Source organism: Proteus sp. TJ1640 (assembly GCF_003144445.1).
Taxonomy (GTDB): Bacteria; Pseudomonadota; Gammaproteobacteria; order Enterobacterales; family Enterobacteriaceae; genus Proteus; species Proteus penneri.
This window is the reverse complement of the sequence record NZ_PENY01000022.1, coordinates 288,356-346,026: the sequence shown is the minus strand read 5'-3', so window position 1 is coordinate 346,026 and position 57,671 is coordinate 288,356. Positions and strand designations below refer to the sequence as shown.

The window sequence follows — 57,671 nt, the reverse complement described above, 5'->3', positions numbered from 1 at the left end:
GCAATGACAAACTCGCCTTCTACTTTACCGGGTGCGGCTTGATAGTTATTACGGCGAACTGCCTCCGCCACATCGCTCGCTGTTAAGTTGCGACCAGCCAGTTTGTCTGCATCTAACCATAAGCGCATCGCCAATTGTTGACCACCAAATACTTGTACTTTAGCAACACCATTAATGGATGAGAACATCGGTTCAACAACGCGAGAAAGGTAGTCTGTGAGTTCAGGAATAGAAAGCTGTTCACTGGAGAAACCCACATAAGCTACGGCTGTAGATTCTCCTGATGAAAGCTCGATTACCGGATCATAAGCTTGTTCTGGCAACTTATAACGAACTTGATTTACCTTAGCCATTACTTGCGTCAAGGCTTGAGTAGGGTCGCGGTTTAATTCCATTCTGACGGTAACTAAGCTTTTACCTTGTACTGAAGATGAAGAAATATAATCAACTCCCTCAACAGAGGAAACTGCTTGTGTAATTGGCTGAGTAACAAATCCCTGCATCAGCTCAGACGATGCGCCAGGATAATCTGTTGCGATCGTAATCGTTGAGTTTTGTAACATAGGGTATTGGCGAACGGGTAGCTTACTGAATGCAAATGCGCCCAGTAACAAGATCAATGTGCTAACAACTAATGCCAAAACAGGTCGCCGAACAAAAATATCGGTAAACTTCATTATTAACTCCCGTTATGGTTTGGTTGTCGCAGATTGAGCTAGCGCTAATGTATCTTGCTCAATAGGTTCAATTGAGATGCCATCACTTAATTTAATTTGGCCAGATGAGACAATTTGATCACCAAGGGTTAAGCCTTCTTTTATCTCAATCATGCCGTTGTAGCGCAATCCAACTTTCACAGAGACACGCTTAGCGATAAGGTTTTTTTGATTGTCAGATTGCGCTACAAACACGGTATCTCCATAGGCAGTATAAGTAACTGCCGTTTCTGGTACGGTTAATACCATAGGACTATCTGGAGAAGTAACTTGTACACGAGCAAACATGCCCGCTTTTAATTTGTTATCGGTATTAGGTAAAACAGCTTGTACTTGTACAGTGCGAGATGGACCAATAAGAGGATCGACGGCATTAATTGAGCCTGTAAATACCATCTCTGGATAAGCATCGACCTCGATATTGACGGGCTGTTTTGCGGAAATTTTGGGAGCAGCTTGCTCATCAAGTGAGAAATTGAGTTTTAAATGACTCGCATCGACTAAAGATGCAACACGTTCACCCGCATTGAGGTACTGTCCTTCATGAACAAGTTTTATCCCGACAATGCCATCAAAAGGCGCTTTTATTGCTTTCTGTGCAATTCGCGCTTTTACTTCACGAATGGATGCGGCAATCATATCGCGCTCAGATAATGTACTGTCTAATTGTGCAGCTGCTGCGACATTTTTACTATAAAGCTGTTTTGTACGGGAGTAGAGTTTATCCGCGTTAGTTAATTGTGCTTGTAAACGCAATAATTCCGCTTGTTCAGGCTCATCATTTAATTTAGCTAAAACTTGACCTGCTTTAACAGTTTGCCCTGACTCAAAATTAATCACAGCAATTCGACCATTGGTTTCAGCGGCTAAGTAGACTTGGCGCGCGGCTTCTAGTTCACCAACTCCTTGCATATTGTTTGGTAATTTTGATGATTGTACAGTTGCTAATGCCACTTTAGTGGGTGGATAAGCGAATTGCTGAGATGCATCTTCATCAGATGATGTTGTTGCATAAACCATTGCACCAGCACTGATTAAAAAGAGTGAGGCACATACCGTGAGAGTGAGTTTTTTATTCATACTATTGTTGTTTCCATAGTGATTATTTTTATATTTTTTATCGTTTTTATGCGTCAGTTTTTTTCCATAATGCTCTGAAATGACTTGCCATTGCCGTAGTGATTAATCCTCCAATAACAGAGGTATGCTCGATTGCGAAATACATCGACAACATGGCCTTATCTCCCGTCATATTCCAAAACGTATGTACAATCACAATGGTCAAAAATAGGAAAACAGCGAGCGCTCCAGCACCTAGCCATAAATAACGATCGAAAAGGACTAATAAAGAACCTGAAAATAAAACGATCGCAGTGGCAATATTAAAAAACCAGTCTGGAGTTAATCCTGCTGCACGCATCTCAGCCAAACTATTTTGGTAATCAAACACCTTGGCAAAACCAGAGGAGAGAAATAAAACAAGAATGAGTAATCTGGCGATAAACCATAAAGCGCGGCTTTCAAGAATACGTGCAATTGAATTAGGCATTTTTCTATCCTCAATAATCTTCAATACAAAAGTCGGTATCCCACTGACTTGACTTCATGAGAGGAGAGGACTATAAAACCTCAAGTTAAGTTGAGGTCAAGAGGAAAGAATGAAAAAAGAGAAAATAGATTTCAATAGAGCACTTACCGTCGGTGAGGTAGCAAAACGTAGTGGTGTTGCGATTTCAACGTTACATTTTTATGAAGAAAAAGGATTGATAGAAAGCTATCGAAGTGCAGGTAATCAGCGGCGTTATCCACCAGTTGTATTGCGCTATGTGGCAATTATCAAGGCGGCTCAAAGTACGGGAATTCCGTTAAAAGAAATCCAAGAAATATTGGGAAAGTACCCGCCAAATAGTAAATTAACGGCAGAACAATGGCACGAAATATCAACGGATTGGAAAGTGCGACTCGATGAACGCATTCGCCGTCTTAAACGATTACGTAACGGGCTTGACCACTGTATTGGCTGTGGTTGTTTATCATTGAGTGATTGTCCGTTGCGCAATCCTGATGATATTTTAGGTGAAAAGGGGGCAGGGCCTCAGATCCTATAATCAAAATGAAAACGATGCACTATCTGGTTTGAAAAATCCCTCATAGTCTTCTTGGTTATCAGTCATACCCAGTAAATCAAGTGTGAATTGGTGATAGAAACCTTGGTAAGAAAGAAATGAAATAAGCGCTTGATTAATAGTCTCTTTATTTTCTGTATCATCTAATACACTCTGTTGATGCGCATACATTAATATGCTTCGTTGGCGATTCTCTTTAAGTGTTTGATTACCATCATTCATAACATCATATTGATTTAGGAAATTAAGGATAGCCTTTGTATCATTGATGCCTTGATCTTGTAATTGCTGATAAAAATCTCGATTAAGAAAAGGCGCTAAAATATCACTTTCTGTAGCCCTAGGAAGGGGCACTGGTTGATTCTCTATTGCTTCTGTTTTATCTGTATTTATTCTTGAAGATAAATGAGATAGTGACTGTGTATAGGAAGGATCAATTTTCATTAGGGAGGTCTCTTTGAATTTGATTTTCATCTTGGCTTTCTAACAATTCAAACTGTTGAATATAATCAATTAAACGCGTTTTAAGATCTTGAGAAAATGTGAGTTGATTTTTTTCAGTATAAGGCCGATGAAATTGAGATTTGAGATCTTGCATGAAAAGAGGAGGATCAAAGAAAAGGATTTGTGATCCTGCGCTGACAGAAATTGTCGTATTATCATGGGGAATTAATTCAATATTTTGATCACTCAGTGTCTCTTCTAAATAAGGTTGTAAGGTTTTAGGAATATTAAGTGTGAGTTTATGATCAACAGGGCTTGCGGCAATAAGTTGTTTTGTTAGTTCTATTTGCATATCCGGTGACTGGAAATATTGAGCAACTGTCCTTGTGATCAACTCTCTTTGTTTTATTTCATAGTTGAATAAATGAGTTTGATACTGAGAGAACAAGGTTAATATATCTCCCAATAGTGCTTTCAGTCCTTCGCTATAGCCTTGCCTAACCACAGCATCATGATGTAATTTAAGTTTTTTCTCAGTATTGCGAATAAGTTTTTTCGCATTATTTTTTGTAGCGAGATTTATTTTATGGATATTATCCAATTGTCGGATATAACGGGCACGAATAAGCACCCCTTCACAGGTATAACCTAACAGTTTTTCATGCACTGAACGCAGCATAATTAAGCACCAAAAGAAAAAGTGAGCGTGATAAAGATAAATCCGTTGATAACTTTAATTGGGACTGACTTATAGGAAAACAGAGTTTAAACCGTTGTGCTAATGCGACTGAAATAGAGTGAATAAAAGTAAATAATAATTGATAACCTATTGTGATAGGCGCTATCTCGTTATTATCATTTTTATTTTCCTCATTTATCAAAAGGACAGGTCTTAAAGAGAGAAAAGCTTGTAATGATGATGACAATTGATAGTAATCACCTGAGTGTAAAATATATTTAGGTGAGTAAAAATAACCTAAAAATAGAGCGCATTGAGGTAATAACGACCATTGAGTAAATAGTTTTTGGGCGACAAGGTCGGTTTCTATATCGCAGTCTATTTCAGTGATAAGTTTATGTTCTTTAATTAATTGATGATTAGCAAATTGCTGCCAAATAAGTTTATCATCGAGAGTTGCTACTGTTTTATAGTCTTGATGAATGTATTGTAATGGTTCATACATCACGGTAGAAATTTTCTCAAACTGTTGAAGAGAGAGTGTCATCTTTTTTCTCCTTCATCATCAGCTTTTTTTGGCGATACTTTATAAAAATAAATATTATAATGAACAGTAAGCCAATAAAAAGTGGACATAACAACCACCAATAATTAAAAGCGATAGCACTATTTTCATCAGTAGTGAGAGGTTTTAATACATTTAATTTATTGATATTGCGTGGATAAAGTAGAACAGTAATATTATCTTCATTCATATCGTTAAAGGAATTATGAATAAAAGCGCGAATATCTTCACCAAGTTGTTCTGCATCAAGCACACTGTCTTCATAAAAAATTATGGCAGATGCATGAGGAGGAGGAATAATGCGCTCTGAGGAGGAAATAGGATAGCTAATATGCACTCTTGCATCGATAACACTTTCAATGGTGAGTAATGATTGTTCTAATCGTTGCTCAATAGCCGAAATTAATCGTGCTTTTTCTGCCTGTGGTGAAGATACCAATGCATCAGAAGGGAATATTTGGGTAATTTCAACCCGCGTATTACTAGGCAATTGATACTGTTCCAATATTTGAATCGCGACAGCAACATCCTCTTTTTTAACTGACACATCAAATAATCCTTTGCCTAATGCGGTTTGAGTACTGGTTATTTGATGCTTTTGTAATACAGCTTGCACTTGTGTTGCTTGACGCTGATTCAGACCGGTTAATAATGACTGCTCTTTACACCCAGTTAATAGTGAAACCAGACAAAATAATAACATGCTTAATAAATATCTGGTTTTCATCACTATTGCGCCTTTAGTAGGGTTTCTACGATATTCAATGATTTTCTTGCCAAGGTACTGGCTAAATTCATGGTAATGGTATAATCATTTAGCGTGGTTTGTAGCTTGGTATAGCTATGAACATCAGAAAGCTGACTTAATGTTGCCAGTTTTTCATGTATTTGAGTTTCATACTGAAAACTACTGGCAATATTTTTTGTTATTATTGAAGATAATGAATCTTCATTATCTGTACTTTCAGATAACGCAGATAAATTAACTGTAGAAACAGGTAAAATAGCCATAAATATCCTTTATATAATTTAAAATTAACGCATATTACCAATAATACTCATCGCTAAGTCTTTAACGACTTTAATCGATGTTGATTCAGCATTACGTGTAATATTGTATTCAGCTAACCTTGCTTGATAGTCTGCTAATGCGGCGGCATTCGAGGTATCTGCTTTTAAAGCATCAAGTGCTGATTTTAATGCATCACTTTGATTTTTAACTGGATCTTGAAAGTAATCGTCTATTTTTTTAATTGAGCTTACATCATCGGTCACTGAATTATTTGCCATGATATTAATCCTCTGAATATTTATGATTTTGTGTTAATGAAATCCGAATATTACCCCTTGGGAAAATAACGGTGTTGGCTATCAATAAAAATATATCCGTTCTCTTCTTGTAAAGTTGCTTTATTGATTAAATCAGGATTGCCTATACTCTCACGGTAAAATATAAATTTTCTGCCAAAAATAAAGGTTTGTTTTTTTATAAATTGCTCAAATTTTATTTTACTTTCTTTATTCAAAACATCATCAAATATAAACGTGATCCCATTCTTATCTTCTTTTATTTGATAACTGGATTTTTTTATAAAAGAGAGTGTATTTATCTCTTCAATTAAACTAGGAATAGATATGGCTTTGATAGTTGGTTGGCAAAAGGTAGAAAACTGTTGTTGAATAACTGAACTGATTTTATCTTTTTCATGATTATTATGATAAACAAAAGATATTATTGGATTTGAATTATTCTTAATTATAATGTTGTTTGTTATTTTACTCTCTTTATTAAAGATAAGATTTAATTTTTTAATATCTATATATGAATATCGACTGTTATTATTGTTTTTTTTAACCCATTCAGGCGCGCTATCGTCATAGAGGCAATAATGATTTTTTAAACCTAAAAAATAGTGATAGTTTTCTACTGATAACGTTGGTTCTGGTATGATGTTGTTAACTTCTTTTTTGTTAAAAAATAAAAATGAAATAGATAATAATGAAAAAAATATAGCTGTTATTAATATGATAGCTATCTTTTTTCGGAGGTTAATGTTAGGTGATTTATTCTTAAATACTAATAGTTCTTTTTCCAAGTTATCATTTTTACTAATTAAAAACATAGGGATATTATTAAAATAAATAGGTTTATTAAAATATATATCCATTTCAACACCTATTTCATTCGCTATCACACTCTCTTCTATAACTAATGTACTTTGATCTTCTTCTGTATTTTTTAGTTTGACATTCACTTTTTTAACCAATTCTTCATCACTGCATGGAATGTAAATCTGATTTGCATCATTATTATGTATTTTATTTCTCTTGTTGTATGTTGATATTGAATATTCATTTGGAATTAATGATATTTTTGTATACTTTAATGGTCCATTCAAAATATATAAATAATAAAGCATAAATATATCCTAGAAGTTATCGTGCCTATTTATTGTATGAATTAATATTGGTCTTCAATATCGAAATGTTTTTTTAAAAAAAGAACAGGTTTTTTATTTGCTAATTTAAGGTGTGTTTTATAAAAAATTTTTGTAAAATATAAACTTGCTGCTTTAATTATACATTTTTATCACTAATTATTGATGGTATTATTCGAAGAACATGCAAATCATAACACGTAAATTGTATTCCGTTAGCGATATTGTATCGTTATCTTTTTCATTTTTGAGTTGATTTATATTTTTGAGGTTTAAATTATGTTGATAAACGATATAAAAATAAGTGGAGATAGAAATATCTTAATGGGGAATTCATTATTTTTTTGTATTCCCTTGAATAATGAATCATCAATTAAAATAAGAGATGGACAATTTACAAAAATGATAAAAGGAAGTGCTTTTATTTATAATGCTAAAAATAGTGATGTTATTTTTCAGTCTGATAATCAAAGTTGGAAAATGGAAAAAAGATCTTTTTTTATCTGTGCCAGATTATTAGCCTTTATTGATTATGCTCGTGATTTTTCAAAAATGACAGCAATAGGCACTGAATTTGATATTAATCAGCAGATTTTTTATATAGAAAGTAGAGAGGGATCATTAGAGTACATATTAATTAGCGAAGCTTTAAAAGAGAATAGTCAATTAGAACCTCTTTTTGTCACCATAAGACATAGCGAGAGCTATTGGCTTGTATTACATCTCATCAGTTATTTAGATGAGAAAAAGAGTAATATTGCTCAAATCGGAGAACGTTATGGTGTATCAGGCACGCATTTTAGAAGACTTTGTAAACGTTATTTAGGTAATTGTGGTAAAAGCCAATTACGTTCATGGCGAGCAGCATCATCGATTCTTACTACTTTATCAACAAGTGAATCTTTGACACAAATTGCAGTAGATAATGGATTTAGCTCTGCATCCCATTTTTCTAATGAAATAAAAACACTGTTTGGTATTACACCGACGGAATTTCGTCGAATTGGTCACCTTCTCTATGAAAATAAAAAATAATATTTGCTGTGCTATTGGGCTATCAATTTGTTGTAGTTTAACTTTTCCTGTTCAAGGTGCAGAGGGAAAAGTTATCTACACACATCAGGTAAAAAAACCTGATATGTTTATTGCTGTTGATACTCGTATTGAGCAATTTTTCTTTGTGTTATCAGATAAATTAGATAAACCATTTATTTTAAGCAACGCTGTAAAGAAAAAAAGAGTGACAGGGAATTTTGATATTTCTTCACCTCAGGATGCTTTTGATTTGATGGTGCGTAGAATGTCATTACTCTATTTCAATGATGGTGAATCTATTTATGTTTATGATAATAGTGAGATCCAACAAGAACTGTTCCAAGTAAAAAATATTGGAATAAGTGAACTCAAAGAATATCTCCAAGATGTGGGTCTATTTGATGCTCGTTTCCCATTACGTTCAGGGCAGGATCAGCGTACTTTTTATATTTCAGGACCTCCTGTTTATCTTAAATTAGTTAAAGCGGCTGCTGACTATCTAGATAATTCGGTTCAGGAACAAATCTATCAAAATATAAGTAATCAAGTACCAACAGGTAGTTCTCGTTATGGAGAGGAATTTGTGCAAGTATTTGCACTAAAAAATACCTTTGTGCAAGATAGAACTTATTATTTACGAGATGAAAAAATTGTATTACCAGGTATTACAACGGTACTCCAGCAGTTATTTATGTCTCAAGCAGGAACACCAATAAAACGCACTTACTCTTCAAGAAATAATACTGCAGAAAGGGAAAGTGAGATCTCACAGCCTACAGATAATAATGACAATAACTTATCAGTCACACCCGTTATTACAAAAATGGGGCAATATCATGTTGAATTAGTTCCTTTGCCTGCTGCAAATAGCTTATTAGTTAAAACCAGTCGAGAAGGATTAGAATTAGTCGGTTCCTTGATTGACCAACTGGATAAACCTAAACGACAAGTTGAGCTATCTCTATGGATTATTGATATTTCAAAAAATAAAGCGGATAGCTTAGGTATTGATTGGCAAGCAGGGTATAGCTCAGGCAATCACTCTTTCTTTTTTAATACATCAAGTTTAAGTGCTGCATCAGGTTTGAATTTCTTAGGAAAAATAAGAGCATTAACAGAAGATGGCGATGCCAAAATGGTTTCTCGTCCTATTCTATTAACTCAAGAAAATACTCCAGCAATTTTTGATAATAACACCACCTTTTATACTCAAATTAAAGGTGAGCGTGTTGCGACATTAGAATCGACAACTTTTGGGACGATGATGAGCGTATTGCCAAGAATTGGCAGTTCTAATAAAGAGATTGAAATGATCATCAATTTGGAAGATGGGGCAGAAAAAAAAGATGATAAAGCGAAAGATGAGACAGTTGAAAGTTTACCTGTAATTAACCGTACTAATATTAGTACCGTCGCACGAGTTTCAGAAGGGGGAAGCTTACTAATTGGTGGCTATACTCGTGAAGATAATATTAATGCTGAAACTAAAATTCCCGTATTAAGTTCAATACCTTTGATTGGTGGGTTATTTAGTTATAAATCAGACAATAATAAAAAGATGGTGCGTATTTTTATGTTGCAACCTCGTTTATTAGATAATACAGAAACTAATTTATCCGAATCAATAAGCCAAAATCCATTTCAACCAATGGATAAAAAAACAACACAAGCATTGCACCAACTTCAAGCTTTTATGGAGTAATGTGATGATTGCGCCAATTAACTCTTCCATACCGATTAGACAGGAAGCAAAAGAAAATAACGTTAGCCATAAAAATCAGCAAGAAACGGAATATAAGCAACCTAAAATTTCAGAAAAGCAAAATTACCAAAATCAATTAGCTGATATTGCTGATGATATGTCGATGGTTGCGACTCAATTTTCTCAACGCTATGGAAAGTGGTTAGATAAAAAAGCCAATCGGGGAAAAAGTACACTCTATATAACGGAAGATGGATCAGATAAAAAACTCAATAACGCTTTGTTAATGTTTAAAAAGTCAGGTCAAAGTCTTCAGGAGCTTCTTGCTTATTTACGGCAAATGTTTCCTGATGAAAGTGACCTCGTTATGGTATTACGCGAGTTATTAAGAAAGAAAAAACTCGGTGCTCAGTTAGATGCTGGAATAGAAAATGAAATCGCTCGATTACTTGAGGGAGAAAATGCCAAGAATATTAAAGCAGGGATAAATATTGCTTTAAAAGCCAAAACATTTGCTAAGTTATTATCATTAAACCCCACAGTATTACGAGATTTATATCGAAGTTATATTAATTTAGATATAGAACCGATCTTTTTCTTTCAGATGTGGATGGAAGAATATGATATTAAACAATGCACAATTATTTTGACATTCCTTTCCCAAAGTTTGTTATGTGATATGCAATCTTTAATGCCAAGTTGTGCTCAAAGTTCTGAATTTGGGCAATTATTAGAGCGAGTCAATAAACTAAGGGCATTATACAGTTTTATAGAATTAAGTATGAGTTTTTTTAAGAATATAGAGTTAAAAAATACCATATCAGAAAAACAACTCTATCAATTAATATTATATGGCATGACCTATCCAGGAGATATGAATAAATATTTAATCTCATTATTATCAGGTGAGTGGGATAAGTTATTAATAACTATAAAAATGAAGTTATTACAGGGAATAAGAAACATGTTTAATAAATTTCCGGAGAGCTTGTTTTTATCTGATGAGTTTAGAATTGAGTGCCAAATGATTATTCAGAATATTATAGATGAATATATAAATATAGAAAAATATCACTTAAGAAAATCAATATAAATATAATGTTAAACATATTTTAATGGATATAAATTATGGTTTATAAATTTCTTTCTGCCATTAGAAATCGTCCTGAACTTATTGTATTAGCTGTGATGGTTTTAGTAATCATGATGCTAATTATTCCACTTCCAACTTACATCGTCGATTTTCTTATCGGGTTAAACATTACTATTTCTCTTTTGATTTTTATGAGTTCTTTTTATATTACCCGAATCTTAAATTTCATGACATTCCCTGCATTATTGCTGATAACCACTCTTTTTCGCTTAGCACTTTCTATTAGTACTAGCCGCTTAATTTTACTTGATGCTGATGCAGGTGAAATTATTACTTCATTTGGTGAGTTTGTTATTGGTGAAAATCTGGTCGTAGGATTTGTGGTTTTCTCAATTGTTACTATTGTGCAATTTTTGGTTATTACCAAAGGTTCTGAACGTGTTGCAGAAGTTGCAGCACGTTTTTCATTGGATGGTATGCCAGGTAAACAAATGAGTATTGATGCTGATTTAAAATCCGGCATCATTACTAATGATGAAGTAAAAATAAGGCGTAAAGAATTAGGGCAAGAGAGTCAACTTTATGGTTCATTTGATGGTGCAATGAAATTTATTAAAGGTGATGCAATTGCCGGTATTGTTATTATTTTTGTCAATCTTATTGGTGGTATTTCTGTTGGTATGGCTCAAATGGATTTATCGATTTCACAGGCTTTACATACCTACACCTTACTGACCATTGGTGATGGCTTAGTTGCTCAAATTCCAGCATTACTTATCTCTATTAGTGCTGGTTTTATTGTTACTCGTGTTGGTGGTGAAAATAAAAATTTAGGTTTTAGCATAATGAATGAGCTATTAGCTCAAGATTTTGCTTTGTTGGTGACAGCGGTACTGGCATTTATTATTGGTTTTTTACCAGGCTTTCCAACACCAGTATTCCTTATTCTTTCTACGATCATTGCTTTTTACTTCTTTAAAAAAAATAGGGGAAATAAGAAGAAAGCCACAGCATCATCGACAATAGAAGAAGGAGGAACAAATGAAGAGGGAGAAAATAAAAAAGGGCTTATTTCTAATCTTTTTTCAGGAAAGAAAAATGAAGAAGAAAATAGTTTGCTTACAGAAACGATCTCTTTAGAACAAGCAGAAACTTTACCTTTAATTGTCACTGTTTCCACGACAAAAAAAGATTACCTAACTAAAATTGTTTTTGAGAAATGGCTTAAAAAAGAGTTTATTTTACAATATGGTGTTTTGCTACCTGATATTGTGATCCACTATTCTGATGTAATTGAAGAAGACAGGATAATCATTTTAATTAATGAAGTAAAAGCCGACGAATTTTATTGCCCATTTTCACTTATCAATATAGAAGAGCCCAATGATGAATTTTTTTCGTTAGGATTAAAGTATATTGAAAAAGAAGACAATAAAATAAAAAGATATTGGGTAAAAGAAACAGAAAAAGAGAAACTTACCAAATTAAATTATCAAATTATTAAATCAGAGAATTACTTTTATAATAAATTCTCATCTTTGATGACATCTAATATCATTGAATTTTTAGGTATTCAAGAAACTAAAAATATCCTTGATAAAGTTGAAGAACGAGCTCCTGAGTTAATGAAAGAGTGTTATAGACAAGTTTCCATTCAGCGCATTAATGAAGTTTTACAAAGACTAATACAAGAAAAAATACCTATTAGAAATATAAAGACAATTGTTGGTGGGTTAGTACAATGGGGTGGAAAGGAAAAAGACCCAATATTATTAACTGAGCATATTCGTTCATTGTTAGCACGGTATATAAGTAGTTTTTTTTCTAAAAATGGAAATATTAATGTTGTTATATTATCTAACGAAGTCGAAGAGATAATTCGTAGTGGGATAAGGCAGAGTTCTTCTGGTACATTTCTTAATTTAGAACCCGCTGAACTTGATCTTATTATGGAAAAAATGACAGTTGCTTTTGATGAAATTAAATATATTCAAAACTATGTTATTTTAACAGCAATAGATATAAGGCGATTTGTCAGAAAATTATTAGAGACGCAGTTTTCACAGCTTTCAGTTTTATCCTATGACGAATTATCTTCAGATATTGAAATAAATGTCTTGCAATCTATTTAGGGGAAGAATATGTCTTGTGATCTTGCTAGTTTAATTATCGACTCTATGAATGTCATTGGTCGTGATGATCTTTTTTCTAATGGAAAATCTATCGATAACCATTCAACAATTACCATTAGCCTCGGTGAAATGCCCGATATCAATTTATTAACTGTCGACGATGTTCCTATGATTTGGTCTGTATTACGTGAATATGATGAAAATCAATTACAGCAAAATAGTAGTGGTATTTTATTAGACCAAATTAATGTACAGACAGAAAGTTTTTATCCTGGACAGCCTGCTTTAGTTAAAGTGGAGTCTGATTTAGAGCTGAGAGCTTCTTTTATGCCTATTGCACTACAAAATGGTGAAACAATGGCAAAAGCAATTGATGAATTTTTTCAAGTTATGAATCAAATTCATCAGCAATTTATTAATTAACAATGAACAACTTTTTTTCAGCATTTCGTTACGCAGCTCATCCCACACGAATACAAGGAAATATTTTGGAGGTGATGTTGCGTGATGTTTTTATTGGCGAAATTTGCCAAATAAAAACAAGCATAGAAAATAAACAGGTTGTTGGTGAAGCTATTGTTATTGGGTTTCGTAATGGCATAACAATACTTAGTATGATGGGAAGCTCTCAAGGATATTCTTTACAGATAGTCGTAGAGCCAACAGGAAAATCTTTTTCCGTTGCGTTAAATAACAATGTATTAGGTAGCATGATTGATATTAAAGGGCATTGCTTATTAAGGTTTGATCACAGTGAGCCACTTGAAGAAACGTATAATGAGTTATTTCCTGTTGACGCAAATCCTCCATCATTTAATGACAGACTACCTATTAACACACTTTTTCAATCAGGAGTACGAGCTGTTGATGGATTATTAAGTTGTGGATTAGGGCAACGAATGGGAATATTTGCGAGTGCAGGAACAGGTAAAACCATGTTAATGAATATGTTTATCCGTTTTTCACAAGCTGATATTTTTGTTATTGGTCTAATTGGTGAAAGGGGACGTGAGGTCACTGAATTTGTTGAAGAGTTGAAAAATGATAGTCGTTGTAAAAAAACAGTTTTGATCTGCTCTACTTCTGATCAACCTGCGGTTGACCGTTGTAATGCTGCGCTCGTGGCAACAACGGTTGCTGAATATTTTCGTGAGCAGGGAAAGCATGTTGTCTTATTTATTGATTCTATAACACGTTATTGTCGAGCATTACGTGATGTTGCACTTACCGCGGGTGAATTACCTGTACGTAAAGGTTATCCCGCTTCTGTATTTGATAAGTTACCTGCAATCTTAGAGCGACCTGGCGTGACTAAAGTAGGTTCGATTACTGCTTTTTATACCGTTTTATTGGAGAGCGATGATGAACCTGATGCAATAGGTGAAGAAGTACGATCTATTTTGGATGGTCATATTTATCTTTCGCGTAAAATTGCAGCATCTGGTCATTACCCAGCTATTGATATTTTGGGTAGTGTAAGCCGTGTTTTTCAACAAATTACCAGCGAAAAACAGCAACAGGCAGCATTAAAAGTAAGACAAATTTTAATGCGTTTACAAGATATTAAATTACTGCAAGAGCTTGGTGAATATCATGCTGGTGATAATGCACTTAATGACGAAGCCGTTAATAAACAAGCTTTAATTGAACGTTTTTTAGTTCAATCATTTAAAGAAAAGGCTGGATTCCAAGAAACTCAGGAAAAGCTATATGCGCTTACCTCTTGAACAACAATCTCTTATTAATGCTGTTATTAAACGTCAACAAAAAATAGAAAAAAAACAGCACCAATATCAACAATTATTAATTGAAGCTGAAAATAAAAAAATAGAACAACAACAATTAGCAAATGCGTTAAAAAATGAGATACCGACTTATGAAAAAGCGGGTATCTATTCTTTTATCTCATTAAATCAACAGCGACGAAAACAAGCTATTGTTTTATCATCATTAAATATATGTTATGCCCAAATTAAAGAAATTGAAAATAAATTAATTCAATTACAAGAAGATAAGATGGCTTTGCAAAAAGAGTATCTTGTAGCTGTTAAGAAACAAAAGAAAATGCAACGTTATTTTGATAGAAAGCTGTTAGAAAAAACACTATATCTAGAACGTTTAGAACAGAATGAGATACAGGAGATGGCGTTGTATGAACAAAATAATATCTGATAGCATTAGATTAACTCAGATTACTTATAATGATGAGGTTCATTTTAAAAATAATGAATCTCAACTAAAAACTATAACGTCTAAAAATCTACAAAAATTTAAACATAAACTACAACTATTATCCCTAATTAGTAAAAAAGAATTTATTTTTCAACAGCAATTAGTAAGTAAAAAAGATAATAGTATTGAGCACAAAGATGTTGCAGAAGTTATGGATAAAAAAGAAAAATTGTCCACAAAGAAAAACACCAAAAATGAATTAGAAATGGATAGTGATGAGCTTGAAAATCTAGAGGGCTTCTTACTCAATCAGCAAATAATGCAGCCAGCTATCCCATCACATTTAAAAAAGCAGCTAATTGAACAAGGTGTCAATATAAAAGCTAATAATTTATATAATAAAATAAATAATGTTGATGAAAAAAATAGAACGATAGATTTTAAAAGCACGTTGTCTACGCTGAATAGTAAAATAAAAAATAAAAAACTGAATATAAATCAACAAGAAAAATTGATGCTTGATAGTCAATTAGACAAAAAAGAAGATATAAATACAATACCATTACTAAAAAATAATAACTTGAAATATAAACTAGAGTCAGAAATTAGAAGTAAATATAATAATAAAATTTATATAGGTGATTTAAATTCAAGTAAAATATCAAGCTCAAAAAATAAATTAGACGATGGTTTTATAGAGAGGAAATTACATCATGGCTCTATGAGTGATGAGAGTAAAATTACTTCGTTAGAGAATGAGAAATTATTATTAAATAATAAATTAAATTTGAATGATCATCATGTTTTTTTAGATTCTGATCTCAAATCAGAAATAAAAAATAGAAAACAAGAACAATTGCAAAATATATCGTTGATAAATACTAATATGTTGTTAACTGATGTATCAAAATCTCAGTCAATACCTCAAATAAAAACATCATTTTTGGGTAATCAATTACTTAATTTATCGACATGGAATATTTTACATAAAATAGATACTCTATCCATTGGACCTAATAATATAACTTATGTTTTTAAACGTTGGGGAAATAATGATCACCAAGTGCAAATTCGCTTTGCGCTAGAAAATCAAATTCGATTAATTGCATCAACTGGACGAGTTTATCAAGCATCATTTGAAAATTTAAATCAGTATCAAGGTCGTTCAACACTATCTTTAGAGAATAATGAGAAAAATAGCTATACACATATTAATTCAATTGATGCAGATAAGCATAAAGAGGATGAGTATTGATGAATGCGCCATTAGACAGTGAAGATTATGATGGCAGTGCGATGAAATATTTATCCGCATCATTTGATTCATTGCCTACTGATATATCAAGCTATTATTTTCATATTAAAGGTGAAAATACATTAGGCACTTTAAGTGGGTTCATTTTAGTGAATACTGTTATGGCTAAGATCTACCCTGAAAAAAATATTGATTGGACACAAGTTCCTGCATCTTATTTATGTGATTTTTTATTAGAAAAATTCTCAAGAATTACGCTTCCTTTTTCACAAGAGCCGATGTCTCTTAAGATAAATACTGTCTGCTTGGGAAAATCTGCTGATATTCGTTATCCCGTAGTCAATAGTGATATTGGTGAATTATTTATTGACAAAATTAAAGGTAAATTTCAATGGATGAACATATCAGAAAAGAAAATTGGTGCTATTGCTGATTTTTATTGGGGATATAGCCAAATTTCCCTTTCATTACTTAAAAGTGCATTACAAGGCGATATTTTATTAATTAAGACAGTATCTCCAATGTTAGTTATTGGGCAAAAGAAATGGATGAGATTTGAATGGAAAGGAGAAAATAGCGTGGAATTAAATGAAATGTTTGATCCTGATGAAACTGATCTTGATGATCATAATGATGGTATTTCACCAACTCTAGTGCATGATAATTCTGTCAACTTACAATCTATTAACTCTATTCCTGTTACTGTCTCTTTTTTATTAGCGAGTAAGACATTATTGATAGAACAGATAGAGGCACTTGCTCCTGGTGATAAAATAGAATTACCAGAAAATGCTTATCAACATATTATTGTAAAAGTAAATGGCATATCCGTTGCATCAGGTGAATTAGTTAAAATTGGCGATAACTTTGCTGTTGAAATACAACGTTCTTTTTCAGCTCAAGAGTAAATTTATGGATAGCCCAACAACCTTAATTTTGACGCTTGCTTTTGCAACATTAGCACCTTTTATTATTGCAGCAGGTACATGCTATTTAAAGTTTTCAATTGTATTAGTGATGACACGCAATGCGCTTGGTGTTCAACAAGTTCCGTCAAATATGGTACTTAATGCAGTTGCATTGATGATGGCTCTATTTGTAATGACGCCAATTGCCAAAAATAGCTATCAGTATTTAGTTGATGAACCTATTAGCATAACATCACCAGAATCACTAGAACGCTTTTCTGATGAAGCGCTAGGTGAATACAAACGCTATTTATATCGTTATTCAGAACCGGAATTACTTGAGTTTTTTGAAAAAGCACAAGGAAATAGACCTGAAAGCCATGGTGATAGTGAAAATATTGAAAGCTCTTTGCTTTCATTATTGCCAGCTTATGCATTAAGTGAAATTAAATCTGCATTTATTATCGGGTTTTATCTCTATCTTCCTTTTATTGTTATTGATTTGGTGGTGTCGTGTATTTTATTAGCCTTGGGGATGATGATGATGAGCCCTATAACCTTATCAGTACCATTAAAACTTATTTTGTTTATTGCAATGGATGGTTGGACTTTATTATCAAAAGGATTGATTAATCAATATCTTGATCTTATGGCGGTAAGCTAATGGATATGGTCTATGCAGCAAATAAAGCAGTTTATCTGGTTATTTTACTTTCCGCTGCTCCGATAGCAGTAGCAACTTTTGTTGGCTTAATTATTGGTTTATTACAGACTATTACGCAAGTTCAAGAGCAAACATTACCTTTCGGTATAAAGTTAGTGAGCGTCTTTGTCTGTTTGCTGATAACAATGGGCTGGATGGGCGATAAAATATTAGTCTATGCAAAAGAGATGTTAGTCATAGGATTATCTGGATAAATAACATGTTGATACTATTCGGGTATTTACAAGTTTATTTGGTCGATTTACTACTTTTGGTTGCTCGCTTATTTCCTGTCTTTATGTTTATTCCCTTTCTGAATAGCCGTGTATTAAATAGTCAGCTATTGAAATACATTATCGTGTTTTATGTTGCTATGGGAATAAAAGCTAGCATTCCTATTACTGATAATATTAGAGATAGCTGGGGAATTATTCTAATCAGTGAGTTAGTGATTGGCATATTAATTGGGATGCTCATAGCGACACCTTTTTGGATTGCCTCAGCGTTTGGTGAGTTTATTGATAATCAACGAGGTGCAAGCATTGGTGATACCATCAATCCAACGACAGGTATTGAATCTTCTGAATTTGCATCTCTGACAGGATTATTTTGCGTTGCCTATTTTATGAATACTGGTGGTCTAATTATTTTAATGGATACCTTAAAAGATAGTTATGATGTTTTTCCTATCGGTTATTTTAATCAAAATATTGGCTACTCTTTTATTGGTAAATGGTTAACCGAGATGGTGAGAGTAGCAATTGTGTTAGTTTCACCTGTACTTATTATTATGTTTTTAAGTGAAGTTGCATTGGGTGTTTATTCTCTATTTTGCCCACAACTTAACGCCTTTTCTTTATCACTGTGTATTAAGGGGATCATTGCATTTTCGGCGTTGCTCCTCTTTTTTTCCTCTGCGTTAACGAATGATTTATCTGAATTTTTTAACAACAGATATTTTTATGAGTTATTTATGGAAATTTATCATGGCTGAAAAAACGGAAAAGCCAACCCAGAAAAAACTGGATGATTCAGCTAAAAAAGGGCAAAGCTTTAAAAATAAAGAGCTAACTTCGGGGTTAGTTTATATTATTGGGATGATGTATATCTTTCATCAGACTGATTTCACAGAGTTTATTCGTTTTTACCAATCACTTTTACTTCATCCTACTAATATTACATTAAAAAGTTATATTGAAGTAATATCAAAAGTTTTTTTTGATATTATTTTACCAATATTAGTTGTAACCGCATTAGTTGGTACTATTCCTTCTTTATTTGAATCACGTTTTAAACTTGCCACTGAAGCAATAAAACTAGATTTAACTCGTATTAATCCCATCTCTGGATTTAAAAAAATATTTAGTTTAAGAACAGTAAAAGATTTTATAAAAACACTACTTTTTATAGTGGTATTTATCATTACTTGCTATTTATTTATTATTGTATATGGGCGAGAAATCTTTTTTTTATATCGTTCTGGATTAAATCAAGTTATTGATAAATGGGGCTCGCTAGTTGTTAGTTTTATATTTGTTTTTTTTATATTGTCTTTACCTGTTCTTATTTTAAATATTATTACGGATTTCTTTCTTTTCTTAAAAGATATGATGATGGAAAAGCATGAGGTTAAACAAGAAAATAAAAATATGGAGGGTGATCCAGAAATAAAATCAACACGTAAACAGTTACATCAAGAATTACTTGATGAGCCTATGAAGAAAGTAATTAGAGATTCTTCTGCGGTAATTGTTAATCCAACCCATGTAGCAGTTGGGATCTATTTCGATCCTGATAATGGAATTATGCCACTAGTTTCATTGAAATGCGTTAATGAAAAAGCATTAGCTGTTAAATCCTATGCAAAAGAAGTGGGAACGCCAGTTGTAAGATATCCCGAATTAGCACGGAAAATTTATCATAGATATCACCTTTTTGAAGTCATGATGGACCAAGATTTATTGGATATTATGGATATTTTAATCTGGTTAAAGAAAATAGAAATTGATGGAAGATTAAGAGAAGAGATAGATTATATAAATGAATAAATATTTTTATATTTTATAAATATAAAAAAAAATAATTAATTTTTATAAATAGTAGCGTGTGTTTTATTAAAGTAATTGAATGAAAATTATTCTATGATTTTATTATTAATTATTCATCTAAGATGAAAGGATTAACATCATGTCAGTATATGAAAAAATGTCAGAAAAAGAAATTGATCAATTAGCAAACTATATTGTTTCTATTGTTCAAAATGGGACAACACTTAAGGATGAAAGCACTATTCCAGAAGGATTTATGGAAGGAATCTACTCATTTGCTTATGACTTCTACCAGAAGGGAAAGTTGGATGAAGCCGAGGCTATTTTCAAATTTTTATGTCTCTACGATTTTTATAATGTTGATTACATTATGGGACTTGCTGCAGTTAATCAATTAAAAAAACAGTATCAAGCGGCAGTTGATCTATATGCGTTAGCTTACCTAAATGCAGATAAAGATTATCGTCCGGTATTTTATGCAGGGCAATGCAACTTGTCTTTAGGTGAAAAAGAGAAAGCAAAATATTGCTTCGATCAAGTGGTTAAAAATATTAATGATGAAACAATAAAAGAAAAAGCAATAGTTTATTTAGAGTCATTAAAAGATATTCCACTTATAGTCATCGATGAAAGTAAGGATGAATAATATGAATGGTAAAGTTAATAATGATATTATCCATGAGCGAAAAGTTTCTACTTTTTCACCTTCTAAAGAGGTTGAAAAAGTTAATAAAGAAAGTGTAAAACAAGCTCAAATAATTAATACGGTTACTAATGATAAGTTAATTAATGAGGTTATTTTAAAAGATAAAAATAACTTTGAATACCCTATTCTAAGGGCACCTATAGAACAAGAAAAAAGTAGTAAAAAAATCGATACTAAATCAGATTTAAATTTTAATATTAAAGCAGCGTCAGAGCAAGAATATCAGACTCAGCTATATCCTCAAAAAAAAGAAAAAGAAGATGTATTAAATAGCCCAATTGAGGCAAATAGAAAAGAAGAGATTTTAGCTAATCAAAAGCATCTATATGATGATAGTCATTATATTGTAATAAACAAAAATACTTGTTCAATCGATTCTACAGAAACAGAAAATCAACTATTATATACTGAATCAAATAAATCAAAAAATTCCCCATCAAAAAGAACAAATGATTACCTCTATCTACAATTATCATATCAAAATTTAATAAATAAAAGTATCTTAGATAAATTAAAAAATATTGATAATCTTGATTATTATCTAGATAAATTAGATAAATTGTCTCAAGGTTTTAATGGACTAAAAAATGATTATCAATCTATTTTAGATGATACAAATAAATATAAAGAAGCCTATACTGATTATTGGATGGAAATCTATAATCAAATTAAAATTAATAAATTTGAAACAAAAAAAGAAGTTGTTGATTTCTTAAAAAATAAAAATATTCCTGATGCTGTTGTTAGTAAACTACTCGCTAAAAAAATTAATAGCAGAGAGGAGATGGCGGTTTTTCTTAAAGATAATTTTCCTTTTATGCGTTTACCTAAGAGCACTAAAAACTATACTTTTGCTGATATTCATAACTTATATAATAAGTTAGCTCATTTTTTAGATGAAGCATTTAAGTATACACCAAATATTTCCATGAGCAATGATAAGCTTAATTCAATTACATCACATAGAAATGAATTAAGTTCATTAATTAATAAAAAAAATGATGAATCAATCAATAATAGATTAGATAGCGCACAAGATATTTATCAAAAACTAACGAAATCGCAAAGTAAAATAGAACTCGAAGTTGCATCACATATATTGACGGGATTGGCTTTATTAACTTTTTTATTAGCTAAATTACGGGAATTGACATTAAGAGTCACTTTGGAACGTGCAAGAGGTGAACAGAAAATATTTGATGAAATGCAGGAAGTTACCACTAAATCATTAAAACAAAAAATTGAAGATCAAAAAACTCAACTTGAAAAAAAAAGAGAAACTGACTTTTGGGCAGGAATTGGCTTAAAGATACTTGGTGCCTTATTAACACTTATTGCGGGTGCTGCTTCTATTTTTACAGCGGGTGCTTCATTGGCTTTGCTTGGTGTTGCTGTTGTGATGATGGTAGCTAGCGTCTCTTTAATGGTTGCTGATGAAATTTATCAAGCGATAACTCATAAATCGTTTATGGAAGAGGCAATGGCTCCTGTTACAACAGCGGTAAATGAACTTGTCGATAAACTTACTGATGTTATTACCGATATAATTGAGGCTTATATTAATGCTTCCATGTCTTCTATATTATCGCAAGCGGGTATGAGTAAAGAAGCTATTGAAGAAATTATTAATGAATCTAAAAATAAACTGAAAGAAAAGATAAAAATGGCAGTAAAAATTGTCATTACTATTGGACTTTTCGTAGGGGGAGTTGCATTAAGTTGTGTTGCAGGTCCAGCGGGTAGTGCAGTGAGTAGTGTAGCTAAAAAGATTTTTACTGAACAAGTTAAAATGATATTAAAGAAAATATTGAGTGATTATCTTGAAGCTATGTTAGGTAAAATAGTTAAAGAAATGATTATGAATACATTGAAGAACATTCTAAAATCAATTACTAAACTGTTAACTAAAGATCTTGCCCAATTTGGTTTAAATTCTTTGAAGAAAATACTTTTAATATCAAGATTAATCACTGCAGCAGTTTCAAATATTATTAATATATATACAGCGCTCATTACTGATGCAATTATTAGAGCTGTTGCAGATTCTAAAAAATTACAAGTTATCTTAGATATGATCCAAGCATTAATAGAAAAAATTATGGATAGTTATCAAGAACAAGTAGACACATTAACTGAAATGTTGCAGAGCATGAGTGATAATTTATCTTCAAGTAATAAAACTAAAGCAATCATTGTGAAAAATATGAATATTTAATTTATTTTATAGGAGAAACATTATGGTTTCCAATGTAAGTAATCAATTGAATAATATACCTGTAATAAAAGAACAGTTAGAAAACGTTTTTGATAATATTGATAAAAATGCTAAAGTTAATAATGATTTTATATTTGATAGTATGGGAAAATCAAAAGAGATAAATGAACGAATAGAAAGAGAAAAAAATCAGCTCAATACTATAATACCTGAGTTAAAGAAACCAAAAACAGAAAAACCAGATATACAATGTTTAATTACTGAGTTAAGTAAAGATAAATCTTTAAAAGGAAGTAACACAATAAATAATAAACAATTTAATTTTATTTGTAAAGAAATGATTAGCATCATTAACCTAATGATTAATTATCTAATGTTTATGATAAAAAAATATGAATCATCAAGAAGTTTAGGAAGCCTTTTTATGAAAATGCAAGTGGATTTTGCCAATACAATAAAAAATGATCTATATCAAAAAGCGGACTTTATATTATCAGCTGCTATTTCAGGTGCGGCTGTTTCTATGGCTATTAATGGTATTGGTGCTTTTACCTCTATAAAGGGGATTGGTGAATTGAAATCAACGAAAGAGACAACTAATCCGACTATAATTAAAGGTTCACTTATTTCAGCAATGGCAGATCCTGCATCAAAAATAGTTGATAATACTGTTCAAAATAACGCATTACGTATAGATGGAAATATTAAGACATTAGAATCTGCTGGTCATGCAATAGGGCAAATTGATAATAATAATTCTGAGATCCAACGCGAAGCCTTAGATATTATTAAAGCCTTAATACAAACAATAGAGGCAATTATTCGGGCCAATCAAGATGCTGCTTCAACGATTTCTAGTAATGTAAGAGGTTAATAGTGATAAATCCAATTAACTATGATGAAAATTATAAAGTAAAATATAGCAATCTTGAGTTAAATAATAATGATAAACAACATGATCTGATATCTAATAATGAAAGAAACAAAAGAATTGAAGATTTTTATATAGAAAAGGAGAAGGCTAAATTAAAATTAAAAAATAATCTTAATGACTATTTATTTTCAGTGCCGGAAAATAATAAACATGTTAATTCATTAAAAGAATCTATTTCTATTAACAATAATCAATATGCAATAAATAGTAATAATGCTAGGATTCTAGAAAAAGATATATCTCAAATTCAATATTTAAACTCTCAATTTAATGACAGAAGCAGTTCTAATGCTGATTCATTGCATGATTTTTTTAAAGAAGTCAAAGATTCTATAATCACAGGTAAAAATGATTACTTAGATGTTTTAAAAGATACCTTTTCTAATTATATGAAATTTGTTAATGAATTAAGAGAGATATTAGCAAGTATCAGTAAATATGTTAGTGCAGCAAGTGATGATAATCATATTAATTTTAAACGAAAAGATTTTTATAAAAAAATAAAAGATTTTGTTGATAAATATAGTTCTATTTCCAATCAAAATCTTTATTTCGGAGAGTTTGTTTTCGAACAAGATAGTGATGGTCATTTTTATCGTGAAATTGGAGGAGAAAGAATATATGCTAATGGAATTATGGTTCCTATTGACGCTATAGAAGATTTATTAAAGGATGTTAAAAGTGGTAAGTTTAGTATAAATCAATTACCTGGTCCACCAATGAAAATTGAAATTTATTTCAAGGTAGACTTATCTCGTTTTGATAAATTATTAGATTTAGTATTGGGTGGATCATCAGTGGATGAAATGAATAAATCTCCTGATAATGCAACTGTTAAACTTTTATCATCAGAATTTAATTTACTCAAAAATGGTATGGATGCATTTGAAAAAAATATAAATAGTAATCTTGATGAGCTTTCTAAAAAATACAGTGCTGCAAATAGCAATTATGATAATTTTGTTAAAATAGTAAGTAGTACGATGAATACATTACTAGAAATGGCAAAAGGATTTCTACGTTTCTAATTTTTGATAAAGTGATATTATGGAAATTAAAGTTATTTTAGGGATAAAAAAGAGCTGATATTAGAATAAATATCAGCTCTTATATTGATAAAAAATAAATTAGAATTTATATTCAACACCTAACCAGTAATTACGGCCATCTTCCATATAACCTTGAGTATATTCATAAGACTTATCAAAAAGATTATTTACAGAAGCATTAGCAGAAACACCATACCCAAAATCATAATCTAAACGAAGGTCTGTTTTTGCATAGCCTGCCAATTTGTCATTTTCATCAATGCGGTTATAGATCCAACTTTGTGCTTCTTCCATAATGGTAAAGCGAACCTGTTCTACAGGAATAAATGTCATCCACATATAGGCTTTATGTTTTGGTAAACCTTCAACGTGTGCTATTTGTTTAGGATCGCTATGGATATAGCTGTAATTTAAGCCAAGCTCTAACCAATCTGTCACATTACCTTTTGTCCCTAAATCTAAACCAATATAGTCAATACGTCCGCTATTTTGGTTTTGAAAGAATGCGTTGCCATTGCGATAAACGGTATGTGCCATAATTGCATCACTGACACGATTGTAGTAAACGCTAGTTTGATAACCCCATTTATCTGTAATGTGTCCTTCATAAGTTAAGTCAAAAGATAATGCACGTTCAGGATCTAAATCTGGATTGATGATCCCTTTTGAGCCATCTTTGGGTTTTTCACTTGTGTAACGTTCTTTTTGTGTAGGGAAACGGCTACGATCAGACACGGAGAAACGTACAGCATCATCATTGGCTAATGAATATTTTGCCATCATTTCCCAGTTAAAGGCTGTTTGCTTGTTATCATCAGCGCCTTTGTCAGTCTCAACGCTATCGCGCCAGTCATAGCTAATTGCACCCACTAAATCGAGATCATTAGTGGCAGCCCATTGATATTCTGTTGCCAAAGACCATGTTCTGTCTTTATAACGCATCCAATTGCCACCTTTCTCTTTTTGGGCGCGATGAACGTCATCTTTCCAGTGAGCAGCGAAAGAGAGCAGATCATTTTCACGTGTATCGATGCCTAATTGTAATGCGGCACCTGTACTGTAATCGTCATAGTGACTGTAATCAGGTGTATTACCTTTTTTAGGATACATATAAAGGGTATTTTCAAATTTATCGTGATAAGCACGACTTTGTAATTTCATACCATCAGTAATTTGAGTAATACCGCTATAGTAATAGCTTTCTTTATTGTAATCCGGCCATGCCCAATATTTAAATTTACCTTTACCCAATGTTGATGGTGGGCTATTTTTTTCACCGTCTTGTTTTACATAAGTTAGGGTATATTCGTCAGAAGCGCGTGGCGTCCAACCCACTTTGATCATGCCACGTTTATCATCAGTTGCAGAGTTATCACGACGCCCATGAGTTCCTGCCGCTGCATTATTTTCATCAGCACCTGGAATTGGCGTAAAACGTTGTTTTAATTGACTTCCACTAATTTGAATAAAACCTAAATCATTACGCGCGCCTAAGCGAGCACTCATATTGTGTGCATAATCAGCGCCACGGGCAAAACCTTGAGAATAAGCGATACTGCCTTCTAAGGATTTTTTCGGTGTCGCAGTAGTGATATTAATTGCACCACCCATTAAGTTAGGGCCTTGCAGTAATGAGGTATAGCCTTTGTTGACTTCAATGTTTGCCAGATCGTTTGTGGTAAAGCGAGCCAAGTCTAAGTTGCCATCATAAGGAACATAAGTCGGGATACCATCAAAGAATACAGGTACTTGACGGCTATCAAAACCACGTACTTTAATGGTGTACTCATTACGGTTACCCGATTTTTGCATTACAACACCGGGTAATGTTGCAATGGCTTGCGCCGCATTGACCTTATTTTGTTCAAGCATTTGTTCTTGCGTTAATATATCTGGATTTGCTGCAATAGGACTACTCCAAACAGTTAATAAATCAGGAGTGGATTGCCCATAAGTGGTGTCAGCAAGTGCAATACTGGGTAGTAGAGCAAGAGATAAACAGTAGCATAGAGGTTTTAATTTCATCATTCCAATCTCAGTTTATAATCAATATATAATTTTTTATATAACGATGTGCGTAAAAATAAATGAATAAAAAGAGCGCTAACATCTGTTAGCACTCGGTTTTTTATAAAATAAAGCAACAAATTCATATAAAAGAAGTTCAGCAAAGATACTCCTCTATGCCACTACAACCATTTCCTTGTTATAACTTTTTTTACATTCAGTAGATGTTGTCTTTATTTAATCTTTTGGATAAAGGCGAACTTTAATATCCGTCGGTGGAGCATAATAAGGCGCAGATGTCACCAGTAAGTTGACGCCTGTCTGCGCATATTTTTCAATTGTGTTTAAGTTAATACCACCAGCCAAGGAAAGATGACAGTGAGGTGCAACGTGAGGCACTTCTTGTTGTAGCTGTGCGATATCTTCAATAGAGAACTTATCGAGCTGTAAAATATCTGGCTGTGCTTTTAACGCCTCTCTTGCTTGTTCAATATCATCAGCTTCTACAACAATGCATTTTTCAGGTGCCGCTTGGCGTAACTGCTTAACATGTTGCGCCCAATTATTAGGCTCTGACAAAAATCGACGATGGTTAGCAAAGAGCAAAATAGTTTCGGAGCAACCTTGGCGATGAATGACACCACCGCCCGCCAGTACGGCTTGGGTCGCGAGTAATTTAGTATTAGGGATATTTTTACGTGTACACGCAATTTGCCCTTTAGGTTGATAGCGGTGATAAATATCTAGCATTCTTGCCATATAATCACTCACGCCACAACTCCACTCAAGGACGTTTTGTACCACTTTCCAGCCTTGATGTAGTGCATCAGCACGGCCTTCAGCCGTGATTAAGCAATCACCTGCATTAGCAAAATCGCCATCTTGTTGATGTGCGATGACTACTAATCCTAATTTTTCCAATAAGCGACAACCTAGAGTGATCCCACTGACGCAACCTGCTTCACGGCGTGTAAAAGTCATTGTGCCTAGTTGGTTACCAATATTCAGAGCTCGGCTGGTGAGATCGCCATATTGGATATCTTCCATCAACAAATTATCAAGAAAGGCATCAGGATAATAAATCATAGAGTTAGCTCACTTTCAGGAACGACATCCCAAGAAACCATTGCCCAATCACGAGTTGGCGAAATCAATGAAGCACCTTTTTCAATGCTTTCTTGATAGTAATTTGTTAGGCGTATAATTTCGTCTTCACTTAAAGGCCCTACGGAGAAGTTGATGCCTTCAATAAATTGCTCAAGGCTATTAAAATTACTCTGACAATTACGGCTACGAATATAATCCACTTTAGGGTGAATACCCATTTGGTTTAGCATATTCACAGCATAAATGTACGTTGGAAGCGTAGGAACCTCACGACCCAATAAGCGAATAATGCGTTGATCAACAAAGGTTGGTGAAACCGTATGAGTGGTATAAACACGTAATTTCGCTTGGCGATTAAGTTTGATTAATGCAGCTTTTAAATCCATCACTAAAGTTGAACGTGAAGCGACAGCGATATCACAACGAGGAAGCTCATCCCAGCTATCTTCCCATGAACACGTTATAAATTCTGCGTGGTTGATGCCTGCTTGTTCGGCTCTGCGTTTAGCGACCGCTAACATTCCTGTACTGTAATCAATGCCAATTATTTTTTTGAATTTATCTGCAACATGAATACTGATAGAGCCAGGACCACAACCTACATCTAATAGGGTTTCAGCACCGGTAAAATCCATCATTTCACGGAATTTTATTAAATAGGGATCGTTAGGATTGGCACAGGTTTCTGCCATTTTTTCAGCACGTTTATCCCAATGCTCTGGCTCTTTTTTGGTTCTTTCAGCCTGTACCATGTGGTTTTTATAAAGTTCAGCAAAATCCGTGGTTTCAATTGTGTTCATATTCTTGCCTATGGTCATTTTTATTATCAGAGTAGGCGTGAAAATGCGCCTGAATATCTGTTGGTTGTACACCATAAAGGTGCGCTAAATTGTCGGGTGTCAGCAAAATGTCAGGTCTATCTTGCAAAACGGGCACATGAGGTGTCAGCAAAATGACATCATCTGCCAAAGAAGCGGCATGTTGAGGGTGATGTGTAGACATAAAAACACTGATCCCTAATGCTTTTAATGCCTTAACTTGGGTAAGCAATTTGATTTGATTACCAAAATCAAGGCTTGCTGCGGGTTCATCCATAATCAACAATTTGGGTTGTTGCACTAAAGCGCGTGCAATTAATACCATCTGTTTTTCACCGCCACTTAAGGTATCAAAAGTTCGGTGAGCAAGATGAGAAAGCGAGAGCATTTCTAAGGTTTCCATTGCCATCGTTTTATCTTGTGAGCTAGGCATCGAAAAAAAGGAGAGATGCGCACCTCGCCCCATGACAACCATATCAATAACATTGAAAGAAAAGGGGATATGTGTTGCTTGAGGAACATACGCCACGACTTTGGCAAGTTCTGTTGGTGACCACTCACTTAGTGTTTTACCCGCAATATTAATCTCACCATCAATACAAGGTATCAAACCTAATAACGTGCGCATTAATGTCGTTTTTCCACAACCATTGGCACCTAATAAGCAAATTATTTGCCCTTGTTCGATACGAAAGGAGAGATCTTTAATTAAGGATTTACCTTTGTAACCAATGGAAAGTCGATTGGCATTAGCAATGATCATCAGCCTTTCCTCGTTCTAAGTAACAACATTAAGAAGAATGGCGCACCAATGGCAGAGGTTAAAATACCTAATGGAAGTTCAATATTGGCAATCGTGCGGGCTAATGTATCAGTGATTAATAACATAATAGCGCCAACAAGCAAGGAAACAGGCAGTTGCTGGCTAAAGTTAGCACCCACTAACAACCTTGCAATATGAGGCACAATTAAACCTAACCAACCAATAATACCCGCAATAGAAACTGCACTTGCGGTGATTAATGTCGCAGACAAAATAAAGATAAGCCGTGTGACCTCGACGTTTAAACCTAATGCTCTGGCTTCTTCATCAGATAAACTGAGAATATTCATACGCCAGCGTAATAAAATAAGTGGAATAAAACCGACTAACATTAAAGGCGCAACAGAAATGAGATCAGAAGCCGTAATGGTCGAAAGCCCACCTAAGAGCCAAAAGGTAATTGAAGGCAATTGAGTATAAGGATCGGCGAGAATTTTCATTAATGAGATTGCAGAGCCACATAGTGCACTGATAGCAATACCGACTAATACAAGCGAAAGCACCGGATCATGTTGTTTCGCAAGTCTCGCAATAAAGTAGACTAGAGCAACCGTTGCTAAACCACCCGCAAAAGCGAAAAGTTGAATCGACAACATTGATTGCCCAAGAAAAATACCTAAAACGGCACCGACACCAGCACCGGACGAAACACCAAGAATATCAGGTGATACTAAAGGGTTACGAAACATGCCTTGATAAGCCGCACCTGCGATCGCCAATCCTCCACCAATTAAGATTGCCGCTAGAACGCGAGGAAATCTTATTTGCCAAAAGACAGTTTCAGTGCGACTGTATTCCACATTGCCGGTTAATTTATTACCCACTAGCGTCCACAGCTCATTGGTAGTAAGTGAATACTTACCACTTGTGATCGCAATTAACGCGACAATGGAAAATAACGCAAAAAGAAGTGTGATGCGTGCCGATTGACTCATGAATACCCCAGCAATTGCTGACATTGCTCCGCACTTAATTGCGTATGGTAAAAATGAGCAAAGTAATTTTGCAGATCGCGAACCGCTTGTTTTTCGATTCGAGGATCGAAATGGCCCTGTAGGCGGCGCATTCCCATTAAACGGTTGATACCCGGAGGGCCATCTAACCAACCAAATGGTAAACCTTTAAACAGTAATACTTTGTTGTTTTTAACGGCTTGAATGCTTTTCCATACAGAGTCTTGCATTATTTGCTGATAGGCGTTTTCATCTTGCGTGATGATAATTTCAGGGTTCCACATTAACAGTTGTTCTGGTGATACATCCGTTAACCCGGTGAAATCAGGAACATCGACGACATTTTCAAAACCTAATGCCTCAATGGCTTCTGTATGAATTGAGTGCCTTGCACCCGTTTGTAATCCTTTTGCACCACGAGCAAGATAAAAACGCGGGTGCGCTTTTTGTTCAGAAGCAAATAGGGCTGCGTCATTAAGGTATTGCTCTGCAATTAGCGCTAATGTTTCTGCTTTTTCTGTAACCCCTAATAAAGCGCCTGTTTGACGTAACTGAGCTGGGCTGTCTTTTAATGTGCCATCAATTAACACATAAGGCACACCCGTTTGATCGGAAACGCGTTTCGCTAATGAGCGATAGGTTTCATCTACATTACCACTATCAATAATGATATCGGGCTTTAACATCAGTAAAGTTTCTAAAGAGAGGGTACTTCCTCGTCCAGACAAACGCCCTAAACGGGGTAATTTACGCAATTCATCTGAAAATAAAGAACTTTTTTCTAAATTAAGTGAGGAAAAACCTAATAGTTTTTCAGGGGCTAATGCGAGTAACAATTGATCAGTAGGCGGTCCCGCACTGATCACGCGATGGATCGCGGTTGATGCTGGAACATGACCAAATTGTGCTGCAATACGCGAGGTTATTGCGGCTCTTACCGAATGTGGAAGTGCGGATAATGTCGCAATGGTTGTGAGGTAAGTTAGAAATTGTCGTCTACAGATCGCCATAAGTTCACACTTTTTATTGTTTTACGTTGGTATCGTTATTTCATTTATTATATAGCGATGAATACTATATTTCCTTTGGCTTAAGTCAAGGGATCATCAGTCAAAATCAAATCTAGGCACACATCTGAAAAACTTTATTCGAAATAGTGTATAACCTAAGGCTATAATCAGTGTTCTTGGAAAATTAAAGCGCGTATTAATACGAATGTTTTTGGATAGTTGCGATATAAAATGAAGAAAAAACGCCCCTCATTACAGGATGTAGCTTCACGTGTTGGTGTCACCAAAATGACGGTTAGTCGTTTTTTGCGTAACCCAGAACAGGTCTCTGAAGCTTTACGAGAAAAAATTGCGCGCGAGTTAGATAGTCTTAATTATATTCCTAACCGTGCTCCTGATATTTTATCTAATTCTACCAGTCATGCGATTGGGGTATTACTACCTTCTTTAACTAACCAAGTTTTTGCTGAAGTTATTCGTGGTATTGAATCAGTGACCGATAAATACGGTTATCAAACCATGTTAGCGCACTACGGATATCGTGCTGAAAAAGAAGAAGAACGCCTACTTTCATTGCTCTCTTATAATATTGATGGACTTATTCTTGCAGAAAGAACACACACGCCAAAAACAATAAAAATGCTAGAAACAGCAGGGATCCCTGTGGTGGAAATCATGGATAGCGTTTCACCTTGTTTTGACTCTGCTGTGGGCTTAGACAACATTGAAGCATCACAACAGATGGTCAGTGAAATGATCAAGCGTGGCTGTAAGCGTGTTATTTATCTTGGAGCAAGACAGGATGAACGTACTCTAATGCGTTTAAAAGGTTATGAAAGTGCAATGCAAAATGCAGGCTTACCTATTGGTAATGTGATGACGCCAAAAAGCTCATCTTACTCATTAGGGGCTGAATTATTACATGCAGCACGTAAACAATATCCTGATTTAGATGGACTTTATTGTACCAATGATGATATCGCTATTGGTGCTGTTTTTGAGTGCCAACGTTTAGGAATTTCAGTGCCTAATGATATCGCCATCTCAGGTTTTCACGGACATGACGTAGGGCAAGTAATGACGCCTCGTCTGGCGAGTATCTTGACTCCCCGTGATGAAATGGGGCAACAAGCTGCTGATTTATTGCTTAAACGAATGAAAGGTAAAATTGCTCGAGGACAAGTTATTGATGTTGGTTTTCGCATTATTACAGGTGAAAGTATATAATAATTTAACTTATTGATAATATTCATGTTTATCATTTAATAACCCTATTGTTATGAAATAATTAACAGTAGGGTTTTTTATTGAGCCTTAAATAAATATCGAGTTACTTCTCCAATATTTTGTTGTCAGTATGTAGATCATCTTACTTTCATTTGCGAGTCGCCTCACATTTTCACTTCTTAGTTGATTTTCGTTGTTGTATTTACCTTATCACTTCGGATATGTTACCCGTAACAGTTACGGGTAACATTACAAAAAAGACTTAATATCTGCCTTAAAGGAGCATTCTATGAACGATACCCAATCCCTACACCATGTTTTTATCTTAATGGGGGTATCAGGCAGCGGTAAATCTGCGGTCGCAAGTGGTGTAGCACAACGTACAGGTGCTGCATTTTTAGACGGTGATTTCCTCCATCCTCGCTCAAATATTATTAAAATGGCATCAGGCCATGCTTTAAATGATGAAGATCGTAAACCTTGGTTACAAGCATTAAATGATGCCGCATTTGCAATGCAAAGAACTAATAATGTTTCGTTAATTGTTTGTTCTGCATTGAAAAAACAGTATCGAGATATGTTAAGAGACGGTAATCAATGCCTGCACTTTTTATATTTAAAAGGTGACTATGAGCTGATTGAGAGTCGCTTAAAAGCACGTAAAGGGCACTTCTTTAAACCTCAAATGTTAGTGACTCAATTTGAAACCTTAGAAGAGCCAACAAAAGCTGAAAACGATGTGTATGAAATTGATATTTCAATGCCACTCGATGATGTGATTGAAAGTGTAATTAATAAGATAAATTCAGTCACTCAAGGGACTTTTGAAGGGGAAACGGTATGAGTACATTAACACTGGTGCTAACGGCAGTTGGTTCTGTTTTATTACTGCTCTTTTTTGTGATGTATGCACGTTTGCATGCTTTTATCGCATTAATGATTGTTGCAATTGGCGCGGGTCTTTTCTCGGGTATGCCTTTGGAGAAAATCACACAAACCATGCAAAACGGAATGGGAGGGACTTTAGGTTTCCTCTCTATCGTCGTTGCGCTGGGTGCGATGTTTGGTAAGGTGCTACATGAAACAGGAGCATTAGACCAAATCGCAGTCCGATTATTAAAATACTTTGGTGAGAAACGTGCCAACTACGCATTAGGTATTGCTGGTTTAATTTGTGCTCTCCCCTTGTTCTTTGATGTTGCTGTTGTCTTATTAATTGGTGTTGTATTTGCCGTTGCTCGCCGTACTGGTGGCAATGTGGTGAAAATGGCTATCCCTCTGTTTGCCGGTGTTGCAGGTGCTGCCGCCTTCTTATTACCGGGACCAACACCAATGCTGTTAGCTGACCAAATGAACGCTGATTTTGGTTGGATGATTTTAATTGGTTTATGTGCAGCTATTCCTGGCATGTTACTCGCTGGCCCTATCTTCGGTAACTTTATTAGCCGTTACGTTACCTTAGAATTACCAAAAGATTTAACTGAGCCTAGTTTAGGTCAGAATAAAATGCCTTCTTTTGGTTTCAGTCTTGCGCTTGTGTTATTACCGTTAGTGTTAGTGGGATGCAAAACCATCGGTGCACGTTTCGTTGAGAAAGGTTCTCAACTCTATAATATTCTTGAATTTGTTGGTCATCCATTTATTGCAATCCTTGTGGCTTGTTTAGTGGCTATTTACGGTCTTGCTATCCGTCGTGGTATGAGCAAAGAAAAAGTAATGGAGATTTGTTCTGCTGCAATCCAACCTGCGGGGATCATTTTACTGGTAACAGGGGCAGGCGGTGTCTTTAAGCAAGTATTAGTAGATTCAGGTGTTGGCCCTGCATTAGGGAATGCTTTAATTGGCGCAGGTATGCCAATCGCAGTAGCGTGTTTTATTCTGGCAGGTGCAGTACGTGTTATTCAAGGTTCAGCTACGGTTGCTTGTTTAACCGCAGTGGGTTTAGTTTTACCAGTGATTAATGAGTTGGGTTACAGTGGCGCTCAAATGGCGGCATTATCAGTGTGTATCGCGGGTGGCTCTATTATTCTTAGCCATGTCAATGACTCAGGTTTCTGGTTGTTTGGTAAATTTACTGGTGCAACAGAAGCACAAACCTTAAAAACATGGTCATTAATGGAAACTATTCTTGGCACAACAGGTGCTGTGATCGGTATGATTTTCTTCGCATTTCTTTGATACCTAATCTTTGTGTTTCAAATTATTAGCGCGTCTTTTGACGCGCTTTTTCATTGCTATAAATAACTATCAAATATGACAGAAAATATCTCATTTCTCATTAACCTATAGGTTTCTTTATTCGGTGGGCATATTTAGGGCTATCATATATGGTTGACTATAATTCGCTTTTTATTAAACACACGGATTGTAATATTCATACAATCACGCTTATACGTGATTCGATTTTAGCATCAAGTAATAAGCTACAAGATAAGCTGAATTTACTCGATGAAATGGAACTTCTATTCAGCAAGATGTTAGATAATTCCCGCTTATTAACTCAATTTTTAAATGAAGTTGATACACATTTTACGCATAGCCGAGGAGAGATAGAAAATTTCTCAGATTGGCTAAAAAAAATTAAAGAGAGCGCTAGCAATATTGATAGGCTTTCTAGTCAGGCGAACCTTTTATCAATCAATTCAGCGATTGAAGCCGGGCATATAGGGCGAGAAGGTGCGGGATTTTCCGTCTTAGCCCAAGAGATGAAAAAATTATCATTAGAAATCCAAAATCAGGCTTCTTCTATTGCCAGCATTAATAATAATCTAGGTGCGCGCTTTATTCCCGTTAAAGAAACCACAGAAAAAAACCAAGAGCAGGTTCAACAAATAAAAATACAGGTTGAAGAAGGGCATCAAAATTTAACATCATTGTCAGAGCAAGCGAGCGAGCTTAAACATATTTTTACCTTTATTTCGATGCAGCAATTTTTTAATACCGTCAAACTCGATCATGTTTTATGGAAAGAAGCGATTTATATCCATTTATTAAATCATGATGATGAGCACTGCGTTAATCAGCACACTGAATGTCGATTAGGAAAGTGGTATTACCAAGGTGATGGACGGAAATTCGCGGGTAAAGAAGCCTTTCGTCGTTTAGAAGAGCCACATAAATTAGTACATGAGTGTGGACGTTTAGCACTAAGTGCCAATATCAATGGTGATCAAGACGCAGTAACGCAATATATAAAACAGATGGAACAAGCCAGTGTTGATGTTATCAAGTATGTGGACGTTTTATTAAACTGAGCGGCTGACTAATTAGATAAATAAAAATCAGAACATCAAAAAGGAGCGATAAGCTCCTTTTGGTGTGTTGCACTGCGTAGATCAGCTTTTGTTTATTAAGGTATTTAATTGGCTATAAAGTGTGTTTGCACTGCTTTCATAACCTTCACGAGAAAGATGAACACCATCAGGTCTTGCTAAATCATAGAGAGCCCAAACCTTTATTGAACATTCGCCTCCCATATAATCACGCCAATCCCAAAAGAGTGTTTTCTCTTGTTGTGCCACCTCTTTTTGAATACGGATGATATCACTTAGCCATTGAGGTTGTTGTGAACGGCAATCAGGGGCTTCTTTATTTTTAACTGAATCAGAAGGCCCAATTAATAAGATAGTGCTATTAGGCGCTTGCTGGCGAATTTGACGAATTTTATCCGTAAGCTGTTGGCGATAAGCAATTAAATCAAAGGTGTCATTAAAAGCTTCATTTGTACCATAAGCTAAAATCACCATATCAGGATGTAATTGTCCTAATGTTTCAGTCCACTGTGCGCCCCATTTATCCATCATATTGATAGTGGCACCATTAATGCCTAATGAAGAAAGCATTACCCCAGGTTGTTGATTGGTGATCAACCAACCGCCTAATTTAACAGGCTGGTTTTTGTTAACGGTAATGCTGACAGGGAATGTCATAGCTGTCGGGTTTGAAAACTGCCATTTACCTTGTGTTTGCGAGAGTGAAAGGATTTTGCTTGTCGATGACTGTACATTCACTCGCGCTGTTGTTGGCGTTTTATAAAGTGCTTGTAACTGATAACGTTGCTGAGTTATTGGGTTTTCAGATAACTGTAATTTTGCCCATTTCGCTTGAGGTTCACTAATAAAACCCCCTAATGGGAAATCAGGATCGCTATCTTTTCTGCTAGAAAGCAGTGTCCATGCTTTTTTGTCACTCTGGTATTGTACGTTTGCAATACGCTGACCTGCTACATTCGTCGGGGGAATAAAACCAATACCGCCATTACCATAGTCAGCCTGAAAACGTTCACGCAACTTACCACTGAAAAAATCAGCCGCAGTATGGGAATCCCCTAGCTGGACAATGTGAACAGTTTGGCGACCTTGCTGGAGTTTCTTAACAAAGTCCGCAAAGTGAGGATCATGATAGTTATAAAGCTGTCTTGAACCATCAGCAGGTAATACGGATGGTGTGGGGAGCTTTACTGTTTTTTCAGTGTCTTGGTTACAAGCGACTAAGAGTGAAACTAAAGCCAGTATGATTGAGCTACTGATTAACGTTTTACGCTTAAGGATGTGCGTTATTTGTTTCATTTACAATAACCGTGTTTTTATCTTTTATATCATCGGCTGCATTATCTTCTTTACTTTCTTCTTGAAGATGAATACGTGAGAATACGTGCTGAGCAATAATTTGCTGACCTTTTAAGCTAAAATGAATGCCATCACCGGCTCTTAACTTAACACGGCTACTACCATCACCCATATAATCAGAATAAATATCTTTTTCATATTTAAACATATCATTGACGGAAAGGTAAATTTCGCCCATTTTCTCAGCTTCTTCACGATAAAGTTTATCGAGATATGCCATACCTTTAGATAACTTCTGCTTGCGCATATTAGGTGGTCCAACCCAAATAACAGTGACATTATTCTGTCGAGCATTTTCTATAATGCTTGCAATACGCGCTCGGTAGGCTGACTCCCATGCTTCACTCGCAAATTTTAAGTAACGTCCTCCGCCATCAGGTGGCATATCCCAAGGATCGTTAGGACCTAAAAAGACCACTAATAATTTGATAGAGTCATCACTGGCTAAACGTGTCGCAATAGTTTGTGGCCAATTGAAAAAGCGTGGATAAGCAAGTCCTGTACTTTGTTTACTTAAATCGATACTGTTGATGTTGTAATCTGTTTTTAGTTGACGCTTAAGTAAAGGTGCAACACCTTGCATCATTGAATCGCCTGCAAATAACACTTTGTCTTCTGATGATAAGGTAATTTCTGTTTTCTGAACGATGGGTTTTAAGGCTTGTAAGGCGTCATCAGACACATCCGTAGCCGAATGGTAGGGTAATCCACTCATTGCTTGCTTACGCTCTAACAGTTGAGGGAAGCGTTGCGTTAATTGAGTTGCTGGTCGTGTATACCCATTAAAGAAGTGTAGGCCAACAGCAAAGCCTTCAGGAAGTTGCTCAGGCGCTGAGGTTTGTACTATTGGTTTTGCCTGATTATCAGGATGATTAACTTGCAGGTAATCACCATAGCTTTCTACTGCAACGAATACGCCATCACGCAGCTGCCCCCCGACTTGCCAAGCATAATAGTGAGAAAGCCCAGACCAAGGTGCTGGGCGGTGATATTGTTGCTGCCAAAAGCGCTCTAATGATGTTTGGTTTAGCCAAATCAACAGGATGGTACTAAAGAGTACCATTAAGGCGACTTTTGCTGTCTTTTTTAAATTTGAGCAGAAATCAAAAGCTGGCATAAATAAATCCTGGCACCCCATCTGGAGACAACATAAAAATAATCGTGAGGATCAACGCAAGTGGTAGAGGATAAACATACCACGGCACTCTTTTCTCAAGACGAGCCACAATATCCCTTAATGTCACAAAGCAAGGGTAAAGTAAAAAAAGTCCCCAGAACATAAAGAGGGTTAAGCCTTCAGCTTGTAGTGATGCCCAAGCTCCCACACTAAAGAGTTGCTGGATCAAGACCAACGCATCTCCCACGGTTTGACTGCGGAAAAATATCCACGCAAAGCAAACAAAGTGGAAAGTGATTATCCACGACAACAACATATTTAATGACGATAACGCACTAGGTGGGGCATTTTTTTTCGCTGGAAAGAGGCGGTGTTTAATATTTAATAACACCACACCAATCCCGTGAATAGCGCCCCAAATAATGAAAGTCATGGCAGCGCCGTGCCATAATCCAGAAATCACCATTGCAGCAAAGGCATTAAAGTTCTGTCTAATCACTCCTTTACGATTACCCCCTAAAGGAATATAGACGTAATCACGAATAAAGGTAGATAAACTGATGTGCCACCGACGCCAAAAATCGGCTAAGTTTATCGCTAAATAAGGCGCATTAAAATTACGAGGGACGACAAAACCTAGTAATAAGGCAATACCTGTAACAAGATTGGTGTAACCCGAGAAATTAAAATAGATATGCCATGCATAGGCATAAACAGCCGTCAATACTTGCCCACTTTGCGCTAAATCGGGGGCATTAAATACCGGATCGACATAGTTTGTTGAGAACCAACCACTTAACCAAAAGAGTTTTGCGATAGCTAAAACAATCAGCATTATCGCCCCTTTATAATCAATGATTTTACGTGTTGGCGCCTGAATTTGAGGGAGAAATTCTTTAGCGCGATTAATTGGCCCCGCGACTATGCTTGGGAAAAAGCATAAATAAAGAACGACATCCAAAAATGGTGCTTTAGGGATCTCTTTTCGGCAAACAGAAACGACATAACTGACTGAATGGAAAATATAGAAAGAGAGCCCTAATGGTGCAAGCAACTCAATAAGAGGTAGCTCAATACTGAGCCCCCATTGCTGGAATGTTTGCGTCAGTGTTTCTTGAAAAAATGAGTAATATTTAAAGGCGGTAAAATAGACCGCAACGAGTAACCCTAATAGCCAGTATATGACTTTAGAAGATGTGTACTTAGTTAATATGTTCGCCAGTAAATAAATAAACAGTGTATAGCTTAATAAGATAATCGCAGGACGATAATCCGCATAAAACAGAAAAGCATAACTAACTGTAATCAGTAGAATATTTTGGATCTTGACGTGCTTTTGGAAGAGCCAATATAGAACAAAAAAGCTAACAAAGGCTCCGAGAAACTCGAATGAAAAAAAATTCATAAATGGCTCTAAGGGTGTGATTTAAAAGTCATACCAAACGTGTTACCACATATATTATGAATTCTAAGCAGGCTTTCAATCAAAAGATTATCTTGTGATAAATAAAAGCCACTTTTCTCTAAAAAGAAAAGTGGCTTTTTGTCAGATGAAAGCTTGTTAAAGCTTAATAGATTAACTATCTTGCTTCGACTGCAACTGAACTTGAGTGATCAGTTTTTTATTTGAGTCGAACATTTCTGTCAGATAATCGTTATAACTTGAACCCAATTCTGAGTAACCTTTCAAGTCAGTGATTAACTGGCGAGAGTCGAGTTGTTGCTGCGTCATTCTTTGCTGTGCTCTTGAGGAGCGCAATGAATTATAGGCGCGGTGCGTATTGAGATTACGCATATAAGCAATCACTGAGCCTTCAATATCAGGGTAGGCTGCATAGCCTTTGGTTTTCCCTGGAACGTTATTGCAAGACTGACTCCCACATCGCATACCGAATAGATTATTATTTTGTTGTGCCAACTTCGATGTTCCCCAGCCAGATTCTGTTGCAGCTTGCGTTGCGACAAAGTGTGTCGGAATAATATCAACGCGAGTTAATAACGAATCCCAATTTACCTTTTTCGGGCTGGTACATGTAACGCCATAATATTGACAGATCTCACGCAATTTTTTTAAATCTGCGCTGCCCCAGTGCTGGGCTTTACGTTGGGCGGTTAACCACTCACGATCTTTCAAAATCTTATTATTAACATTGTCAATAATAGGAACTATGACATTTAAAAACGCTTTCTTACGCTGTGTTCCCGAAGGGTATTTTTTCAAATCTGGCAACGGTGTTGACGTGCTTTTGAAAGAATACGCTTGCAGTATATGGGAACTGCCGGTACTGGTTGAAGCAAAGCTTACACCAGTAAAGAGTAGTGAAATCAAGAAAGCGAAGACGGCACTTGTCCTCATCAATTGAGAGGGCATTGCTTCTCCTCGTTTAACTGGATAAAAATCGAACGAATACTAGCAAATTACTTTTTTCATATCTACAAAATATCGCCTCACATTAGGATAACTACGAGTGATTTGTTAAATAAGTGTATAAGTTTTACTGGAAAGCCTCGTTTTATAATCGCTTTTTTCTTTTAACAAAAAGTGCTTTTTTGTTCTAAACTTAAATTTATCTTATAAAAAAAGACGTGACTTAACCCAAATTTAGCAAAATTAAGCATTTTTAATGTGTCAATTTTGTTTGTTATTTAGTCAATTTTTGTTGTTTTTGGTCTAGTTTTATTATCAATTTCACGCGCTTTTTCTGTTAAATCAGTAAAATCCACTTCACTCCAGTAGGTTTTGGGATGAGGTAAGTTCTCCATCTCTTTTGTTGGCCAAAGCTGAAATTCTGCTAATTGTTCTAAAACGTAACCAGAATAAGCATTTGGTAATGTGAGGTAGTGGGGTGACGTTGTTTCCTCAAAAGGTAACACGGGATAGCGTTGGTCTGAGATATGATAATCACGCATTAAAACTAAAAATTTATCAGGAACTCGTTGCTGACTATCCCACCATTGTCCATCAATAGCATCAAACCATTGTTGTGTTAATTGGCGAGGCTGAGCTTCTAACTGGTAGAGCGCAGAAGGAATAATACCTTGCATTGATTGATTATATTGCTCAAGGCTGGTGGCGTGGCCTTTTAAGATCAGTGTAAGAGAAAGCCTTGCGCCAATTAAATTGGAATAGAGATCTTCAGGTGAAAATGCTGAGATACCTTCTGAAAAACCGGGGACAGAACGAAAACCATACCATTGTGCAATTTCATGCCAGACAGCGAGGCGATAACCGAGGTGTGCGGCAAGATAGGCGCTTAAAGTATAACGTTCTAATTCGTTTTTAGGTGGCGTAAATGCATTAAAGTGGATCTTACGTTGTGCTAACTCATCACTTAGCGCTAATGTCCACTCTTGGCCTAATTTTGGAAAGATATGACTAAAGAGATAATAAGTATAATCTGCGGTGTCACGAATATGGGCGATATCTAGAAATCCCCCTTTGTGTGAATAAATTAAACCGGATTTTTCGCTTCCAATCCCTAATACTGCCACAGTACCGAGCCAAAAACTGTCGTTATAACGATGATTACCCAATGCAGAGGCTTCAACAACATTATCAATACGATAAAACGGGATAGGAATTTCGAACGCTTTAACTTTTAAGTTGTAACCAAAGGCACAACAAGGTCTTAAACCATTGGGTGCTGTTAACGGTGTAGGTGTTTGCCAAAGTTGTGTTGCTTCTTCGTGGGTAACACTATCAAGATTGGCATGCAGAGATTTAACCGGTGTGACTTGAGTGCAACCCGTAATAAATAAGAAGAAGACAATGGTATTGATAAAAAGAAACCGCTTAAACATCAAAATGCTTCACCTACTTGAAAATAGAATCCTGTACTTTCTTTACCGATACCAAAATCGAGACGTACATTCATGCGGGGTTTAAATTCAAATCGATAACCAATACCGATACTCGGCAACCAATGACCTTTACCTAAATCGCGCGCTTGATCGCTTAACGTACCGCCACCAACCCAAAGTGCAATGCCATGGCGCCAATCCAGTTTTTGGCGGTACTCTAATTGGGTTGAAAATACGTGATTATCTTGGTATCGACCTTCATAATAACCCCGCATTTGGTGCCCATTGCTTAGTTTTGACAATTGGCTCCAAGGCACATTGCCCGACGTAAAGCGTGCATAATTATCAAATGCTAATACCGCATTATCACTTAAAGGATAATAGTAGTTATATTGTATTTGGGTCGCATTAAAGCGATTATTACTGCCTGTTTTCGGTGAATAATGGGTATAGCTGATATCAAAAGCTTGACCTTGATAAGCATTCGGTAAGAAATCGCGACTATCGTAAGTAATGCGAGCTGTTATTCCCGAACTAGTTGAACGCAAAGGTAAATCGCGTGTACTCATATAGGCTTTAAAAGGATCATCGGGGGCGGCTGCTTGTAGATTGGAGTAATCCCACCCTAAGCCTATATAGGTGTTTTTGGTAATTTGGCGCAGTAAAGTCGGTGTTAGACGCAATTCTTGAGAGCGAAACTCACCAAAATGATCTTTTACTCGCCCTTCGTGATACCCCTCACCCCAATAATTGGTAGGAACGTTGTTTAATCTACCAGTGAGATAAAAGCGCCAAGTATCATCTGCTAAATAGGTGTAGTTGCTAAAGGTCATACCAAAAGCACCCGTTGATGAGCCAAAGCCACTTAATGAGAAAGACGAAATTTTGCTATCGGGGCGACTATCTGCTTGATAAAGCCCAACAAGGGCAATCCCGACACCAAACTCTAATTCTGGTGTATAAAAAGGGCCAGGTAATATTCCCCAGTCGATAGTTTTACTGCGATCGAAGTTATTTTCTCCCCCTAAGCCCACTAACCATTGGTCTATTTGTTGTCTATCGGGAAAAAGTTGGGCTTGTGCGGTGTGTGAAGTAAAGAGGCTGGCAAAAGCCAGCCCCAAAATAAAAGGGTATTTAACCATTAAAAACGGAACTCACCTGAAACAAAGAAGCTATTGCGGTTATTAAAACCGAGTTCTGTAATGACATTAAAGTTACGTGTGACTTCTAAACGTGCACCCACCGTTTGGTTCCATTTATGGGCGAGGTGTTGTTCAACATCGAATTTAACGTTCCCGATATCTAAATCTGGAGAATTTAAGAAATCATTTAATTTACCAGGTAAGCTCAGTTTACTTACATCACCTTTAAAACGTTGGGTAATATCTTGGTACATTGCACCTGTCCACACTTGTAGTTTAGTATTACCTTGGCCTGAAATTAGAGGTGAGAAAACAAATTCATAACCCACACGAGGTGAAATCACTAACGCTTTAATATCACCGTCTAAGATATCAAGATTCGTTTTGGTGTAGTTTAAATCAAAAGTACCAAAAAATTGGTTATAGCCCCCCGCTAAAGTAAAACCTGCACCATAAGTATTCCCTTTAAAATCTAAATTAAATTTTTCGTTTTCAGCTACAGGAAAAGGAAAGCCAAAATCAACAATAACTTGGTTGATAGTTGTACTAGATGTGCCTTTAGTTCTCCCATATACACCGTATAAATTAAGAAAAGGAAAAACCCAACTATCAAGTTTAAGCAAATGAGTTTCACTTTTCTCACGAGTGTGTCCTACATCAACCGTTACAACATCACTCATTTGTGGCCATTCACTAGCTGCAAATCCAATCTTATCCACAATAATATCTTGGCGCAGATTCATATAGCTATAGCTGGCACCAAAAGGCTCGGGTAAATCATAACCACGGGCACGGGCTTCATCGCCCCAAATCGGTAAAACGCGAGATTGGCTGGCAGGGGTACGAGTATCTAATGAACCTTCACTATTTAAAGCAGTACCGCCGGACTGGCTAACACTTAAAGAAAGCAGTGGGCGATCGCTATCCGCGTAAGAAAAGCCAGTCACAAGAAGGGAGGCGGTTAATACCACCTTATTTAAATTAGAAAAGTTCATATATAACCCACAGAAAATTAAAAAAGTAAGTAGTAAAAGATTAGTCGGAAATTTTAATCTTTTTCTTATTAATGATCACCAGCTATAAGTGCGATATACAGTAAGAGATGCTTATATTTTGCGTTATCATGGGATTATTAAGGGATTATTAAGTAAAAAACCTTATTTTTTCTAAGATAATCTTAATAAAAGTAGTCGATTTAAACTATAAAAGATAATGATTATTCTTATTTTAATTATTACTTTTTATTATTTCGATAAAATGGCTATCGAAATAAGTTATTTGGGCAATAAAACGTTATGATAATAGCTATATCCTATGAACGCTTTTAAGAAAGGACCGTTATGACCTATCAGGAGCTTTATCAGTACGCTATTTTTATGCTCTCTCGTCGTGATTACAGTACAAATGAGCTACAACGTCGAATCGAACGCCGAATTCGTGAAACTGAGAAAGATTCACCTACTGCCCCTGAATGTTTGCCTCAAGTAATCGAACGCTTACTTGAAAGCCAATATCTTGATGACAATCGAACTATTTATAGTTTCTTTCGTAGTTATTTAAATAAATCCTATGGGCCGTTACGTATTCGTCAAGAATTACGCCTAAAAGGATTCCCTTGCGAAATTATTGATCGTGTATTAGAAGAAACAGATACCGATTGGTACGCACTCTGCCAAGATCTTAAAGAGAAAAAATTTGGTACAGGCAAACCCAAAGATTTTAAAGAGAGAGCCAAACAAATTCGCTATCTGCAATATCGAGGGTTTACCTCTGAATATATTAATTCACTGTTTTAAGTCATTAACGTAGTGTCATTGCAATATCGGCTAAATTTTTATTATTTTCTTTTTTAAAATAGACTTTTTGATGTAAGAAGAAGTCAAAAGGAAAAGGAGATCGTATAAATTGTACTTCATCGTTTGTGATGGTTGAAATATAGTCAATATTTTCGGGTATAAAGCAGTAACCCTCGCCCTCATCAACACAATGTAAGACATCTGCCATCTCCGTTAACCCTAACGTGTGATATTGATATCCCTTATTTTTTAGTCTTTCTAAAATGGTTGTAAATATCGGATTCCGCAAAGAACTGTTTCTTTGTATTAAAGTTTCTTTGGCAAAGAAGGTTTTGGTATCTGGATATTTTTCAATCAGCTTTTTATTTACTAATAAACCAACCTTTTGTGTGCATAAATTAATCGCATTGATTTTTTCATAAGAATAATCAAACTCAAGAGACGAAATAACAAGATCAAACTCTTTATCAAAAAGTTCTTCGTTAATATTATCGATACAACCATCTTCTAACGATAAGTTATATTGATTGTTTTCTTGTCGGATCTCCAATAATTTTGTTTTTAAGTCAGGATAATAAAGACCATCTAACTTGATACAAAGCGAGGTATTCTCCTCGTTTGAGTTCATTATTTGATTTTCAATTTTTCGGATTTTTTCATAATAAGGATACAAACGGTTATAGAGTGATTTTCCCGCAGGGGTAAGATCCATCCCATTTTTAGAACGTTTAATCAGTGACTTACCCAATTGGCTTTCAAGTTCATTAATACCATGGCGTAGTGCGGATGGGGTAACACGAGTTTGTTCCGCTGCTTTTACTAGGCTCTGACAAGTCGCAACAGCAAAGAACTGGTTTATTTTTCGTGAGAAAAACATTCAGACATTCTCCACAAATCATATAAATCTCATATAAATTATTTTTTAATAATCGCCCTGAGTGATATTTTTATATTGATGTTTATCAATAATGATTTTTTAACGACTAAAAATGAAAAAATTCAAAAGCTAAAGTTAAAAAACGATATTATTGACTAATATTAATAATAAATAGTTGTATTTTTTATAAAAAACAAAATCAAATGATTGATTGCTTTTTATCAATATATTTTACTTGTTGTTTATCTCTATTTTTACGCTTATCTTTTAATTGAAAACAGTAATTAGTCGGTAAAGAATAAAAAAACTCAATAGTAGCTTATAAAAAAGTCAATTTTCTTATTTTTTTTTCTTGATATTTTAATTCTCGAGATGAAATACAGATTTTACTCTCTCTATTTTGAATTAACTTATATTAGGAAAATATTTAATGAAAAACATTAATACGCTTTTAACAAAAATGAAGACGAATACATCAGACATGATCTCGCTTAACGATTTAGTACCATTATCGCTTCATGAAATTTATGCACTTAGTGAAGAAAAACTCAGTTGGCATGAAGCAAAAACATTATATAAAGAAGCGCAAAAAGCTGCCAAAATGAGTAAAATCAATGAAGCGCACTATTTAGCACGTCGTAATCCACAAGTGCAAAATGCAGTGGCTTTAGGAATGCGATCTCAGATTGCTCAAAGTAATACATTAGAAAATTGGATCCCAAATCGAGATAACCATTATGTCGATTCTAAATCTGTAGCATCGATGTTTTCGCCTGCGGGTTATTTAACAGAACTTTATCGTGAAGCAAAAGAAATACATGCTGAAGACCCAAGACATCACCTTAATAGACGCCGTCCTGATTTAGCAAAATTAGTACTTTCTCAAGAAAATATGGATAAAGAAATTTCAACACTGTCTTTATCAAATCAAATATTAACCACAGCATTACAACATAAATTAGGTAATGATAAAGATTTATTTCAAGAACTAGCAATAAACCGTACAATGGGTGAAAATCCTTATCATCAACCTTATCAAACTATTCGAGAAACATTATTATTACGCGATGGCTTGGTTGATAAATTAGTGAAAGCTAAGGATTCTCTTGATATTTTGGATACAGAATGGATCTCAACAATTATTTCATCGATTTCTCCTGAGTTATATACTATTTTAACAGAAGTAATTTCTGAAAATAATATTGATGAACTAGTAGAGAAAAATTTCGGAAATAAAGATATTAGTTTAAAAAACAATCTAAGATTTTTATCTGAATATTATTCCATTCCAGAAGAAGAAATATTACCATTATTTAACACACTTAAAGTAAATAATAAATTATCTTCAAAAGGCATGTTGATCTTAAATAAAATTATTCGCTTGCATAAAGCAACGGGGATCTCTGTTGATAATTTAATTATTTTAATTAAAACAAAAAATAATGATAACAATATTGATTCTGAGGTGATCCGCTCTATTCTTCATGTGCAATATATTATGGAGAAATACAATATTAATATTGAACAATCTATAGTGCTTAATGGTGCTAATATTAATGAAAAAACATTAAATAATTCCTTGTCTCTATTTGATGTTTTATTTAATTCTCCTCCTTTAGGTGAATTAAAATTTATTGCAGATAATAAAGCACTTGATTTTAATTCATCATCTCCAGATGATATTATACGTATTAATACCTTAAAAAGAGCATTTCATGCCGATGATATTGGTATTGCTGCTATGTGGAAATTAGCTTCTGGTAAAACAACGGAATTTACTTGTTCTATAGAAAATATTTCACTGTTATATCGAGTATATTTATTGGCAACAGTACATGGCCTAGATATTTATACTCTTTCTTTATTACTCGATATGTTGTCAGATCCTTTTAGTAAACCCATTAATCAACAATCTTCATCGGATGATGCGGCTAATTTAATTTATACAATAGATAATTATTTAAAGTTTATTCAAGATTATAAATTGAATATTCCTGAACTATATGTAATGACGGCAAATAAATATGATTTGCGCTATACAAATGAAATAAAAAATCTTATTGAAGAATTAATGAATGTTAAGTTAGTTAATAATGCTTTATTATATCCACAGACAATATTAGAATCTTATTTACCTATAATATCTTCTTATTTTCATATTTCTTCTTTAAAGCAAGCTGGTTCTGTATGGATTGCTCTGGAATCTACAGCTTCATTAAATTTAACTATTTATGATTTTGTTGATTTTATCAATAAGGAAGATAAAACACGAGAGGATAAACATGATATTATTACTTATATACAAAATTTATGCCAAATGATCGCTATTTTTGCTAAAATAGGCTTAAATGAAGATGAGATAGATATATTGGGGGGGCAACGTGCGATTGGTAATGAAATGATTCTTCCAAATATCAAGTCAATAAAAGATTTATCTGATTTTCATCATTTTTATTTAGATAAAATAAGTAATAAAGAGGAGCTGTTAAACATTATTGTAGGTAGAGATAGAGCTTCAATTTTATCAAAAATATATAAAGTTAGTGAAGATGTAATTAATCAAATAATCTCTCTATTGAAACTTGATGATGTGATTAAATTTGATAATATCAAAGAAATTTCTAGCTATGTTGATATGGTTAAAGTTTTTAATATTACACCAAATAATTTTGATTTATTAACTAAATTAAAATTTTCCATAAGTGGTAATAAAGAAGAAGATTATTTGAATTGGGATAGAGTCAGTAAAAACTTACAAAGTGGATTAAACGCTCAACAAGCTATTTTACTAAAAAATAAAATGGATGAAAAAAAGAGTGTTGCATTATGTGCATTTTATATTAATCAGTTTAGTGAGTTAAATTTAGTAACTAGTGATGATGTTTATTATTATTTACTGATTGATAATAAGATCTCATCTGAAATAAAAACCACAAAGATAGAGCAAGCTATTGCAAGTATACAGCTATATATCAATGAATTTTTATCCTTAGATATGAACGCTAATCACACACCTATTAAATCTCGTCAATTTTTTATAGATTGGGATAAATATAATAAGCGTTATAGCACTTGGAGTGGCATCTCTTTATTAACTTATTATCCTGAAAATTATATTGATCCTACAGTACGTATTGGTCAAACTAAAATGATGGATACGCTGTTACAGACGATCAGTCAAAATAGCATTAATAGTGATACGATTGATGATGCATTTAAAACATATTTAACTTCTTTTGAACAAATTGCTAATTTAGATGTAATTAGTGGTTACCATGATGGTGTGACATTAGAAGATGGAAAGACTTATTTTATTGGTCATAATGCATCAGAAAAAGCAAGTTATTATTGGCGTAGTGCAGATCATAGTAAAATAAAAAAAGGTGTCATGGCAGCAAATGCTTGGACTGAGTGGACGAAAATTGAGAATGGTGCTAACCCTTACAATAATTTAATTCGCCCTGTTATTTTTAATAATCGATTATATGTTGCTTGGATTGAACGTAAAGAAGTTGAAAATAGAGAAATTGAAAATAAAGAAAAAACGACGTCTGTACCAATTTCTAAGCAGGCACATTATAGTTTAAATCTATCTCATATCCGTTATGATGGAACTTGGAGTTCACCTATTGATTTCCAATTTTCTAATAATATCATAGAGAAAAAAGAAGGGAATTTTCATTTAAGCTATGATCAAGAGCTTGATAAATTATACTTTTTAACTTATATCACTAAGGATACCTATGATGATGTAAATAAGGAGTATAATGTTTATTCTATTGATAATGAAATGATATTTTCTAATATATCGGACTCAAATAAAGAAAATGCAGAAAACATTTATATTAATGTGAAATCTGAATTTGACATAGTTGGTAAAGAATCCATTAATAATGTTAATAACAAATTTATGTTGAGAGGAAAATTTGCTTATTCTATCTCTCATGATCCTATTGATAATATAAAAACAACTGATTCTAAAAATGTTTCTCTTTCAGGCAGTTTAATTAATGGCGTAAATATAGAATCGAAAAATGAAATGTTATCTTGTTATCTTTCTGCTTTTATTAACTGTGATGTTAATTATGGACATCTTGCTCCTGCATCTATTAAAGATATTTTTAAAGGTTTGTTAAAAGATGGGGCTCTATTAGAGGATATTGTTTATACTTCTGGTAGTGTCGGTAAATTAGAAACTTTGGCTTTTAATATAAAAACTAATTACAGTTATTATTTGGGTTTTGATATTAATACAAATACAGTTTACTTCTTTATTTATGATAATAATAAAAATGCGGTAATTAAAGGCTCAGATATTAATAATGGAGAAGATTATAACGTAGAACTGGCTTTTTTCACTAAACAGTCAAATGATTTATTAACTTATACATCGAAAAATGAAATCGCCTTTACACTTTCTAATGAGTTAGGCGATGTATCGTTACAAAAATTTTTAAACATAGAAACGCCAAGATTTCTTTTTTCTGTTTCAGGTAAAATAAAGAGTGACTTACTTATGGGAGCATATGGGAAAATGATATCTTACCCATTAACTATTAGTAAGAGTGATTTAAATAAAGTTATCTATACTGATGATGAAATGGTTGAAGATATTAAGATAATATTATCTTCTAATCCAGATAATAAAGTCACCTATTCCCTTGAACAATGGTCTAAAGCCAATACTTCTTTAAATGAAGGCAGTAATAGCTTCAATAGTAAAAATAATGTACTTAAGCTTGATGTGCCGCTAAGTGAATTTAATGATGATGGTGAATTAATATTAACTACAAAAGTAATAACGGTTAATAAGAAACAAAAAGTTATTTCTGAAATCTTATGTTCTTTCAAAGTTAGTGAATTGGAAAATATAAATGAAAGTGTTATTAGCTTAAAAACAAATCGAAAACATGCTCAATATATGTCAATGACAGTAGCAAATAAACCTTTGTTAGTACGTTTAAATACGTTATTTGCACGCCAATTAGTCAAACGTGCGAATAAAGGAATTGATGCTATTTTAACATTAAGTTCTCAGAGGCTACCTGAACCTGCTTTGGATGAAGGTGCTGACGTACCGATGGATTTTAATGGTGCTAATGCCCTCTATTTTTGGGAACTGTTCTATTACACTCCAATGATGTTAGCAAATGTGATGTTAGAAGGGCAAAATTACGATGAAGCTAATCGTTGGCTACGTTATGTATTTAGTCCAATTGGTTATATTGATAGTGATACTCATACTCATCGTGTTTGGAATTCGCAGCCATTGTTAGCAGATATAGCTTGGGATAATGACCAATTGGATTCAACCGATCCTGATGCTGTGGCACAAGCTGATCCAATGCACTATAAGCTGGCTACGTTTATGAAGTACCTCGATATTGTTATAGCAAGAGGAGACAGCGCTTATCGTCTACTTGAACGAGACTCTTTAAATGAAGCTAAAATGTGGTATGTGCAGGCGCTGAAACTGTTAGGTGCTGAAACAGAATCAGTCAGTGACACTATTTGGTCTGCACCAAAACTAATTGATGCAGCATCAAAAACAACCTCAACACGCGTAATTCATGAAGTGTGTGACGATGGGGAGTTACCGCGTACTGCAAATACCTTAACTTCGGTTTTTTTACCGCAAATTAATGAAAAATTAGCGCAGTATCGAGATATATTAAAAGCTCGTTTATTTAATTTACGTCACAATTTATCGATTGATGGACAACCGTTGTCACTGCCAATTTATACGACACCAGCAGATCCTAAAGCACTGCAAAATGCTGCCGTGTATCAATCACAAGGTGGTGGTGGTTTACCAAATGCAGTGATGCCAACACAGCGCTTCCCTGTTATTTTAAATAGCGCAAAATCCGTGGTAAATCAGCTAATGCAATTTGGTAGCTCACTTTTTAGCATTACAGAACGCCAAGATGCACAAGCATTGTCTGAATTATTGATCACTCAAGGTAGCGAAATTATTCTGCAAAATATCAAATACCAGCAGAAAACGCTGGAAGAGTTTGAGCATAATAAAAAAGCATTACAGGATTTACGTTCAGGTGCTGATAAACGCCTTACTTATTATAAAAAATTGTATAACCAGAATATTAGCACACGAGAACAACAAGCCATGGATCTCTATTTGAGCTCTTCTGTGTTAAATACCGCAAGCCAAGGGCTCAATATGGCAGCAGCGGCTGCAGATCTTGTGCCAAATATTTATGGTATGGCTGTCGGGGGATCACGTTTTGGCGCTATTTTTAATGCAACATCAATTGTTCTGCAATTATCAAGTTCTGCCACCCGTATTTCCGCAGATAGATTAAGTCAATCAGAGTCTTATCGTCGACGTTATGAAGAGTGGGGCTCATTATGTGACACCGCACAATCCGAATTAGATCAGTTTGATGCTCAACTTGCCGCATTAGAGGTTCGTCGACAAGCGGCGAAACTGCAGTTAGATAGTATGAAGTTACAACAACAGCAAACACAAGAGCACTTAACCTTTTTGCAAAATAAGTTTACCAATAAAGCCCTGTATAGCTGGTTACGCAGTAAATTAATGGCGATTTATAAACCTTTTTACGACTTAACTGTTTCTCGTTGTCGTATGGCAGAATTGGCTTATCAGTACGACTTAGGTGAAACACAAACCTTTATTCGTCCAAGGGCATGGCAAGGTAACTATTCCGGTTTGATGGCGGGTGAAAGCTTAATGCATAACTTGATCCAAATGGAAAACAGCTACTTTGAAAAAGATAACCGTGTATTGGAAATCACCAAGATTGTGTCGTTGGCCGATGTGTATCAAGGTTTAAGCAGCAATAAGTTTGGTTTTGAGCAAGTCGCTGATGTGATTAACAAATCGAAAACACAGCTTGGTACGGCTGAAAATGGTATTAGCTTAAAAGACGGACAGCTACAAGCCTCTATTAAGCTCTCTGACTTAGCAATAGAAAAAGATTATCCTGCTGATTTAGGTAAATTGCGTCGCGTTAAACAAATTAGTGTGACATTACCTATGTTGACAGGTGCCTATCAGAATATTCGTGCAGTGCTGAATTATGGTGGTAGTGCAGTGAAACCTCGAGGCTGTAGTGCGATTGCGATTTCTCATGGCATGAATGACAGCGGTCAGTTCCAACTGAATTTTAATGATGATCGTTATCTACCATTTGAAGGTTTACCAGTGGATGATACCAGTACACTGACTTTAAGCTTCCCTGATGCAACAGATAAGCAAAAAGAGATGTTACTGACATTAAACGACATCATTCTCCATATTAATTACACCATTCGTTAATTATCTAAATCTTAATTAATTACAGGCTCCTTACGGAGCCTGTCAGGAGTTCTATATGCAAAATTCAGAGAACTTGGCCTTTGATGTGCCAAATTTACCGAAAGGCGGTGGCGCAGTCACAGGGTTAACGGGCAATATGGGCGCAGTCGGCCCTGATGGTGCTGCCACTTTTAGCTTACCATTGCCCATTAGTAAAGGTCGTGGTTATGCCCCTTCTTTAAGCTTAACCTATCAAAATCAAGCAGGTAACGGCGCATTTGGGTTTGGTTGGTCTGTCGGTGTGATGTCGATTCGTCGTCGTACTTCAAAAGGCGTACCGACTTATACACAATTAGATGAGTTTGTGGGTGCTAATGGCGAAGTGATTGTGCCGATTATCAATAAGAACGGTGAAGTTGAAATTGCGCAACGGGATGAGTTATTTGGCGTAAAACTTGCTCATCAATATCAAGTTATTACTTATCGCTCTCGTGTTGAGAAAAGCTTTAGTCGTTTTGAGCTTTGGTCATTACATGAGGAGAATGCCCCTGCAAATATCCCTACTCAGTTTTGGGTGATGCTGAATGCAAACGGTGATGCTCATTTGTTTGGCTATGAAATAACGGCACAGATTGTGGATAGCCAAAACCGCGCGCACATTGCGCAATGGAACCTGAATGCGTCTGTTTCTGCAACAGGTGAACAAATTGAATATCATTATCGTGCTGAAGATGAACAGGGGTGTGATCAACAAGAAATTCAATCGCATGTGAATGCCAATACACAACGTTATTTAGAGAAAGTGTATTACGGTAATCCGGTGGGTGAACGTGTTTTTTCTTGTGTCAAATCCGATAATACATTATCGAAAAACGCCCTGTTTGTGCTGGTGTTTGATTACGGTGAACGCAGTAGTGGGTTAGCGACTTATCCTCAATGGCAGAACAATTCAGCATGGGCATTACGTAAAGACTGTTTTTCTCTTTTCCATTACGGTTTTGAAGTACGCACTCGCCGTTTATGCCGCCAAGTGTTGATGTATCACCGTCTTGAAAGCTTGGAAAAACAGGCTGCATTAGCAGAAACTCCAGAGTTAGTTGCTCGATTAACACTGACTTATGACGAGTCGGGATCGGGTTCAATTTTAGTTTCGGCGCAACAATCTGCGTTTAACGATAATAAAGATGCTCAGTCGTTAGTCACATTGCCCCCTGTGAAATTTGATTGGCAAATGCTAGGTGCGACTAAACAAGCACAATGGCAATTATTGGATGAACTGGCTTCTTTTACACCGCAACAGCCTTATCAATATGTCGATTTATTGGGTGAAGGGCTTGCAGGTGTGTTGTATCAAGACAGTGGTGCTTGGTGGTATCGCGCACCCATCAGAAAAGAAGATAAGCAAAACCCAAATGCGGTCACTTGGGACAAAGCGAAAAAACTTCCCATTATTCCATCATTACGAAACTCAGCCATGCTGACGGATGTAACAGGTGATGGAAAACTGGATTGGTTAGTGACACAAGGTCATGCCAATGGTTATTACACTCAGGATGAAACGAAAGCAGAAAGTTGGCTGAATTTTGTGCCACTTGATGCATTACCTGTGGAATATTTTCATCCTAGAGCGGAAATGACTTCATTAACAGGCAGTGGTTTTGCTGATCTCGCCTTAATTGGTCCTCGTAGTATTCGTCTTTATGCTGGCTCTGCTCAAGGTTGGAAAAAAAGCAAAGAGGTGATGCAGGCTGAAGGCGTAACGTTACCCATTAAAAACGTCAATCGTCGTACCTTAGTGGCATTTAGTGATGTGTTGGGTTCAGGTCAGCAACATTTGATTAAAGTGGATTACCAAGGTCTGACATGTTGGGTTCATTTAGGTGAGGGGAAATTCAGTTTACCTATCACTATTCCTGGATTTTCTGCCGATCGCCTTAAATTCAACCCTAATCAACTCTATTTAGCGGATCTCGATGGTAGTGGTACCACTGATATTATTTACGCTCAATCGACCCATTTAGAAGTGTATTTTAACCAAAGTGGGAAACAATTTGTGCGTGGTGATGATATCGCATTACCTAAAGGGATACGTTTTGATAGCCATTGCCAATTACAAGTTGCTGATGTGCAAGGTTTAGGAATTGCTAGTATTTTACTGACAAAATCGTATCCAACACCACAACATTGGGTGCTTTCTTTACAAAATCAAAAACCGTGGTTATTAACATCGATTAATAACAATATGGGTTTGATTCAAACTCTGCACTACCGTAGTTCAGCGCAATATTGGCTGGATGAGAAATTGGCTCGTCAACAACAAAATAAAAAGAAAGCGGTTAGCCATTTACCTTTTGCGCTGCATACGCTGTGGAAAATTGAAACTATTGATGAAATTACGCAAAGCCGTTTAACACAAACTTACCACTATCGTCATGGTGTTTGGGATGGTAAAGAAAAAGAGTTTCGTGGTTTTGGTTGTGTTGAAATGACCAATGCAGAGTCATTTAAAAGTGAAGAAGATCTGGCAGATAAAACGCCAAGTGCGTTAACTCGACAATGGTTTTTAACAGGAAAACCCGTCGTTGATACCCAAATGCCTGATGAGTTTTGGCAAGGCGACGATGCTGCATTTCCACTGTTTTCACCTCGATTTACACAAGGTGAAGGCAGCTCAGAAAAAGCCTGTGATGATGCTATTTATCAGGAACATGCCTATTGGTTTGAGCGTGGGTTACAAGGTCAGTTACGCAGAAAAGAAATCTATGGGTTAGATAACGCAGTGGTTGCTGATGTGCCTTATGCTGTCACTGAACAACGACCACAAGTGCGTTTAATTGAAGCGCAAGGGCGCTCGCCAGTCGTGATGCCGTCTACCGTGGAAAGTCGAGCCTATCATTATGAGCGTATTGCTTCTGATCCTGTTTGTCATCAACAGATCACCTTAGAGCAAGACGACTATGGTTTTGTTTCTAAAGCCGTTTCGATTAACTATCCAAGACGCGCTAAGGGGGCGAAAAATCCTTATCAGCATTACGAAAGCCTGCCAGAAACGTTATGGACATCAAGTTATGACGAACAACAACAGACACTACGTTTGAGTTTATCGCGTCAAGCTTGTCATCATCTTATTCATCCTGAAAAACAGGTTTACCAACTCGGAGTGATTGCCTCAAGTCGTCAAGATGTTTTGACATTTGGGGCTGAAAAACAGCCGAAAGAAGGATTAAGTGCCGAAGCCTTATTAGCAGCCAATAATTTGCTGACACAAAAAGCAGGATCAGTCTTTGTAGGGCAACAGCAGCTTGCTTATATGGATGCTGAAGGTAAAGCGACATTATCAGAACCTGATTTCCCTGTGCGTTTGGCCTATAGCGAAACGGCGGAATTAGATGAAGAAACCGCAAACGCTATTTCACATCCTTATCCAAATTTAAAACTGGATAACATTATGAAAAATGCAGGTTATCAGCAAAAAGCGTATTTATTTGCTGATGAGTCAGAAAAAGGCAAAACGCTGTGGGTGAAACCATTGTTAGGTATTATCCAATATGGTTCATTAGCACAATTTTATAAGCCTCTGATTTATAAGAAATCTGCATTGTCCTGTGAATATAAATTATTATGGGATAAGCAATTTTGTGCACTCATAGGCAAAGGATCACCCTTAAATACACAAGATTTCCATCTTACTTACGATTGGCGCTTTTTATCACCTAACACAATAACTGATGAAAATAAAAACCTTCATCAAGTGACTTTTGATGGCTTTGGTCGGGTGATCACAACCCGTTTTTCAGGCACTGAAAATGGTAAACAAAGTGGATATAGCGATAAAACGTTTGTGATGCCAAATACGGTAGATAAAGCCTTAGCATTAACTACGCCACTGCCGATTGCCACAGGATTTGTTTATGTTACGGATAGCTGGATGTCAACATCAGCAAAATTGCCACCTCATACACTGCAAATCATGACTGACCGTTATGACAGTGATCTACAGCAACAAATTCGCCAACAAATCGCCTTTAGTGATGGTTTTGGTCGCTTATTGCAAACCTCTGTCAGAGTAGAAGCTGGTGAAGCCTTTTTACGTAGCGATAATGCAACACTAATGGTTGATAAAAATCAGCGAGCACAACAAAAGAGCACTGCGACGCGTTGGGCGA

Annotated in this window: 49 protein-coding genes (2 of these 49 running past the window's edge); 25 read left to right on the top strand and 24 right to left on the bottom strand. The window is 35.1% G+C overall.

Annotated elements, in window-relative coordinates:
* The 3 genes in view from DK861_RS10920 to DK861_RS10910 are tightly spaced (at most 46 nt apart) and all read right to left on the bottom strand, a layout consistent with a single transcriptional unit that may run on beyond the window.
* Positions 1 to 677 carry the start of a MexW/MexI family multidrug efflux RND transporter permease subunit gene (locus tag DK861_RS10920; RefSeq protein WP_109400107.1) on the bottom strand. The gene continues 2,401 nt to the left of window position 1, outside the view, so the window shows 677 of its 3,078 coding nt (coding positions 1-677); the start codon lies at positions 675 to 677; its stop codon lies beyond the left edge, outside the window.
* Between the two features lie 12 nt (positions 678 to 689).
* Entirely contained in the window at positions 690 to 1,796 is a 1,107-nt protein-coding gene (locus DK861_RS10915; protein ID WP_109400106.1) for an efflux RND transporter periplasmic adaptor subunit, read from the bottom strand.
* A gap of 46 nt (positions 1,797 to 1,842) precedes the next feature.
* A complete protein-coding gene (locus tag DK861_RS10910) occupies positions 1,843 to 2,265 on the bottom strand; it encodes a DoxX family protein (protein ID WP_109400105.1) in 423 nt (140 codons plus the stop codon).
* 109 nt (positions 2,266 to 2,374) lie between these two features.
* Here DK861_RS10910 and soxR point away from each other — a divergent pair, with 109 nt between their 5' ends.
* Positions 2,375 to 2,824 carry a redox-sensitive transcriptional activator SoxR gene (soxR, locus tag DK861_RS10905; RefSeq protein ID WP_006536309.1) on the top strand — a complete coding sequence of 150 codons (450 nt, stop codon included), beginning with the start codon at positions 2,375 to 2,377 and terminating at the stop codon, positions 2,822 to 2,824.
* Here soxR and DK861_RS10900 read toward each other — a convergent pair whose 3' ends face one another.
* From DK861_RS10900 to DK861_RS10870, 7 genes are read right to left on the bottom strand one after another with little or no spacing between them, the layout of a single operon-like run.
* Entirely contained in the window at positions 2,825 to 3,286 is a 462-nt protein-coding gene (locus DK861_RS10900; RefSeq protein WP_109400104.1) for a hypothetical protein, read from the bottom strand. It lies immediately after the preceding gene.
* Positions 3,276 to 3,965, bottom strand: coding sequence for a type III secretion protein (locus DK861_RS10895; protein ID WP_109400103.1), 690 nt, complete (start codon positions 3,963 to 3,965; stop codon positions 3,276 to 3,278). The genes DK861_RS10900 and DK861_RS10895 overlap by 11 nt, the downstream gene beginning before the upstream one ends.
* On the bottom strand, positions 3,946 to 4,512 hold the full coding sequence (locus tag DK861_RS10890; RefSeq protein ID WP_109400102.1) for a type III secretion protein: 567 nt from the start codon (positions 4,510 to 4,512) through the stop codon (positions 3,946 to 3,948). Before DK861_RS10890 ends, DK861_RS10895 begins: the two co-directional genes overlap by 20 nt.
* Complete coding sequence (gene sctJ, locus DK861_RS10885; protein ID WP_109400101.1) at positions 4,487 to 5,257, bottom strand: type III secretion inner membrane ring lipoprotein SctJ; 771 nt, start codon at positions 5,255 to 5,257, stop codon at positions 4,487 to 4,489. The genes DK861_RS10890 and sctJ overlap by 26 nt, the downstream gene beginning before the upstream one ends.
* Positions 5,258 to 5,259: 2 nt before the next feature.
* Positions 5,260 to 5,541, bottom strand: coding sequence for a type III secretion system inner rod subunit SctI (gene sctI, locus DK861_RS10880; protein ID WP_109400100.1), 282 nt, complete (start codon positions 5,539 to 5,541; stop codon positions 5,260 to 5,262).
* 24 nt (positions 5,542 to 5,565) lie between these two features.
* On the bottom strand, positions 5,566 to 5,820 hold the full coding sequence (sctF, locus tag DK861_RS10875) for a type III secretion system needle filament subunit SctF (RefSeq protein WP_006536302.1): 255 nt from the start codon (positions 5,818 to 5,820) through the stop codon (positions 5,566 to 5,568).
* A 50-nt stretch (positions 5,821 to 5,870) separates the two neighbouring features.
* A complete protein-coding gene (locus DK861_RS10870) occupies positions 5,871 to 6,950 on the bottom strand; it encodes a hypothetical protein (protein ID WP_109400099.1) in 1,080 nt (359 codons plus the stop codon).
* 297 nt (positions 6,951 to 7,247) lie between these two features.
* Here DK861_RS10870 and DK861_RS10865 point away from each other — a divergent pair, with 297 nt between their 5' ends.
* The 17 genes from DK861_RS10865 to DK861_RS10785 all read left to right on the top strand — a co-directional run bounded on the left by DK861_RS10865 (position 7,248) and on the right by DK861_RS10785 (position 24,899).
* The gene (locus DK861_RS10865; protein ID WP_072064449.1) at positions 7,248 to 8,003 is read left to right on the top strand and encodes a helix-turn-helix domain-containing protein; all 756 of its coding nucleotides are present in this window, start codon (positions 7,248 to 7,250) and stop codon (positions 8,001 to 8,003) included.
* Positions 7,987 to 9,705: a type III secretion system outer membrane ring subunit SctC gene (sctC, locus tag DK861_RS10860; RefSeq protein WP_109400098.1), complete on the top strand. Its 1,719-nt coding sequence runs from the start codon at positions 7,987 to 7,989 to the stop codon at positions 9,703 to 9,705. The genes DK861_RS10865 and sctC overlap by 17 nt, the downstream gene beginning before the upstream one ends.
* Before the next feature lie 4 nt (positions 9,706 to 9,709).
* Positions 9,710 to 10,798 carry a type III secretion system gatekeeper subunit SctW gene (gene sctW, locus DK861_RS10855; RefSeq protein ID WP_109400097.1) on the top strand — a complete coding sequence of 363 codons (1,089 nt, stop codon included), beginning with the start codon at positions 9,710 to 9,712 and terminating at the stop codon, positions 10,796 to 10,798.
* A gap of 35 nt (positions 10,799 to 10,833) precedes the next feature.
* Positions 10,834 to 12,930 (top strand): EscV/YscV/HrcV family type III secretion system export apparatus protein, encoded by a 2,097-nt coding sequence (locus tag DK861_RS10850; RefSeq protein WP_109400096.1) that lies wholly within the window; start codon positions 10,834 to 10,836, stop codon positions 12,928 to 12,930.
* A 9-nt stretch (positions 12,931 to 12,939) separates the two neighbouring features.
* Entirely contained in the window at positions 12,940 to 13,353 is a 414-nt protein-coding gene (locus DK861_RS10845; protein WP_109400095.1) for a type III secretion protein, read from the top strand.
* Between the two features lie 2 nt (positions 13,354 to 13,355).
* Complete coding sequence (gene sctN, locus DK861_RS10840) at positions 13,356 to 14,657, top strand: type III secretion system ATPase SctN (RefSeq protein WP_109400094.1); 1,302 nt, start codon at positions 13,356 to 13,358, stop codon at positions 14,655 to 14,657.
* The gene (locus tag DK861_RS10835; RefSeq protein ID WP_109400093.1) at positions 14,641 to 15,102 is read left to right on the top strand and encodes a type III secretion protein; all 462 of its coding nucleotides are present in this window, start codon (positions 14,641 to 14,643) and stop codon (positions 15,100 to 15,102) included. Before sctN ends, DK861_RS10835 begins: the two co-directional genes overlap by 17 nt.
* Positions 15,083 to 16,357 carry a hypothetical protein gene (locus tag DK861_RS10830; RefSeq protein WP_109400092.1) on the top strand — a complete coding sequence of 425 codons (1,275 nt, stop codon included), beginning with the start codon at positions 15,083 to 15,085 and terminating at the stop codon, positions 16,355 to 16,357. The genes DK861_RS10835 and DK861_RS10830 overlap by 20 nt, the downstream gene beginning before the upstream one ends.
* On the top strand, positions 16,357 to 17,265 hold the full coding sequence (locus DK861_RS10825; protein ID WP_109400091.1) for a FliM/FliN family flagellar motor switch protein: 909 nt from the start codon (positions 16,357 to 16,359) through the stop codon (positions 17,263 to 17,265). Before DK861_RS10830 ends, DK861_RS10825 begins: the two co-directional genes overlap by 1 nt.
* A gap of 4 nt (positions 17,266 to 17,269) precedes the next feature.
* The gene (locus tag DK861_RS10820; RefSeq protein WP_109400090.1) at positions 17,270 to 17,929 is read left to right on the top strand and encodes an EscR/YscR/HrcR family type III secretion system export apparatus protein; all 660 of its coding nucleotides are present in this window, start codon (positions 17,270 to 17,272) and stop codon (positions 17,927 to 17,929) included.
* Positions 17,929 to 18,183: a type III secretion system export apparatus subunit SctS gene (gene sctS / locus DK861_RS10815; protein WP_006536279.1), complete on the top strand. Its 255-nt coding sequence runs from the start codon at positions 17,929 to 17,931 to the stop codon at positions 18,181 to 18,183. Before DK861_RS10820 ends, sctS begins: the two co-directional genes overlap by 1 nt.
* Positions 18,184 to 18,188: 5 nt before the next feature.
* On the top strand, positions 18,189 to 18,962 hold the full coding sequence (gene sctT, locus DK861_RS10810; protein WP_109400089.1) for a type III secretion system export apparatus subunit SctT: 774 nt from the start codon (positions 18,189 to 18,191) through the stop codon (positions 18,960 to 18,962).
* The gene (locus DK861_RS10805) at positions 18,955 to 20,016 is read left to right on the top strand and encodes an EscU/YscU/HrcU family type III secretion system export apparatus switch protein (protein WP_109400088.1); all 1,062 of its coding nucleotides are present in this window, start codon (positions 18,955 to 18,957) and stop codon (positions 20,014 to 20,016) included. Before sctT ends, DK861_RS10805 begins: the two co-directional genes overlap by 8 nt.
* Before the next feature lie 139 nt (positions 20,017 to 20,155).
* Positions 20,156 to 20,662: a type III secretion system translocator chaperone SicA gene (gene sicA, locus DK861_RS10800; protein WP_109400087.1), complete on the top strand. Its 507-nt coding sequence runs from the start codon at positions 20,156 to 20,158 to the stop codon at positions 20,660 to 20,662.
* A 1-nt stretch (position 20,663) separates the two neighbouring features.
* A complete protein-coding gene (sctE, locus tag DK861_RS10795) occupies positions 20,664 to 22,937 on the top strand; it encodes a type III secretion system translocon subunit SctE (RefSeq protein WP_162556774.1) in 2,274 nt (757 codons plus the stop codon).
* Between the two features lie 22 nt (positions 22,938 to 22,959).
* The gene (locus DK861_RS10790) at positions 22,960 to 23,811 is read left to right on the top strand and encodes a type III secretion protein (protein ID WP_109400085.1); all 852 of its coding nucleotides are present in this window, start codon (positions 22,960 to 22,962) and stop codon (positions 23,809 to 23,811) included.
* Positions 23,812 to 23,813: 2 nt separating this feature from the next.
* Entirely contained in the window at positions 23,814 to 24,899 is a 1,086-nt protein-coding gene (locus tag DK861_RS10785) for an IpaD/SipD/SspD family type III secretion system needle tip protein (protein ID WP_109400084.1), read from the top strand.
* A 99-nt stretch (positions 24,900 to 24,998) separates the two neighbouring features.
* Here DK861_RS10785 and DK861_RS10780 read toward each other — a convergent pair whose 3' ends face one another.
* From DK861_RS10780 to DK861_RS10755, 6 genes are all read right to left on the bottom strand, one after another.
* Positions 24,999 to 26,945 carry a TonB-dependent receptor gene (locus DK861_RS10780; protein ID WP_109400146.1) on the bottom strand — a complete coding sequence of 649 codons (1,947 nt, stop codon included), beginning with the start codon at positions 26,943 to 26,945 and terminating at the stop codon, positions 24,999 to 25,001.
* Positions 26,946 to 27,164: 219 nt separating this feature from the next.
* Entirely contained in the window at positions 27,165 to 28,013 is an 849-nt protein-coding gene (gene modD / locus DK861_RS10775; RefSeq protein WP_109400083.1) for a ModD protein, read from the bottom strand.
* Positions 28,010 to 28,834 carry a class I SAM-dependent methyltransferase gene (locus tag DK861_RS10770; protein ID WP_109400082.1) on the bottom strand — a complete coding sequence of 275 codons (825 nt, stop codon included), beginning with the start codon at positions 28,832 to 28,834 and terminating at the stop codon, positions 28,010 to 28,012. The genes modD and DK861_RS10770 overlap by 4 nt, the downstream gene beginning before the upstream one ends.
* Positions 28,821 to 29,615, bottom strand: coding sequence for an ABC transporter ATP-binding protein (locus DK861_RS10765; protein ID WP_109400081.1), 795 nt, complete (start codon positions 29,613 to 29,615; stop codon positions 28,821 to 28,823). Before DK861_RS10765 ends, DK861_RS10770 begins: the two co-directional genes overlap by 14 nt.
* Entirely contained in the window at positions 29,615 to 30,610 is a 996-nt protein-coding gene (locus DK861_RS10760; protein WP_109400080.1) for an iron ABC transporter permease, read from the bottom strand. The genes DK861_RS10765 and DK861_RS10760 overlap by 1 nt, the downstream gene beginning before the upstream one ends.
* A complete protein-coding gene (locus DK861_RS10755) occupies positions 30,607 to 31,638 on the bottom strand; it encodes an iron ABC transporter substrate-binding protein (protein WP_109400079.1) in 1,032 nt (343 codons plus the stop codon). Before DK861_RS10755 ends, DK861_RS10760 begins: the two co-directional genes overlap by 4 nt.
* 231 nt (positions 31,639 to 31,869) lie before the next feature.
* Here DK861_RS10755 and gntR point away from each other — a divergent pair, with 231 nt between their 5' ends.
* The 4 genes from gntR (at position 31,870) to DK861_RS10735 (ending at position 36,119) form a co-directional block, all read left to right on the top strand.
* Positions 31,870 to 32,865: a gluconate operon transcriptional repressor GntR gene (gene gntR / locus DK861_RS10750; protein ID WP_072064428.1), complete on the top strand. Its 996-nt coding sequence runs from the start codon at positions 31,870 to 31,872 to the stop codon at positions 32,863 to 32,865.
* 289 nt (positions 32,866 to 33,154) lie between these two features.
* Complete coding sequence (gntK, locus tag DK861_RS10745; protein WP_109400078.1) at positions 33,155 to 33,709, top strand: gluconokinase; 555 nt, start codon at positions 33,155 to 33,157, stop codon at positions 33,707 to 33,709.
* Positions 33,706 to 35,043 (top strand): gluconate transporter, encoded by a 1,338-nt coding sequence (gene gntU, locus DK861_RS10740; RefSeq protein WP_109400077.1) that lies wholly within the window; start codon positions 33,706 to 33,708, stop codon positions 35,041 to 35,043. Before gntK ends, gntU begins: the two co-directional genes overlap by 4 nt.
* Positions 35,044 to 35,192: 149 nt before the next feature.
* Positions 35,193 to 36,119, top strand: a complete 927-nt coding sequence (locus DK861_RS10735; protein ID WP_072064425.1) for a methyl-accepting chemotaxis protein — start codon at positions 35,193 to 35,195, stop codon at positions 36,117 to 36,119.
* Positions 36,120 to 36,200: 81 nt separating this feature from the next.
* Here DK861_RS10735 and DK861_RS10730 read toward each other — a convergent pair whose 3' ends face one another.
* The 7 genes from DK861_RS10730 to DK861_RS10700 form a co-directional block, all read right to left on the bottom strand.
* The gene (locus DK861_RS10730; protein WP_109400076.1) at positions 36,201 to 37,433 is read right to left on the bottom strand and encodes an SGNH/GDSL hydrolase family protein; all 1,233 of its coding nucleotides are present in this window, start codon (positions 37,431 to 37,433) and stop codon (positions 36,201 to 36,203) included.
* Positions 37,408 to 38,610, bottom strand: a complete 1,203-nt coding sequence (locus tag DK861_RS10725; RefSeq protein ID WP_109400075.1) for an SGNH family hydrolase — start codon at positions 38,608 to 38,610, stop codon at positions 37,408 to 37,410. Before DK861_RS10725 ends, DK861_RS10730 begins: the two co-directional genes overlap by 26 nt.
* A complete protein-coding gene (locus tag DK861_RS10720) occupies positions 38,597 to 40,015 on the bottom strand; it encodes an MBOAT family O-acyltransferase (protein ID WP_109400074.1) in 1,419 nt (472 codons plus the stop codon). The genes DK861_RS10725 and DK861_RS10720 overlap by 14 nt, the downstream gene beginning before the upstream one ends.
* A 171-nt stretch (positions 40,016 to 40,186) precedes the next feature.
* On the bottom strand, positions 40,187 to 40,981 hold the full coding sequence (locus DK861_RS10715; RefSeq protein WP_072064422.1) for a protein bax: 795 nt from the start codon (positions 40,979 to 40,981) through the stop codon (positions 40,187 to 40,189).
* 275 nt (positions 40,982 to 41,256) lie between these two features.
* Positions 41,257 to 42,411, bottom strand: a complete 1,155-nt coding sequence (locus DK861_RS10710; RefSeq protein ID WP_109400073.1) for a DUF4056 domain-containing protein — start codon at positions 42,409 to 42,411, stop codon at positions 41,257 to 41,259.
* The gene (locus DK861_RS10705; protein WP_109400072.1) at positions 42,411 to 43,553 is read right to left on the bottom strand and encodes a BamA/TamA family outer membrane protein; all 1,143 of its coding nucleotides are present in this window, start codon (positions 43,551 to 43,553) and stop codon (positions 42,411 to 42,413) included. The genes DK861_RS10710 and DK861_RS10705 overlap by 1 nt, the downstream gene beginning before the upstream one ends.
* Positions 43,553 to 44,548 (bottom strand): hypothetical protein, encoded by a 996-nt coding sequence (locus DK861_RS10700; RefSeq protein WP_109400071.1) that lies wholly within the window; start codon positions 44,546 to 44,548, stop codon positions 43,553 to 43,555. The genes DK861_RS10705 and DK861_RS10700 overlap by 1 nt, the downstream gene beginning before the upstream one ends.
* A gap of 345 nt (positions 44,549 to 44,893) precedes the next feature.
* Here DK861_RS10700 and DK861_RS10695 point away from each other — a divergent pair, with 345 nt between their 5' ends.
* Positions 44,894 to 45,349, top strand: a complete 456-nt coding sequence (locus DK861_RS10695) for a regulatory protein RecX (RefSeq protein ID WP_109400070.1) — start codon at positions 44,894 to 44,896, stop codon at positions 45,347 to 45,349.
* Between the two features lie 4 nt (positions 45,350 to 45,353).
* On the opposite strand, the gene DK861_RS10690 is transcribed toward DK861_RS10695, so the two are convergent.
* A complete protein-coding gene (locus DK861_RS10690) occupies positions 45,354 to 46,226 on the bottom strand; it encodes a LysR family transcriptional regulator (protein WP_109400069.1) in 873 nt (290 codons plus the stop codon).
* Positions 46,227 to 46,656: 430 nt separating this feature from the next.
* Between DK861_RS10690 and DK861_RS10685 the strand changes: the two genes are divergently transcribed.
* On the top strand, positions 46,657 to 53,526 hold the full coding sequence (locus tag DK861_RS10685; RefSeq protein WP_109400068.1) for a neuraminidase-like domain-containing protein: 6,870 nt from the start codon (positions 46,657 to 46,659) through the stop codon (positions 53,524 to 53,526).
* Positions 53,527 to 53,581: 55 nt separating this feature from the next.
* Positions 53,582 to 57,671, top strand: the 5' portion of a protein-coding gene (locus DK861_RS10680; protein ID WP_109400067.1) for a SpvB/TcaC N-terminal domain-containing protein. The gene runs 242 nt beyond the window's last position; only the first 4,090 of its 4,332 coding nucleotides appear in the window; the start codon lies at positions 53,582 to 53,584; its stop codon lies beyond the right edge, outside the window.

Bases quoted from the DNA above. Each gene is read 5' to 3' on its own strand.
- modD (WP_109400083.1), bottom strand. From the start codon at position 28,013: ATGATTTATTATCCTGATGCCTTTCTTGATAATTTGTTGATGGAAGAT.
- DK861_RS10720 (WP_109400074.1), bottom strand. From the start codon at position 40,015: ATGAATTTTTTTTCATTCGAGTTTCTCGGAGCCTTTGTTAGCTTTTTT.
- DK861_RS10915 (WP_109400106.1), bottom strand. From the start codon at position 1,796: ATGAATAAAAAACTCACTCTCACGGTATGTGCCTCACTCTTTTTAATC.
- DK861_RS10865 (WP_072064449.1), top strand. From the start codon at position 7,248: ATGTTGATAAACGATATAAAAATAAGTGGAGATAGAAATATCTTAATG.
- DK861_RS10765 (WP_109400081.1), bottom strand. From the start codon at position 29,615: ATGATCATTGCTAATGCCAATCGACTTTCCATTGGTTACAAAGGTAAA.
- DK861_RS10690 (WP_109400069.1), bottom strand. From the start codon at position 46,226: ATGTTTTTCTCACGAAAAATAAACCAGTTCTTTGCTGTTGCGACTTGT.
- gntR (WP_072064428.1), top strand. From the start codon at position 31,870: ATGAAGAAAAAACGCCCCTCATTACAGGATGTAGCTTCACGTGTTGGT.
- DK861_RS10825 (WP_109400091.1), top strand. From the start codon at position 16,357: ATGAATGCGCCATTAGACAGTGAAGATTATGATGGCAGTGCGATGAAA.
- sctE (WP_162556774.1), top strand. From the start codon at position 20,664: ATGAATGGTAAAGTTAATAATGATATTATCCATGAGCGAAAAGTTTCT.
- sctT (WP_109400089.1), top strand. From the start codon at position 18,189: ATGTTGATACTATTCGGGTATTTACAAGTTTATTTGGTCGATTTACTA.
- DK861_RS10700 (WP_109400071.1), bottom strand. From the start codon at position 44,548: ATGAACTTTTCTAATTTAAATAAGGTGGTATTAACCGCCTCCCTTCTT.
- DK861_RS10835 (WP_109400093.1), top strand. From the start codon at position 14,641: ATGCGCTTACCTCTTGAACAACAATCTCTTATTAATGCTGTTATTAAA.
- sctC (WP_109400098.1), top strand. From the start codon at position 7,987: ATGAAAATAAAAAATAATATTTGCTGTGCTATTGGGCTATCAATTTGT.
- DK861_RS10830 (WP_109400092.1), top strand. From the start codon at position 15,083: ATGAACAAAATAATATCTGATAGCATTAGATTAACTCAGATTACTTAT.
- sctW (WP_109400097.1), top strand. From the start codon at position 9,710: ATGATTGCGCCAATTAACTCTTCCATACCGATTAGACAGGAAGCAAAA.
- DK861_RS10780 (WP_109400146.1), bottom strand. From the start codon at position 26,945: ATGAAATTAAAACCTCTATGCTACTGTTTATCTCTTGCTCTACTACCC.
- DK861_RS10760 (WP_109400080.1), bottom strand. From the start codon at position 30,610: ATGAGTCAATCGGCACGCATCACACTTCTTTTTGCGTTATTTTCCATT.
- DK861_RS10870 (WP_109400099.1), bottom strand. From the start codon at position 6,950: ATGCTTTATTATTTATATATTTTGAATGGACCATTAAAGTATACAAAA.
- DK861_RS10805 (WP_109400088.1), top strand. From the start codon at position 18,955: ATGGCTGAAAAAACGGAAAAGCCAACCCAGAAAAAACTGGATGATTCA.
- sctI (WP_109400100.1), bottom strand. From the start codon at position 5,541: ATGGCTATTTTACCTGTTTCTACAGTTAATTTATCTGCGTTATCTGAA.
- DK861_RS10685 (WP_109400068.1), top strand. From the start codon at position 46,657: ATGAAAAACATTAATACGCTTTTAACAAAAATGAAGACGAATACATCA.
- DK861_RS10695 (WP_109400070.1), top strand. From the start codon at position 44,894: ATGACCTATCAGGAGCTTTATCAGTACGCTATTTTTATGCTCTCTCGT.
- sctN (WP_109400094.1), top strand. From the start codon at position 13,356: ATGAACAACTTTTTTTCAGCATTTCGTTACGCAGCTCATCCCACACGA.
- DK861_RS10820 (WP_109400090.1), top strand. From the start codon at position 17,270: ATGGATAGCCCAACAACCTTAATTTTGACGCTTGCTTTTGCAACATTA.
- DK861_RS10710 (WP_109400073.1), bottom strand. From the start codon at position 42,411: ATGTTTAAGCGGTTTCTTTTTATCAATACCATTGTCTTCTTCTTATTT.
- DK861_RS10715 (WP_072064422.1), bottom strand. From the start codon at position 40,981: ATGCCCTCTCAATTGATGAGGACAAGTGCCGTCTTCGCTTTCTTGATT.
- DK861_RS10850 (WP_109400096.1), top strand. From the start codon at position 10,834: ATGGTTTATAAATTTCTTTCTGCCATTAGAAATCGTCCTGAACTTATT.
- sicA (WP_109400087.1), top strand. From the start codon at position 20,156: ATGTCAGTATATGAAAAAATGTCAGAAAAAGAAATTGATCAATTAGCA.
- DK861_RS10755 (WP_109400079.1), bottom strand. From the start codon at position 31,638: ATGGCGATCTGTAGACGACAATTTCTAACTTACCTCACAACCATTGCG.
- DK861_RS10910 (WP_109400105.1), bottom strand. From the start codon at position 2,265: ATGCCTAATTCAATTGCACGTATTCTTGAAAGCCGCGCTTTATGGTTT.
- gntU (WP_109400077.1), top strand. From the start codon at position 33,706: ATGAGTACATTAACACTGGTGCTAACGGCAGTTGGTTCTGTTTTATTA.
- DK861_RS10725 (WP_109400075.1), bottom strand. From the start codon at position 38,610: ATGCCAGCTTTTGATTTCTGCTCAAATTTAAAAAAGACAGCAAAAGTC.
- DK861_RS10735 (WP_072064425.1), top strand. From the start codon at position 35,193: ATGGTTGACTATAATTCGCTTTTTATTAAACACACGGATTGTAATATT.
- DK861_RS10770 (WP_109400082.1), bottom strand. From the start codon at position 28,834: ATGAACACAATTGAAACCACGGATTTTGCTGAACTTTATAAAAACCAC.
- soxR (WP_006536309.1), top strand. From the start codon at position 2,375: ATGAAAAAAGAGAAAATAGATTTCAATAGAGCACTTACCGTCGGTGAG.
- DK861_RS10845 (WP_109400095.1), top strand. From the start codon at position 12,940: ATGTCTTGTGATCTTGCTAGTTTAATTATCGACTCTATGAATGTCATT.
- DK861_RS10890 (WP_109400102.1), bottom strand. From the start codon at position 4,512: ATGACACTCTCTCTTCAACAGTTTGAGAAAATTTCTACCGTGATGTAT.
- sctF (WP_006536302.1), bottom strand. From the start codon at position 5,820: ATGGCAAATAATTCAGTGACCGATGATGTAAGCTCAATTAAAAAAATA.
- sctJ (WP_109400101.1), bottom strand. From the start codon at position 5,257: ATGAAAACCAGATATTTATTAAGCATGTTATTATTTTGTCTGGTTTCA.
- DK861_RS10790 (WP_109400085.1), top strand. From the start codon at position 22,960: ATGGTTTCCAATGTAAGTAATCAATTGAATAATATACCTGTAATAAAA.
- sctS (WP_006536279.1), top strand. From the start codon at position 17,929: ATGGATATGGTCTATGCAGCAAATAAAGCAGTTTATCTGGTTATTTTA.
- gntK (WP_109400078.1), top strand. From the start codon at position 33,155: ATGAACGATACCCAATCCCTACACCATGTTTTTATCTTAATGGGGGTA.
- DK861_RS10895 (WP_109400103.1), bottom strand. From the start codon at position 3,965: ATGCTGCGTTCAGTGCATGAAAAACTGTTAGGTTATACCTGTGAAGGG.
- DK861_RS10705 (WP_109400072.1), bottom strand. From the start codon at position 43,553: ATGGTTAAATACCCTTTTATTTTGGGGCTGGCTTTTGCCAGCCTCTTT.
- DK861_RS10900 (WP_109400104.1), bottom strand. From the start codon at position 3,286: ATGAAAATTGATCCTTCCTATACACAGTCACTATCTCATTTATCTTCA.
- DK861_RS10730 (WP_109400076.1), bottom strand. From the start codon at position 37,433: ATGAAACAAATAACGCACATCCTTAAGCGTAAAACGTTAATCAGTAGC.